The 57,671-nt window shown below is 67.8% G+C and carries 31 protein-coding genes and 2 pseudogenes; 16 read left to right on the top strand and 17 right to left on the bottom strand.

The features are described 5' to 3' along the window. Positions 1 to 189 precede the first annotated feature (189 nt). Both ABZ789_RS20345 and ABZ789_RS20340 read left to right on the top strand, forming a co-directional pair. A complete protein-coding gene (locus ABZ789_RS20345) occupies positions 190 to 1,059 on the top strand; it encodes an LLM class F420-dependent oxidoreductase (RefSeq protein WP_358427711.1) in 870 nt (289 codons plus the stop codon). A 104-nt stretch (positions 1,060 to 1,163) separates the two neighbouring features. Next, on the top strand, positions 1,164 to 1,925 hold the full coding sequence (locus ABZ789_RS20340; RefSeq protein ID WP_358427656.1) for an IclR family transcriptional regulator: 762 nt from the start codon (positions 1,164 to 1,166) through the stop codon (positions 1,923 to 1,925). Between the two features lie 25 nt (positions 1,926 to 1,950). On the opposite strand, the gene ABZ789_RS20335 is transcribed toward ABZ789_RS20340, so the two are convergent. Further along, the gene (locus tag ABZ789_RS20335) at positions 1,951 to 2,574 is read right to left on the bottom strand and encodes a PadR family transcriptional regulator (RefSeq protein ID WP_358427709.1); all 624 of its coding nucleotides are present in this window, start codon (positions 2,572 to 2,574) and stop codon (positions 1,951 to 1,953) included. Positions 2,575 to 2,771: 197 nt separating this feature from the next. Here ABZ789_RS20335 and ABZ789_RS20330 point away from each other — a divergent pair, with 197 nt between their 5' ends. The 4 genes from ABZ789_RS20330 (at position 2,772) to ABZ789_RS20315 (ending at position 5,354) form a co-directional block, all read left to right on the top strand. Continuing rightward, the gene (locus ABZ789_RS20330) at positions 2,772 to 3,161 is read left to right on the top strand and encodes a nuclear transport factor 2 family protein (RefSeq protein WP_358427653.1); all 390 of its coding nucleotides are present in this window, start codon (positions 2,772 to 2,774) and stop codon (positions 3,159 to 3,161) included. 78 nt (positions 3,162 to 3,239) lie between these two features. Then, positions 3,240 to 3,734, top strand: a complete 495-nt coding sequence (locus ABZ789_RS20325) for a flavin reductase family protein (RefSeq protein WP_358427650.1) — start codon at positions 3,240 to 3,242, stop codon at positions 3,732 to 3,734. Positions 3,735 to 3,816: 82 nt separating this feature from the next. Further along, positions 3,817 to 4,806 (top strand): LLM class flavin-dependent oxidoreductase, encoded by a 990-nt coding sequence (locus ABZ789_RS20320; protein WP_358427647.1) that lies wholly within the window; start codon positions 3,817 to 3,819, stop codon positions 4,804 to 4,806. Between the two features lie 95 nt (positions 4,807 to 4,901). Beyond that, entirely contained in the window at positions 4,902 to 5,354 is a 453-nt protein-coding gene (locus tag ABZ789_RS20315) for a hypothetical protein (protein ID WP_358427644.1), read from the top strand. A gap of 54 nt (positions 5,355 to 5,408) precedes the next feature. Here the strand turns inward: ABZ789_RS20315 and ABZ789_RS20310 are convergent, their stop codons facing one another. From ABZ789_RS20310 to dnaK, 5 genes are all read right to left on the bottom strand, one after another. Further along, on the bottom strand, positions 5,409 to 6,944 hold the full coding sequence (locus tag ABZ789_RS20310) for an FAD-binding protein (RefSeq protein WP_358427641.1): 1,536 nt from the start codon (positions 6,942 to 6,944) through the stop codon (positions 5,409 to 5,411). A gap of 104 nt (positions 6,945 to 7,048) precedes the next feature. After that, complete coding sequence (locus ABZ789_RS20305; protein ID WP_358427638.1) at positions 7,049 to 7,456, bottom strand: helix-turn-helix transcriptional regulator; 408 nt, start codon at positions 7,454 to 7,456, stop codon at positions 7,049 to 7,051. After that, positions 7,456 to 8,625: a molecular chaperone DnaJ gene (gene dnaJ / locus ABZ789_RS20300; protein WP_358427635.1), complete on the bottom strand. Its 1,170-nt coding sequence runs from the start codon at positions 8,623 to 8,625 to the stop codon at positions 7,456 to 7,458. Before dnaJ ends, ABZ789_RS20305 begins: the two co-directional genes overlap by 1 nt. Before the next feature lie 32 nt (positions 8,626 to 8,657). Then, the gene (gene grpE, locus ABZ789_RS20295) at positions 8,658 to 9,302 is read right to left on the bottom strand and encodes a nucleotide exchange factor GrpE (RefSeq protein WP_358427632.1); all 645 of its coding nucleotides are present in this window, start codon (positions 9,300 to 9,302) and stop codon (positions 8,658 to 8,660) included. Then, positions 9,299 to 11,140 (bottom strand): molecular chaperone DnaK, encoded by a 1,842-nt coding sequence (gene dnaK / locus ABZ789_RS20290; protein ID WP_358427629.1) that lies wholly within the window; start codon positions 11,138 to 11,140, stop codon positions 9,299 to 9,301. Before dnaK ends, grpE begins: the two co-directional genes overlap by 4 nt. 431 nt (positions 11,141 to 11,571) lie before the next feature. On the opposite strand from dnaK, the gene ABZ789_RS20285 reads away from it, so the two are divergent. After that, a complete protein-coding gene (locus ABZ789_RS20285; protein ID WP_358427626.1) occupies positions 11,572 to 13,053 on the top strand; it encodes an FAD-dependent oxidoreductase in 1,482 nt (493 codons plus the stop codon). 196 nt (positions 13,054 to 13,249) lie between these two features. Here the strand turns inward: ABZ789_RS20285 and ABZ789_RS20280 are convergent, their stop codons facing one another. Both ABZ789_RS20280 and ABZ789_RS20275 read right to left on the bottom strand, forming a co-directional pair. Then, on the bottom strand, positions 13,250 to 14,083 hold the full coding sequence (locus tag ABZ789_RS20280; RefSeq protein ID WP_358427623.1) for a mycofactocin-coupled SDR family oxidoreductase: 834 nt from the start codon (positions 14,081 to 14,083) through the stop codon (positions 13,250 to 13,252). After that, complete coding sequence (locus ABZ789_RS20275; RefSeq protein ID WP_358427620.1) at positions 14,083 to 14,892, bottom strand: mycofactocin-coupled SDR family oxidoreductase; 810 nt, start codon at positions 14,890 to 14,892, stop codon at positions 14,083 to 14,085. The genes ABZ789_RS20280 and ABZ789_RS20275 overlap by 1 nt, the downstream gene beginning before the upstream one ends. A gap of 124 nt (positions 14,893 to 15,016) precedes the next feature. Here ABZ789_RS20275 and ABZ789_RS20270 point away from each other — a divergent pair. From ABZ789_RS20270 to ABZ789_RS20255, 4 genes and pseudogenes are all read left to right on the top strand, one after another. Further along, positions 15,017 to 15,202 (top strand): annotated as a pseudogene (locus ABZ789_RS20270) (hypothetical protein); the annotation flags it as partial. Beyond that, positions 15,193 to 16,770, top strand: a complete 1,578-nt coding sequence (locus ABZ789_RS20265) for a hypothetical protein (protein WP_358427617.1) — start codon at positions 15,193 to 15,195, stop codon at positions 16,768 to 16,770. The pseudogene ABZ789_RS20270 and the gene ABZ789_RS20265, both read left to right, overlap by 10 nt. Before the next feature lie 136 nt (positions 16,771 to 16,906). Further along, complete coding sequence (locus ABZ789_RS20260) at positions 16,907 to 18,238, top strand: S1 family peptidase (protein ID WP_358427614.1); 1,332 nt, start codon at positions 16,907 to 16,909, stop codon at positions 18,236 to 18,238. A gap of 170 nt (positions 18,239 to 18,408) precedes the next feature. After that, on the top strand, positions 18,409 to 19,716 hold the full coding sequence (locus tag ABZ789_RS20255; protein WP_358427611.1) for a S1 family peptidase: 1,308 nt from the start codon (positions 18,409 to 18,411) through the stop codon (positions 19,714 to 19,716). A 336-nt stretch (positions 19,717 to 20,052) separates the two neighbouring features. Here ABZ789_RS20255 and ABZ789_RS20250 read toward each other — a convergent pair whose 3' ends face one another. Next, on the bottom strand, positions 20,053 to 20,751 hold the full coding sequence (locus tag ABZ789_RS20250) for an ammonium transporter (RefSeq protein ID WP_358427609.1): 699 nt from the start codon (positions 20,749 to 20,751) through the stop codon (positions 20,053 to 20,055). A gap of 432 nt (positions 20,752 to 21,183) precedes the next feature. Here ABZ789_RS20250 and ABZ789_RS20245 point away from each other — a divergent pair, with 432 nt between their 5' ends. Next, positions 21,184 to 24,375 (top strand): (Fe-S)-binding protein, encoded by a 3,192-nt coding sequence (locus ABZ789_RS20245; protein WP_358427606.1) that lies wholly within the window; start codon positions 21,184 to 21,186, stop codon positions 24,373 to 24,375. A gap of 61 nt (positions 24,376 to 24,436) precedes the next feature. Here the strand turns inward: ABZ789_RS20245 and ABZ789_RS20240 are convergent, their stop codons facing one another. The 3 genes from ABZ789_RS20240 to ABZ789_RS20230 all read right to left on the bottom strand — a co-directional run bounded on the left by ABZ789_RS20240 (position 24,437) and on the right by ABZ789_RS20230 (position 27,087). Further along, positions 24,437 to 25,396 (bottom strand): type IV toxin-antitoxin system AbiEi family antitoxin domain-containing protein, encoded by a 960-nt coding sequence (locus ABZ789_RS20240; RefSeq protein ID WP_358427603.1) that lies wholly within the window; start codon positions 25,394 to 25,396, stop codon positions 24,437 to 24,439. 97 nt (positions 25,397 to 25,493) lie between these two features. Next, positions 25,494 to 26,666, bottom strand: coding sequence for an alkane 1-monooxygenase (locus ABZ789_RS20235; protein ID WP_358427600.1), 1,173 nt, complete (start codon positions 26,664 to 26,666; stop codon positions 25,494 to 25,496). 217 nt (positions 26,667 to 26,883) lie between these two features. Beyond that, positions 26,884 to 27,087: a cold-shock protein gene (locus tag ABZ789_RS20230; protein ID WP_016695928.1), complete on the bottom strand. Its 204-nt coding sequence runs from the start codon at positions 27,085 to 27,087 to the stop codon at positions 26,884 to 26,886. A gap of 166 nt (positions 27,088 to 27,253) precedes the next feature. Between ABZ789_RS20230 and ABZ789_RS20225 the strand changes: the two genes are divergently transcribed. Both ABZ789_RS20225 and ABZ789_RS20220 read left to right on the top strand, forming a co-directional pair. Continuing rightward, positions 27,254 to 28,510: a pyridoxal phosphate-dependent aminotransferase gene (locus tag ABZ789_RS20225; RefSeq protein ID WP_358427597.1), complete on the top strand. Its 1,257-nt coding sequence runs from the start codon at positions 27,254 to 27,256 to the stop codon at positions 28,508 to 28,510. A gap of 313 nt (positions 28,511 to 28,823) precedes the next feature. Beyond that, positions 28,824 to 30,104, top strand: a complete 1,281-nt coding sequence (locus tag ABZ789_RS20220; RefSeq protein ID WP_358427594.1) for a YibE/F family protein — start codon at positions 28,824 to 28,826, stop codon at positions 30,102 to 30,104. Between the two features lies 1 nt (position 30,105). Here ABZ789_RS20220 and ABZ789_RS20215 read toward each other — a convergent pair whose 3' ends face one another. Continuing rightward, positions 30,106 to 31,512, bottom strand: a complete 1,407-nt coding sequence (locus tag ABZ789_RS20215) for an Hsp70 family protein (RefSeq protein WP_358427591.1) — start codon at positions 31,510 to 31,512, stop codon at positions 30,106 to 30,108. A gap of 173 nt (positions 31,513 to 31,685) precedes the next feature. Between ABZ789_RS20215 and ABZ789_RS20210 the strand changes: the two genes are divergently transcribed. Further along, the gene (locus tag ABZ789_RS20210; RefSeq protein ID WP_358427588.1) at positions 31,686 to 32,201 is read left to right on the top strand and encodes a protein tyrosine phosphatase; all 516 of its coding nucleotides are present in this window, start codon (positions 31,686 to 31,688) and stop codon (positions 32,199 to 32,201) included. On the opposite strand, the gene ABZ789_RS20205 is transcribed toward ABZ789_RS20210, so the two are convergent. Together ABZ789_RS20205 and ABZ789_RS20200 are read right to left on the bottom strand one after the other, a co-directional pair. Then, the gene (locus tag ABZ789_RS20205; RefSeq protein ID WP_358427585.1) at positions 32,172 to 33,827 is read right to left on the bottom strand and encodes a polysaccharide biosynthesis tyrosine autokinase; all 1,656 of its coding nucleotides are present in this window, start codon (positions 33,825 to 33,827) and stop codon (positions 32,172 to 32,174) included. The genes ABZ789_RS20210 and ABZ789_RS20205 overlap by 30 nt on opposite strands. Then, complete coding sequence (locus ABZ789_RS20200) at positions 33,827 to 52,648, bottom strand: amino acid adenylation domain-containing protein (protein ID WP_358427582.1); 18,822 nt, start codon at positions 52,646 to 52,648, stop codon at positions 33,827 to 33,829. Before ABZ789_RS20200 ends, ABZ789_RS20205 begins: the two co-directional genes overlap by 1 nt. Before the next feature lie 208 nt (positions 52,649 to 52,856). Here ABZ789_RS20200 and ABZ789_RS20195 point away from each other — a divergent pair, with 208 nt between their 5' ends. Next, on the top strand, positions 52,857 to 54,686 hold the full coding sequence (locus ABZ789_RS20195) for a DUF4012 domain-containing protein (protein WP_358427579.1): 1,830 nt from the start codon (positions 52,857 to 52,859) through the stop codon (positions 54,684 to 54,686). A gap of 129 nt (positions 54,687 to 54,815) precedes the next feature. On the opposite strand, the pseudogene ABZ789_RS20190 reads toward ABZ789_RS20195, so the two are convergent. Both ABZ789_RS20190 and ABZ789_RS20185 read right to left on the bottom strand, forming a co-directional pair. Beyond that, positions 54,816 to 55,822 (bottom strand): annotated as a pseudogene (locus tag ABZ789_RS20190) (IS481 family transposase). 461 nt (positions 55,823 to 56,283) lie between these two features. Continuing rightward, the coding region (locus ABZ789_RS20185; RefSeq protein ID WP_358427576.1) for an IS1634 family transposase at positions 56,284 to 57,671 on the bottom strand (1,388 nt) is incomplete at its 5' end.

Below are 57,671 nucleotides of genomic sequence, written 5' to 3'. Positions count from 1 at the left end.
ATGAAGTTCGAGCGGGAACGTGCCCCACCCGCTCGAATGGTGTGAGGTTAACGGCGGCCAGGGAGTGCACCCCAGGTGCCTCCCGTAGATCGGGACACTTCGTGCTTCGCGTGCCCGCCGCGCGCAGACTTCCAGGAGTCGACGTTGCAAAGGAGTGTCATGGCGCCTGTGCCGAACCAAGATCCGAGGGTGCGAATCGGAATCACCAGCCCGATCGTCACGCGATTTCCGGGTGCGAGCAACGAGTGGGAAGCAGCCGCCGGCATCGACGAGCTGACACGGATCGCGGTGACCGCGGATCGCCTCGGTTTTCATCACCTCACCTGCAGCGAGCACGTTGCCGTGCCGGTGCCCGTGGCCGAAATCCGCGGCGGGACGTACTGGGATCCGTTGGCAACACTCGGCTTCCTGGCAGGACGGACCGAACGGATCCGGCTTGCGACGCAGGTACTCGTGCTCGGTTATCACCATCCGCTGGAGATCGCAAAGCGCTACGGCACTCTCGATACCGTCAGCGCAGGCCGGCTGATATTGGGCCTCGGTGTCGGTACGCTACGAGAAGAGTTCGACCTTCTCGACGCCCCGTTCGCCGACCGTGGTGCACGTGCGGACGATTCTCTGGCCGCGCTTCGTGCCGCCCTCTCGAAACGCGTTCCTTCCTATCACGGAACGTATTTCGAGTTCTCCGACATGGTCGTGGAGCCCCACGCGGTACAACCCCATATGCCGCTGTGGATCGGCGGCCGCACACCACGCTCCCTGCGACGTGCGTGCGAGCTGGCAGACGGGTGGGTTCCTTTCGGCCTGTCGTTCGACGACGTGCAGTCGATGTTGAGCAAGAGACAGTTGCAGCCCGGATTCGAAGTCGTGTTGTCGGCCGCCGGACTCGATCCGCTCGGTGACCCGGACGGAGCGAGGAGGAAGCTCGATCACGCCGTATCGGCGGGAGCAACGATCATCGGCGTCGGCGTGGATGCCCGCTCGGCCGACCATTACTGCGAGCAGCTCGCGGCTCTCACGCATCTGTACGAGGAGGCCTTCCGGAGCACCGAGGCCTGAGAGTCTGCCGTGACCCACTTCACAAGCCGATGCGGATGTGGCACTATTCCTAATCGAAATACCCACGTCCTCGCGCTCAGGGCGCCGCGGCTGTAGGAGAAGTGATGACGATTCAGATGGAAGCCGACCACACAGCACCCAGTGCGGTCCTCGAGCGTGTCGGCCTCGTCCTCGACGCATTCGATGGCGCGGGCCGGCTCACCCTCGCCCAGATCGTCCGCCGGACCGGCCTCCCCCGTTCGTCCGCCCACCGAATGCTCGAGCGACTGGTGTCGATGCGGTGGTTGCACCGAGAAGGTCGCGACTACACCCTCGGGCTTCGCCTGATGGAACTCGGTTCGCTCGCCGTCCACCAGGACAGATTGCACGCGACCGCCCTCCCGCATCTGCAGGAGCTCCATCGAGTCACCGGATTCGTCGTACACCTGGCCGTCCTCGACGGTGACGACCTCGTCTATCTCGAAAAGATCGGCGGGCGTCTCGCCACGGCGGTGCCCACCCGCATCGGAGGACGCCGACCGGCTCGCAGCACTGCCCTGGGCAAAGCGCTTCTGGCATACGAGGGTGCGGCAGGCGCCACCTACGACCGGATTCGTGAACACGGGATCGCCTTCGAGAAGGAGGAATCGCTGGCGGGCTTCGGGTGTATCGCAGTCCCGGTCGGTCCCGTTGGTTCCGCCGTCGCGGCGGTATCGCTGTGTGGACCTCTCCCTCATCTGCGCTTCGACCACCAGCTGACCGCACCTGTCCGTATGACGGCCACCGCGATCTGGCGCAAGCTCGACCGCAATCATGTCGTCCCGACCCTGCAGAATCGCCGGTCGCTGCGCACGGCCCCCACTGTGCGAGAGCATCAATACGCCTGACGGTGACCGCAGTGGGGCCCTGCGGTCACCGCGCCGAGGGCTCTCCTTCGCCGGACGGATCCCCGTCGGAGATCCCTCTCCAGCTGCCGGGGTTCCGGGGGCGTGGCATGCCCAACTCGTCGATCTCGCTTCGCGCGAATTGTTCTGCGGCCAGGTCGATGTCCTCGATCAGTCGATTCGACAACTCGATCTCGGCTCTGAAGTACCGCTCGGCCCACCTCAGGCTCATCTGGGAGAATCCCCAGCCGGGCTCCCGGTCGGAGTGCTCTGCGTGCTCACCTGCTCGACGCAACTTGTCCTCGAGGTTGACGATGTGGTCGCGAACGATCGCCTTCAATTGCTCCGGCTCGTTGAGATGCCCCATGTACATCCGAAGCATGACACCGTGTTTGAGCACCGGAATTTCTACCGGCGCCTCACGCGACCACGCCCGCACCGCCTCGATTCCGGAGTCGGTGATGGCGTAGACCCGTCGGCCCCTCGCCCCCGGCTCGCTCACGGCGCGGGACCGCACGAAGCCGAGCTTCTCGAGTTTCTTCAGCTCGGCATAGACCTGACTGACGGACGGACTCCAGTAGAAGAAGCCGATACTCCAGTCGGCCCACTTCTTCAGGTCGTTTCCGGTGAGTTCCTCGCCGAACGACAACATGCCGAGGACGGCCCAGCTCGTCGCGGGAAGAGCGGGGTACGAATCGGCACCGTGTTCTGACACTGCGAAAGCGTAACAACGCAGGCGAATGGGGTACGGCTCGATTCTCCCGCTACGCGGGAGCCCTGCCCCACATTCGGTACGACACGAATAGCGTCGGGGCGACCGTCCCTGCCGATGTCATCACAGGAGTAGAAATGACCGTTTCCGACACCGATGCCCGTTCGCAGCGCATCCGGGCCACCGTGCACGCCTACCTCGACGCCGTGGCCGCCGGCGTGGCCGCCGACATCGCCGCGCTGTACGCCGACGACGCCACACTGGAGGACCCCGCGGGCAGCGAGCCTCGCGTCGGCCGGGACGCGATCGCCGAGTTCTACAAGGGTGTCGAGGCCACCGAGAACAGCACCGAACTGCTCACGCTGAGGATCAGCGGTACGACCGCCGCCTTCCACTTCCGGGTGGTCACGAAGGCGGGCGATCAGACCTACGAAATCGAGCCGATCGATATCATGACGTTCGACGAAGACGGACGTATCACCAGCATGCGTGCCGTCTGGGCTCCCGAAGACATGCGACAGAGCTGACCGGCCGGCGGGGCACGGTCGCGCTTTGTGCCATAGCTGACGGACACTGGGAGAACGCCGACCGATAGGAGCTTCTCCATGACAGCAGAGCACGCGGTCCTCAATCCCCGCCGGATCCGCGAGGTGATGAGCAATTTCTGCACCGGCGTCACGGTGATCACTGCGCTCGACGAGGGGAAGCCGATCGGCTTCTCCTGCCAGTCGTTCGCATCCGTGTCCCTCGACCCACCGCTCGTCTCGTTCTCGCCCTCGCGCACATCGACGACCTGGCCGAAGATCCGTGAGATCGGCACCCTCGCCATCAATGTGCTGGCCGAGAGTCAACGCACCCTGTGCGCGGCATTCGCGGCGAGCGGCGGGTACAAGTTCCGAGGTGTGCGCTGGGAGCAGGGCGAGAACGGCGCGCCGGCCATCCTGGGAGCCCTCGCGCGGGTGGAGGCGACCGTGGAGACCGAATACGACGCCGGCGACCACACGATCGTCCTCGCCCGCGTCACCGGTTTGACGACGATGAAGGCCAACGGGCCGCTCCTGTTCTTCCAGGGAACCTACGGCAGTTTCGAACGGATGTGACGGGAATAGCCGGCCGTCGCCGGGGGTTGTTCCTCGGGTGTGCCCGGCGGCCGATACCGGGCCCCGACGCGAAGGACCCCCGGTGACCGTTCCCCTCTCCATCCTCGACCTCGCACACATCGGCAAGGGCGAGACCGCCCGTGAAAGCTTCGAGGCCAGTGTGAAGATGGCCCAGCTCGCCGAGCAGTGGGGCTACCGGCGCATCTGGTACGCCGAGCACCACAACATGCCGACGATCGCGTCGTCGGCGACGAGTGTGCTCATCGCGCACGTGGCGGCACACACCTCTTCGATCCGCCTCGGTGCGGGCGGCATCATGCTGCCCAACCACTCGCCGCTGACGATCGCCGAACAGTTCGGCACCCTCGCGACCTTGCACCCCGGTCGTATCGATCTCGGTCTCGGACGCGCGCCGGGCAGTGACCAGAAGACGATGCGTGCGCTGCGGCGCGATCCGTCCTCGGCCGACAGCTTCCCGCAAGACGTCCTCGAACTGCAGGCCTATCTGAAGGGGGAGTCGCGGATACCCGGGGTCGACGCGATTCCCGGCAAGGGCACCGACGTTCCCCTGTACATCCTCGGGTCGTCCCTGTTCGGAGCGAAACTCGCTGCGCTGCTCGGACTTCCGTATGCATTCGCATCGCATTTCGCACCGCAGGCACTCGAGGACGCGGTGAAACTGTACCGGCGCGAGTACCAGCCCTCCCCCGACCATCCGGAACCGCACGTCATCGCGGGCGTGGGTGTGATCGCTGCCGACACCACCGAGGAGGCCCACGCACTGTTCGAGGCGACCAAGCGGGCACGCGTCGTGCAGATGGTCGGACGCGGACGCACGTTCACCGAGGAGGAGATCGACATGCTGCTCGACTCCCCCGCCGGCATGCAGGTGCTCGAGATGCTGCGCTACACCGCCGTGGGCACCGCGCAGGAGGTACGCGAGTACCTCGACCGGTTCACCGAACACGCCGGTGCGGACGAACTCATCGTCGTCTCGTCTGCGCCGGGACGTGACGCGTGGCTGCATTCGCTCGAACTGCTGGCCCAGGTCAGCGATCTGGTCCCGGCCTGATCCCCGAAACCCGACGCGGTGGATTACCGGCGGGTACAATTCGGCGGCCGGCCAGGTAAGGCTGTGAACCACGAGTCGTCAACCGCAGGAGCAAGATGAAGTACCGCACCCGCGCTGTCGCCGCCGCGGCTCTCTCTGTCGCGGCAACCCTTACCGCACCGGCCGCCGCCACGGCCGATCCCGTGCCTCCCGACGGGCCCACCATCACGGTCACCATCAACAACGAGACCGACGCGCCCATGGTGCTCACGTCGGCCGACAACCCGTACGGGTCGTGGGTGGACGAGCCTGCGACCGTGGTGCCGGCCGGTTCGACCGAGACCGTGTCGGCCGGCAGCACCGACCGTCGCGGGTTCGGGATCCAGATCGACTACACGATGCCCGGCGACGCGACCGTGGCGCTCTTCGCCAACAACTACGGCACGGGCGTCGCGAACGGCGACGGCACCCACATCGAAGGCGTCAACCGCCACGAGTTCGCGGTCGCGACGACAGTGGAAGACGGATATCCGTTCATGACAGCGGATTTCACCGTCACACGCCCCTGATACGACACCGGGCCCGGAGGCAGTTCGCCTCCGGGCCCGGTCGCATCAGGTGTCTCAGCGCGACGCCACGTCCATCACGGACAGATGCGCGAACAGCGCGCTCGCACCGATGGGATTGCCGCCGCCCGGGTAGACGGTGCCGCTGGGTGCGGCCATGGTGTTGCCCGCCGCGTACAGTCCGGCGATCGGGGCACCTTCACTGTCGAGCACGCGGCCGACGGTGTCGGTACGCAGACCACCCTTGGTGCCGAGATCGGAGATGCCGAACTGCGCCGCGTGGAACGGCCCCTGCTCGATCGGGACCAGGGCGGAGCCGCCGCCGGTGAATGCCAGATCGTAGGGTTCGTCGCCGCGGCCGTGATCCTCGTCGACGCCCTTCGCAGCCAATTCGTTCCACCGCGCCACGGTCGCTTCGAGAGCGTCGGCGGGAACGCCGATCTGCTCTGCGAGACCGGCCAGGGTGTCGGCGGTCTTCCACAGTCCCGCATCGACGTACTTCTCGGTTTCCACAAAGGGCACGTTCGTCGCACCGACCGGCGGAACTTCGCCGTTCCGATCGTCGTAGATCATCCAGAACGGCAGCGTCATCTCGCCACGCTCCATGCGGGCGATGACGTCGCGGCCCAGGCGGTCGTAGGGTGCGTACTCGTTGGTGAAACGCTTGCCGTCCTGATCGACGAAGATGCCACCGGTGAAGCACAGCGCGAACGCCGAGCGTCCGTCCGGATGGGTCAGACCCGGCGACCACCAGGCCTCCCCCATGAGGTCCACATCGGCGCCGACCGCAATGCCCGCCTCGTGGGCCTTACCGAGATTCGACCACGGGCCCATGGAGTCGCGAGCAGCACCCGGCACCCCGTACTTGCTGCGCATCTCGTCGTTCTGGTCGAAGCCACCTGCAGCGAGGACGACGCCCTTGCGTGCGCGAATCGCCCGGCGCTCGCCGTCGTTCTCGACGATCGCGCCCACCACTGCACCATCCTCGACGATGAGTTCCTCGAGCGGAGTGTTCCGGTACAGCTGCACGTTCGGGTACTTGCGCATGGCGATGAGGAAGCGGCCGATGAGGGCACGGCCGCCGATCAGCATGTCGGGAAGGGGATCCCCGTTGCGTTCACGGCCCAGCGGCCCGCGGATCGACTCGTTGAGTTCGGGATCGTCGGCGATGGGCAGCGGCGAGGGGACGATGTGACGACCTTCGGCCCGGGCCTTGGGCGCCTTGCCGAAGTAGTCGGGCCACGGATAGACCATGAATTCGAGGTCGTCGTCGGACTCGAGATAGTCGATCAGCGGGGCGCCGCCGCGGACGTAGGCTTCCTGCAGTTCGCGCGGGGTCCGATCGCCGACGACTGCGTGGAAGTAGGTCAGGGCGTCTTCCATGGTGTCGTCGTCGCCGGCACGCTGCAGGACCGCGTTGGTGGGGTACCAGACACCGCCACCACCGGAATAGGCCGTGGTGCCACCGAAGTATTCGGACGCCTCGACGAGGATCACCGACAATCCTTCACGCGCGGCGGTATACGCACCGCAGGCGCCTCCGGCTCCCGACCCGACCACGAGGACGTCGCATTCTTCCGCCCACTCCACCATGTCTGCTTACCTTCCGTCGACCGTTCGTGTGGAACACGCCACACTAGGCAGACGGCAGCGGGTGCAGACACAGGTGTCTCGCTGTTCGGGAGAAATTCGTCCGATCAGTCGCGGCGGCGGTCGCGCGGCTTCCAGACCACCAGGGCATTGCTGCGCGGAACAGGCACCAGATCGCCACGGGTCGAGCGCAACTGAGAGACCTCCGCGTTGAGTTCGGCGACGCGATGCTGCAGCGCCTCGACCTGGTTGGTCAGCTCGATGATCCGTTTGATCCCGGCGAGGTTGACACCTTCGTCCTGGGAGAGTCGCTGTACTTCACGCAGCAGTTCCACATCACGCGGTGAGTACCGCCGGCCACCACCGCTCGTGCGGTGGGGTGTCACGAGTCCGAGCCGGTCGTAGTTACGCAGCGTCTGCGCGTGCATCCCGGCAAGTTCTGCTGCCACCGAGATGACGTAGACGCGCGCATCGGGGTCCGGTGAGAGATCCCGTGGCATTCTCGTCTCGCCCATTACGCACCTGCCCATCCCTCTCGAGGATCGAAGCCACCCGCCTCTTCTGCACGAAGATAGTTGTGAAGTGCTTCCGTCGCCTTCTCGTCGAGATTCTGCGGAATCGCGACCTTGACGGTCACGAGCAGATCTCCTGCGCCGCCATCACGTTTCGGAACACCGCGACCGCGCACACGCAGCACCCTGCCGTCGGCCGTTCCGGCCGGAATCTTCAGCCCGACCCGACCGTCGAGTGTGGGCACCGAAACGGTCGCGCCCAGTACGAGTTCGCCGTAGCTCACGGGCAACACGAGCGTCAGGTCGTCGCCCTCGCGTCCGAAGACGCGGTCGGGGCGCACGTGGACCGTGACGAACAGATCGCCCGAGGGTGCACCGCGCAAACCGGCCTCGCCCTGTCCGGCGAGACGGATACGGGAACCGTCCTTGATGCCGGCGGGAACGCGCACCGTGATGGTGCGGGTGCGGTTCTGGATGCCGGTGCCGCGGCAGTCGGTGCAGGGGCTGTCGATGATCGATCCACTGCCCCGGCAGTCGTCACAGGGCTCGGAGAAACCGAACGCACCCTGGTTTCTCGAGACCACGCCGCTTCCGTTGCAGTTCGGGCACACTCGCGGGCTGGTTCCGGGTTGCGCACCGCTGCCGTGGCAGGTCGTGCACGGGGCCGGGCTCGTCAGCCGCAGGGGAACCGTGACGCCTTGGACGGCGTCGCGGAAGTCGAGCGTCGTCTCGGTCTCCACGTCGGCTCCGCGTCGCGGACGCGAGCGACCCGCGGTCGGGGCACCACCGCGGTTGAACAGTCCGCCGAACAGGTCGCCGAGACCACCACCGTCGCCGCCACCGCCGAACAGGTCGCCGATGTCGAAGGTCGCTCCGCTACCACCGGAGAATCCGCCGGGACCGGAGCCGAAGCCACCGCCGGGGAAGCCGCCGGACGCGAACAGTCGACGGGTTTCGTCGTATTCCTTGCGCTTGGCAGGATCCGACAGGACGGCATTGGCCTCGCTGATGGCCTTGAAGCGCTCCTCGGCCTTCGCGTCACCGGGGTTCGCGTCGGGGTGCAGATCCCGCGCCAGTTTCCGGTACGCCTTCTTGATGTCGTCCTGCGTCGCGTCGGGGGAGACGCCCAGGTCCTTGTAGAAGTCCTTCTCGATCCACTCCCGCTGGCTCACCGGGCGCCTCCTCCTCTCACGCTTTCTTGTTCTTACTCTGTTCCAGGCTCTGCCGACGACGCACCACCCGGCGTGTCCGCCGGATCGCCGTCGGTCACCGTCACCATCGCGTGCCGCAGAATGCGGTCGCCGAATCGGTAGCCCTTGCGGAGCACCGCTCCCAGCACCGGGTGGTGACCGTCGCCTTCCATCTGGACGGCCTCGTGCAGCTCGGGATCGAAGGCGTCGCCTTCCTCACCGAATCCGACCAGACCGAGGCTGTCGAACACGCCGGTCAGCTTGTCGGACAGCGCCTTCAACGGACCGGACTCGAGGTCGCCGTGCGCCCGCGCGCGGTCGAGGTCGTCGAGGACGTCGAGGAACTTCGCCGCGACGGAGGCCTTCGCCTCTTCTGCGGACGCCGTGCGCTGCACCTCGGCGCGGCGGCGGTAGTTCGCGAACTCCGCGGTCACGCGCTGAAGGTCGGCGGTGCGCTCGGCGAGTTCCTTCGCTTCCTGCCCCTGCCCGTCGGTTTGCTTCGCCGTCGTCTGCTCGCCCTCGGCGGGAGCCGGCTCGATGACCTCGCCCTCCTCGGGGCGCGACTCCTCGGCGGGGTCGCGCACCTCGAAGGTGTCCGGGTCGATCCGTCGCTTGTCGGTGACGGTCACCGGCTCCTGCTCGGGCTTTTCGGCACTCACTTCTTCTCCGAATCGTTCGGCTCGTCGACGACCTCGGCGTCGACGACATCGTCGGCACCTGCGGCGGCGCCGTCACCGGCAGCAGCACCGTCGGCACCCTGCGACTCGTAGATCGCCTGGCCGAGAGCCTGCGACTCCGTCGCGAGCTTCTCGACGGCAGCCTTCACCGCGTTGATGTCCGAGCCGGAGAGGGCGTCGTTGGCTTCCTTGATGGCAGCCTCGACCTTCTCCTTGACGTCGGCCGGCACCTTGTCCTCGTTGTCCTTGATGAACTTCTCGGTCTGGTGCACCAGCGACTCGGCCTGGTTACGCACCTCGGCCTCCTCGCGACGCTTGCGGTCCTCCTCGGCGTGCGCCTCGGCGTCCTTGATCATCCGGTCGATCTCCTCCTGGGACAGGCCGGAGCCTTCCTGGATCTTGATCGTGTTCTCCTTGCCGGTGCCCTTGTCGCGGGCGGTGACGTGGACGATGCCGTTGGCGTCGATGTCGAAGGTCACCTCGATCTGCGGGACACCGCGCGGAGCCGGGGCGATGCCGCCGAGCTCGAAGGAGCCGAGCAGCTTGTTGTGGGCCGCGATCTCACGCTCACCCTGGAAGACCTGAATCTGCACCGACGGCTGGTTGTCGTCGGCCGTGGTGAAGGTCTCCGAGCGCTTGGTCGGAATCGTGGTGTTGCGCTCGATGAGCTTGGTCATCACGCCGCCCTTGGTCTCGATACCCAGCGACAGCGGGGTGACGTCGAGCAGCAGCACGTCCTTGACCTCGCCCTTGAGGACGCCGGCCTGCAGGGCAGCGCCCACAGCGACGACCTCGTCGGGGTTGACGCCCTTGTTCGGCTCGCGACCGCCGGTGAGTTCGCGTACCAGGTCGGTGACGGCGGGCATACGGGTCGAGCCGCCGACCAGCACGACGTGGTCGATGTCGCCGACGGAGATGCCGGCGTCCTTGACGACCTGCTGGAACGGAGCGCGGGTGCGCTCGAGGAGGTCGCCGGTGATCTTCTGGAACTCGGAGCGGCTGAGCTGCTCGTCGAGGAACAGCGGGTTCTTGTCCGCGTCCACGGTGATGTACGGCAGGTTGATCGAGGTCGACTGCGAGGACGACAGCTCGATCTTCGCCTTCTCGGCAGCCTCACGCAGACGCTGCAGGGCCATCTTGTCCTTGGTCAGGTCGACGCCGTGCTGTGCCTTGAACTTGTCGACGAGCCAGTTCACGATGCGCTCGTCCCAGTCGTCGCCACCGAGGTGGTTGTCGCCGGAGGTCGCACGGACCTCGACGACGCCGTCGCCGATCTCGAGGAGGGACACGTCGAAGGTGCCGCCACCGAGGTCGAAGACGAGGATGGTCTGTTCCTTCTCACCCTTGTCGAGGCCGTAGGCGAGCGCGGCCGCGGTGGGCTCGTTGACGATGCGCAGGACGTTGAGACCGGCGATGGTGCCGGCTTCCTTCGTCGCCTGACGCTGTGCGTCGTTGAAGTACGCCGGGACCGTGATGACCGCGTCGGTGATGTCCTCACCGAGGTACGCCTCGGCGTCGCGCTTGAGCTTCATCAGCGTGCGGGCGCTGATCTCCTGCGGCGTGTACTTCTTGTCGTCGATGGAGACGGTCCAGTCCGAACCGATGTGCCGCTTGACCGAACGGATGGTGCGGTCGACGTTGGTGACCGCCTGGTTCTTGGCGGGCTGACCCACCAGAACCTCACCGTTCTTCGCGAATGCGACGACGGACGGGGTGGTGCGGGACCCCTCGGCGTTGGCGACCACAACGGGCTCGCCGCCCTCCAGAACGGAAACGACCGAGTTGGTGGTTCCGAGGTCGATGCCGACCGCACGAGCCATAATTTTCCTCCAATGTTCCTGCCGCGGTGCGTGCGCACCGCGAAAACGTTCCATGCCCGACTCGAGCCTGTGCGACTCGGGTGAGCGCGGTCGGCTCAAGCCTGCACCCGATCAACTCTTGTCGTCAAGCAGGTTGAGTCTGACACGCTCAACTTGTCTGACCCATCCAACGGCAGGTCAAGGCTTTTTGTTCCTGCTGTGATGCACATAACTTTCGACCCCCGAATGTGATCCGTTCAGCGGGAAGGTCCGTGCTCTACCGATTCCCCGCCCCTAGCGTGAGGCCACTTCATGACCGCCTGGTCCGTTCCAGGACGGGACGGAGGGCAAGGGATTCGCGTTCCTCGAGCGTCGGCAGTCACTCGACGAGACGATCCCGCACACCACGCATGTGGCCTGACCGGCCGCAGAAGAACCTGAGGAGAACGACGATGAGTGTCCGCGTGCCCGTCACACCGATCGATGTCTCGGAAATATCCGGCTACGATCACGAAACCGACGTTCTGATAATCGGTTACGGCTGCGCGGGCGCGGCGGCCGCACTCGAGGCCTGCGCGGCGGGCGCCGATGTCGTTCTGCTCGAACGGCAGAGCGGCGGCGGCGGGTCATCGGCCTTGTCGGGCGGTGAGATCTATCTCGGTGGCGGTACCCCGATCCAAGAGGCGTGCGGGTTCACGGACACCGCCGAGGATATGGAGAAGTTTCTTCTCGCCGCTCTCGGCCCGGACGCCGACCAGGAGAAGGTCGGCCTCTACAGCCGCGAGAGTGTCGCGCACTTTCAGTGGCTCGTGGATCACGGAGTGCCCTTCAAGCCGTCGCTGTGGGACTCGCCCACATGGGTGCCGCCCACCGACGACGGCCTGATGTGGATGGGCGAGAACGCCTATCCGTTCTCCGAGATCGCCACGCCCGCACCGCGCGGGCACCGGGTCACGTCCGACGGATTCGGCGGCAAGGTACTGATGGCGGCGTTGAGCGAGGCTGTCGCCGAGAGTTCCGTCGCCGTGCACGCCGATACGTCGGCTCTGCGATTGATCCTCGACGAGGACCGGGTCGTCGGCGTGGTGGCGCGGCACTTCGGGGAAACGGTCACCTATCACGCGCGGCGCGGGGTCGTCATCACTACCGGCGGGTTTGCCGACAACAAGGAGATGCTCGCCCAGCACGCGCCGCAACTCGTGGGCCTCGGCGTCAACAGCGACGGCGGTGACGACGGTCGCGGGATCGTGATGGCGCAGGCGGTCGGAGCCTCGGTCAAGCACATGTCCGCCGGTCAGGTCGGCATCTCGCTGGTTCCGGGGATGATGGTGCGCGGGATGATCGTCGACCGCGTGGGCCGGCGGTTCATCAACGAGGACGTCTATCCCGGCCTCGTCGGTCAGGCCGCCCTGTTCGGGCACCGGCTCGAGGTGTGGGTGATCCTCGACGAACAGGCATACGAGGAGGTCCCCGTGGACGAACGCTGGGGTGTGCAACCGCATTTCGTCGCCGAGACGCTCGAGGAACTCGAACGTGAGATCGGGATGCCGGAGGGTGCGTTGCAGACAACGGTCGGAGAGTACAACCGGTTCGCCGAGCGAGGCGAGGATCCCTACTTCCACAAGTCCGAGCGCTGGCTCCGTCCATTGCAATCCCCGTTCGCCGCGATCGACGTGCGCCGCGGTATGGCTCCGCCGGAATACGGCGACGGCGGCACCGGGGCCGGAGGCGCCGAGGTGTTCACCATCGGCGGGCTCCGCACCACCGTGGACGGGGTCGTCCTCGACCTGGACGGTGAGCCGATCCCGGGCCTCTTCGCAGCCGGGCGCGCGACCTCGGGTCTGCACTCTTGGGGTTACATCAGTGGAACGTCGCTGGGCGACGGCACGTTCTTCGGCCGGCGGGCAGGTTCGGCGGCGGCCCTGAACGATTAGGTTCCCGGCACTGCCGAGGCCCTGCACCTCCCGAGTGTGGCCGGAGGCGCCGGGCCGACAAGCCGAAAGCCGAGCACGAGCGCTCGGCTTTCGGCACGTCTCCGGCTTTCGCGGATCGAACCCGGTTGCATCCTTCGCACACGCCGTTCGGGCACAACCCCGCGCTCGACAGAGCTTCCGATCGCACGACGCGCTGTTACTTGACGCAGTGGCCGGCGTCGACAGGCAGCGTGACCCCGGTGATGTAGCGGGACTCGTCGGAGGCGAGGAAGAGGCTCGCGTTCGCGATGTCCTCGGGTTCGATCAGTGCGACCGGCAGGAGATGCATCGATTGCAGCGCCGTCTCGAACTGCTCCCGGGTCGGGTTCTCGACTCCCGGGCAGAACGTCCTCATCGTCGCGGGGTTGTCGACCATCCGGGTGCGAGTGTTGGCAGGGTGAATCGTGTTGACCCGGATACTGTGCGGCGCAAGCTCGTTCGCGAGCGACTTCATGAGGCCCACCACGCCGTGCTTGGCGGCGGTGTAGTGACCGACACTCACAAGCCCCCGCAGGCCGGCGATCGAACTGATCAGCACGATCGAGCCACCGCGACCCCCGTCCAGAAGGTGTGGAATAGCCGCCTTGCACGTGCGCCACACCCCGGTGAGGTTGACGTCGAGCATGGTCTGCCAGCGGTCGGCGTCCATCTTCGCTGTCCAGCCCGACGAACTGATCCCCGCCGTCGCGCAGACGACGTCGAGACGGCCGAGCGACGCGACGCCCTGCGACACTGCGTCGTCCAGCGACGGTTGCTCGCGCACGTCCACTTCGAAGGCACAGATCTCCCGGCCGAGCGATCTCACCAGCCGCACGGTCTCGGCAAGATCCTCGGGCGAGGCTCCGGGAGTGGTCGCGTGCTCCACCGGCGAGCACACGTCGACGGCGATGATGTCCGCACCTTCCTCGGCGAACCGCACGGCCTGGGCCCGGCCCATCCCGCGCGCCGCACCGGTGACGAGCGCGACCTTGCCCTCGAGACGCCCGCTCATCACGCCACCTTCTGAGTCAGGCCGGCGTCGACGACCATCTGCAGGCCGGTGACATAGCGGGATTCGTCGGACGCCAGGAACAGCACCGCATTGCTCACGTCGATCGGCTCGACCCACGGCACGGGCAGGAGAGTCTTCGCCGCGAGAACCTGCGCGGCGTCGGCCGCGGTGGGGGCCTCGAGGTCCGGGCGTAGCCGGGCGAAGGTTACGGGATTGAGCGTCATGGGCGTCGCCGCCGCGCCCGGATGAATCGTGTTGACGCGGATCGACTGCGGCCCCAGTTCGTTCGCAAGTGTCTTCGCCAACCCGGTGACCGCGTGCTTCGCCGCCGAATAGTGCGACGCGCCCGGCACCGCCTTGATCGCTGCGGTGGAACTGACGATGATCACCGACCCACCTGCGGGATTCAGCTCGGCGACACCGGCCTTGACGGTGTGCCACGTACCGGTGAGATTCACGTCGATCGACCGGTTCCAGATCTCGTCGTCGATCTCCCACGACGATCCGGGATTGTCGCTGATTCCTGCGTTGGCGACCACGACGTCGAGCGGCCCGAGTTCGGCTACGCCCTCCCGCACCGCCGCGGCCACCCGGTCGAAGTCGCGCACGTCCGCTGTCCCGGTGACGATCCTGCGCCCGGTCTTCCGGACCAGCCGGGCGGTCTCGGCCAGTTCCGTCTCCGTGGATGCACCCGGCAGATCCAGAGCGAGGATGTCGGCGCCCTCCTCGGCCAGTCGCGTCGCGCACGAGCGCCCGAGTCCTCCCCCGGCACCCGTGATCAGCACGATCTTTCCCGCCATTCGTGTCATGGTCCGCTTCCTTTCGCCGTGACGTGCCGCGACGCTAGCGATCGGTGGGCCGACCTCGGGAGAACTCTCCCGTATGGCGGGAAACACGTCCGGTGGTCGACCTGCCCGTTTCCGTCCTCACCTACGCGAAGCCCGAAACCACCTGTACATTTCCGCGAAGACCGTGGAACATCATGTCGCCCGTATCGGCGCCGATGCAGGTGCCGATTCCCGCTCGAAGCGCCTGTCTTCGTCCGGGGGACGAAGGGTGCACGGCCCAGATGTACCCGTCACGCTCCGACCGGAATGGAGGAAGCCGGCATGTCCGTAGGCGTAGGCCTGAGGGTGGGGACCACCGTGTCGTCGGTTGCGGTCACCTCACCGACGCCCGGACGTCCGGACCCTGCGCCGATCGAACGATTCACCGCGGTCCACCTGCATTCCGACGGCACCGCGACGCTGGGCGACCACGACGTCATCGACGGGCACACCAGCTCCTTCACGGGTTTCGTCGACCGGCTCGGACACTCCGCTGGAGTCCGCGCCAACGACGGTTCGCTCTCTCGCGCCGAGGATCTGGTCGCGACAGCCATGGAGTGCCTCCTCGCCGATGCGGCCACCGTCATCGGCGACGCCCCGTACACAGCGGTCGCGACACACCCCACCGACTGGCCGAGCTCGACGGTCGCGGTGCTTCGCAACGCCCTCGACTACGTGGGATTGCGCCACGTCTCGCTCATCTCCGACGCCGAGGCCGCTGCCGCGTGGTTCGAATCGCAGGTCGCTCACCAGTCGGGACGGCTGCTCGCCGTCTACCACATAGACCCGCAGGGCTCGACGGTCACGCTCGTGCGGTCGGGGGTCGCGGCAGGTAAGGCGTTCCGCTTCTCCGAGGGTGATGCCCCGTCGGTCGCAGCCCAGCTCTCGACGGCCCTCGGTGCGTTCGGCTGGCTCGTGAGCAACCTCGACGCGATCGTCGTGACAACCGACGAAGCGGTCGATCCGAGCGCCGCGCAACTCGTCTCGCAGTCCGTGAAGAGCGGTCTCGGCATCCGGTGCGCTCTGGCACCTCAGCCGCATCAGACGATGGTGCGGGGCGCTGCTCTCGCCGCTGCGGCCGGCTCGGTGGAGCTCCTCGGTTCGACGCAGATCCTTCCGACCGCCAAGCTCGCCGAACCCCGACGCAGCGAAATCGACCCCGAGATCACCGCTGTGATCGCGAAGATCACGACGACGCCCCCACCGGGAGGCACGCCCACTCGCGGGGGCGACACCTCCTCCCCCGCCGCGCCGAAGGCGACTGTCGCAGCCGTGGCGGCCGCCGCAGATCCTTCCGTCGAGGAGACCCCGGCGCGCCGTTCGCCCAAGATCACCGCCATCGCGGCGGCCGCGGCCGTCGCGCTGCTCGTCGGAGTCGGTGTTCTGGTGTTCACCATGCGGGATTCCCCCACGGCCACCGCCGGTACACAGACGATCGAGCCTTCCACCGCACCCGCGACGACCTCAACGAAGTCGAGTCCTGCCTCGGCGCCGCGCAGCTCCACAGAGACGAGTACGACGTCGAGTGAGTCGTCGACGGTGGAGCAGGCGGTGCCGGTCGCACCTCCGTCCGTGCAACAGACCTGGGTGGATCCCACGACCGGTACGAGTCGGCAGTCCTCCTCGTCGTCCTCTCCCGGCTCGAGCACCTCCGACACCTCGAGTTCGTCCTCGACCCCGTCGAGCACGAGCTGGTCGCGGCGAAACCAGCCCGACGAGTCCTCCGGTGGACGCGACAGGGGAGGAAGCAGCAGCACGACCACGACTGCGCCGCCGTCGACCGTCGAACCCACGGCGGAGCCTCCCGAGAGTCCGGATCCGACCTCCTCGGAGCCCCCGGAAACTGAGACCCCGAACTAGACAGAGTGGGTATCCAACTGGTGACCTACGGCACTATCGGAGACCGGCCGGTCGTCCCGTAGGCTGTCTCGCGGTTCGGCTTTTTGATCTTCGACGAACCTGTTCAGAGCACATCGAGCACACATGAAAGGCCTCCATGCGTCTCTCTTCGGCGTCGCGCGCCGCCGTCCGGTCCACTACCCGCCGCGTCGCCGTCGCAGCGGCTTCTGCGGTTCTGCTGGCGGTGCCTCTGAGTTCGACCGCGAGCGCCGCGCCCGCCGAACAGTTGCCTGCTCCTGAACTCCCCGCCGAACTCGTCGAGGCGATCCAGCGCGATCTGGGTCTGACCCCGGAGGAATACCTCGACCGCGCTGCCCGCGCGCAGGAACTCGGCGACTACGCTCGCGACTTCCGCTCCGAGCGCCCCTCCGATTTCGCGGGTGCCTGGCTGGGTAAGGACGGCAAGCCCGTCATCGCCGTGACGAACCGCGAAGCCGCGGAGGCCGCAGCCCAGGACGGCTACCACGCGACGGTGGCACCGGTGTCGGCCGACGGACTCGAGCAGGCACTCGCCGAACTGAACCGCTGGGTGGCGGGACTTCCGCGTGAGGTGTCGTCACAGATCAACTCCACGTCGATCGACGTGCTCAACAACCAGATCGTTCTCGACATCGTGAATTCGCCGGTCGGTCGAGCACTGAACCTCCCCTCGCTCGTCGCGAACGTGCAGGTGCAACTGTCGCCGGGCATGCCGCCGAACGATCCGGCACCGATGGGTGGCGACACCTACATCACGGCCGACGGCGACGTACGCACCACGCGCATCGAGCGCATCGGCATCTGCTCGTTCGGCTTCAACGGGGTCGACGCGGACGGTAACGCCGTCAACCTCACCGCCGGTCACTGCGACGCGGTGTCTCGCGACGACGGTGGTTCGACGGTCTACCTGCCCAACCAGGCGAACATCGACGACAGCGTCCGGATCGGCAAGTTCACCGACTCCACCGTAGGCACCGACAGCACTCTCGACTACGGGATCGTCATGTTCGACAAGGCCGGCGTCGAGGCCGGCCTCGACCGCCCTGTGGTCCGCGGTGGTAACGGCTCGACCCTCACCGTCACGGGCACGGCTGTTCCGGTCGTCGGAGCGCCCGTCTGCAAGTCGGGACAGTCGTCGTCGTTCACGTGCGGCCTCGTCGTCGCCGACCGCATCGAAACCCAGCTCACCTACGAATCGGGGTTCTCGAGCACGATCCGCGGCTTCGCGACGTCGGCGTGCACCCTTGCGGGTGACAGCGGTGGCGCGATCGTCACCGGCACGCTCGCACTCGGCGTGATCAGCGGTTCAAACAGTGCGGGCGCCCCGAACTGTGTCGAGGCCAACCTGGTGCTCGCGCCCAACGGTGGCACCTCCAGCCTGGGCATCCCCGTCCAGGAGATCGAGAGTGCGACCGGCACGCGCGTGCGCACCTCGGCGAACCCGGCATAACGCCGGGATCGCCCGCGACGCTCGTCGTCACAGAAGTAACACGAGTCCCACACGTAACCGGGAAGTGCCTATGTACTTCCCGCCTTACCCCTTAGGATCGGACGGACGCCGATCCGCGGGGGACGGCGCCTTCGCGTGCGCAAGCCCGTGAAGGAACAAGAAAGGTATCCATGCGACGCACCTTCGCACGTCGGACGGCCGTCATCGGTTCGGCCGCTCTGCTGCTCCTCGGGCCTGCCGCCGCAGTCGCACAGGCCGAACCCGAGACCGCACCCACGCAGGCCACTGCGCTGCCGGCGGAACTCGTCGAGGCGTTGCAACGCGACCTCCAGATCGACGCCGAGCGCTTCCTCACCGACGCACAGCGCAGCCAGGAACTCGCCGCCTTCGCCGAGAAGGCACGCGAGCAGTTCGCGGCCGTCTTCTCCGGTGTGTGGCTGGACGACAAGGGAACCCCCACCGTCGGTCTCACCGATGGTGACGACTTCGACGAAGCCCGCGCAGCCGCCGAGGATGCCGGATTCACCGTCGCCGAGACCCAGCGCAGCGAGGACGCTCTCGAAGAGCAACTCGGCGCACTGGGCGACTGGCTCGAGACGCAACCGCCCGCCGTCGCCGATGTCATCCGTGGCATCGCGATCGACGTGGTCAACAACGACGTCGTCGTGCGTGCCGACAACGTCGCAGGCATCGAGCTTCCCGAGTTCCTCGACGGTGTGCGGGTGCTGTTCGCTCCCAGCGAGCTGACCCCGGAAGGCGCGACCGACCTGCAGCCCATCGCCGGCGGTATCGCAGCCCCCGACGCACTGTTCGGTGGAGACGCCTACGCCTCTCTCGGCGCCGGCACGGGACTGCGCTGCTCGCTCGGATTCAACGCCGAGGACGGCAGCGGACGTCCCGTGAACATCACCGCAGGGCACTGCGACCCCAACCGTGCGCAGGCCGGCACCCGGTGGGCCGCGGAGGTCCACCAGCTCATCGGCGACGCGCTCGGCCAGCACCTCGGTTCGTTCGAGAAGACGGTGCTCGACGGTAGCGACTACGCGCTGATCCGTCCGACCCCCGAAGCCGCAGGCCGTTTCCAGAACAACGGCGTGCGCGTCCCGCTGGCCGCCCCGCTTCCCATCACGGGCGTTGCGGATCCCGTCGTCGGAACCCCTGTGTGCAAGTCGGGTCTGCGCACCGGCTACAGCTGTGGTGTCGTGACGGCCGCCGACCAGAACGTCGAGATCGGGCACCGGGTGCTCGAGAACGGCTTCTCCACCAACCTGTGCGCCCTGCAGGGCGACAGCGGCGGCACTCTCGTCACCGGCACCCTGGCCCTCGGCATCTCCAGCGCCTCCAACGTCGGCCAGTACGGCATGTGCGAGATCGCCGGCTTCGTCAGCGGCCTGCTCGGTGAGACCCCCGAACTGTTCGCCACGCCGATCAAGTCCATCCTGGCGGAGAACCCGGGCCTGAAGGTCCGCACCTGGTAGGACACACTCCACGAACGACGAGGCCCGGCCTTCCGCATTCGGAAGCCGGGCCTCGTCGTATCTCCGTCGTTGCGCTCCCTTCCGGGGTGCCCAGCGGGATCAAGATCGATTCGAGCTAGGCTCACCCGGCCGGTCGACCTCGAGGGGCCGACCGCAGGACACACGAAAGACAGAGGAGAACGAAGTGCTCGGATTGTCACTGGCGGGGAGCGCCGTGGTGCTGCTGACCGATCAGCAGGTGATGTGGAACCTCATCAGGCTCTTCCTCGCGCCCTGAGCCGCACACGAAACAGCCCCGCCACCCTTTCGGACGGCGGGGCTGTCGTGGTTCTACTGCTACTTGCCCTGTGCCCACTGCGTGGTTCCCGGAGGAGCCAGCAGGTCCTGGACCACTGCGATACCCGCGATCACGGCCGTCGGGCCGCCGGCGACGAACGCACCGATGGTTCCACCACCGCCTGCTCCGACCACACATCCGCCGATCGCACCGGGGATAGTGCCGACCAGACCGACCGTCGCTCCGACGATGCAGCCGATGATCGCACCTGCGACGGTGCCGATAGCGGTGGCCATCCCCAGCTGCGACACGAAGTTCTGCTGCGCCTTCATGTTCTCTTCGGGAGACGCCACGTCGGACAGCTTCAGTGCCACCGGAGTGATCGACGGGCCGACCTTGTCCTCCGGAGCCACCGGAACGGCCTTGTTCAGATCCGTCGGCGGGGTGAGGGTGAGGGTCTTGCCGTCTTCGCTGATCTCGCGCTCGAAGGGGAGCTGCAGATCTCCGAGCTGGATCGCGAGAGGCAGGCTGAGAACGGTGTTGCCGTTGTCGTCCTGCAGTTCGACGCTTTCGCCGTCACCCGAGATCCGGAACTGACCCGCATCGATGACGGTCTCGATGGACTCACCTTCGGGACGGACCTCGTAGTTGATGATGTCTTCATCAGATGCAGCCGGAGCGGCGTACGAAGCGCCGGCCGTGATGCCCATGGCGGCGATCGTCATCGTCGCCACAGCGGTAAGCTTCTTGAGCTTCATCCTTTTCCGTTCTGTGACATGGCGCACGCCCGTCAGGACGCCCCCCATTTTGCTGAATCGGCTGGAGTTCTACGTCCCCCGACGCAAACAGCCCACATGCGAACCCCATGTACCGGGCGAATCATAACCGAAATCACATCCGGAGCGTTATACCCTTTTGCCCGAATCGCCACGTCGCCGTGCCCCGTGAACGAGGACCGTTATATTTCCGTGATATAAGCCCCGGCCGCAGGTTAGGACATCCTGAATGCCGGGACCGTCGCGTTTGACCGATAGCGTGTCCGGGCACACCGTCTCCGATCCGAGCCGGATCTCACTACCCGCCGGTAACCCCAGTTCAGACCAAGTTACTGACGGGTAACTTATCGTGCGTTACGATGCGGAGACTTATACCAGGCGGCACGAAGCCGCCCCCGACACGAAAGGCCACGTATGAATGCCCTGACGATTACGTTGGGCACGATCGGCGTGCTGCTGAGCCTCGTGTGTTGGTTCGCGTTCATCAGCGGCGCGCTGAAGATGGTCAATACGATCCGGGTCGGCCAGCCGGCCCCGGATCGTTGGCGGCCGTTCTTCCCGCGCTTCAAGCAGATGGTCGTCGAATTCCTCGCGCACACGAAGATGGTCAAGTTCCGAACCGTCGGCTGGGCGCACTGGCTGGTGATGGTCGGCTTCATGCTCGGCGCGATCGTCTGGTTCGAAGCCTACGGCCAGACCTTCGACCCGAAGTTCCACTGGCCCATCATCGGCAACACTGCCGTCTACCACTTCATCGACGAGATTCTCGGCATCGGCACGGTGGTCGGCATCCTGGTGCTGATCGTCATCCGCCAGCGCAACCATCCGCGTCAGCCCGGCCGGATGTCGCGCTTCAGCGGCTCGAACTTCAAGGCCGCCTACTTCGTCGAGACGGTCGTGCTGCTCGAGGGCCTGGGCATGATCCTGGTGAAGGCCGGCAAGATCGCCACCTACGGCGGCGGCCACCTTTCAACCGACTTCTTCACCATGCAGGTCGCCAAGCTCCTGCCCGCGAGCCCCGAACTGGTGTCGGTCTTCGCGTTCGTCAAGCTCATGTCGGGCATGGTGTGGCTCTACATCGTGGGGCGCAACATCACCTGGGGTGTCGCATGGCACCGCTTCTCGGCGTTCTTCAACATCTACTTCAAGCGTGAGGACGACGGCGGTCCCGCCCTCGGCGCCGCACGCCCGATGATGTCCGGCGGCAAGCCCGTCGACATGGAAGACGCCGACCCCGACAAGGACACCTTCGGTGCCGGTCGCATCGAGGACTTCACCTGGAAGGGCTGGCTCGACTTCACGACCTGCACCGAGTGCGGTCGCTGCCAGTCGCAGTGCCCCGCCTGGAACACCGGCAAGCCGCTGTCGCCGAAGCTGCTCATCACGTCGCTGCGTGACCACGGCTATGCGAAGGCCCCATATCTGCTCGCCGGTGGTCGCACCGACATCGGTGGCGACGAGGTCGGACTGGTCGACGCCGAAGGCAACCCGGACGAGTCCAAGCTCGCGAAGATCCCGGCCTCGGCGCGTGAGGAAGCCGGCCGCAAGCTCGTCGGCGAGACCGAGGCGCTGGTCGACGGCGGCGAGCTCGCTCCCGTCATCGACACCGAGACCCTGTGGTCGTGCACCAACTGTGGTGCGTGCGTCGAGCAGTGCCCGGTGGACATCGAGCACGTCGACCACATCATCGACATGCGCCGCTACCAGGTGCTCATCGAGTCGGACTTCCCGTCCGAGCTCGCGGGTCTGTTCAAGAACCTCGAGAACAAGGGCAACCCCTGGGGCCAGAACGCCAAGGACCGTCTCAACTGGATCAACGAGATGGAGTTCGACATCCCGGTCTTCGGCCAGGATGCCGACAGCTTCGACGGCTACGAGTACCTCTTCTGGGTCGGCTGTGCCGGTGCCTACGAGGACCGCGCGAAGAAGACCACCAAGGCCGTCGCCGAACTCCTCGCGACCGCCGGCGTGAAGTTCATGGTCCTCGGTGCCGAGGAGACCTGCACCGGCGACTCGGCTCGCCGCGCGGGCAACGAGTTCCTGTTCCAGCAGCTGGCGCAGCAGAACATCGAGGTCCTCAACGGCGTGTTCGAGGGTGTCGAGCCGAGCAAGCGCAAGATCGTCGTCACGTGTGCGCACTGCTTCAACGCCCTGAACAACGAGTACCCGCAGGTCGGGGGCAGCTACGAGGTCGTCCACCACACGCAGCTGCTCAACCGTCTGGTGCGCGCGAAGAAGCTGGTCCAGGTCAAGGCCGTCGGCCAGGACGTGACCTACCACGACCCCTGCTTCCTCGGACGGCACAACAAGGTCTACAACGCTCCGCGTGAGCTGATGGCGGCGTCGGGCGCGAAGCTCGTCGAGATGCCGCGTCACGGCGAGCGGTCCATGTGCTGTGGTGCCGGTGGCGCCCGCATGTGGATGGAGGAGAAGATCGGTAAGCGCATCAACATCGACCGCGTCGACGAAGCGCTCACCACCAACCCCGCCAAGATCGCGACGGGCTGCCCGTTCTGCCGCGTCATGCTCACCGACGGTGTCACCGCGCGTCAGGAAGAGGGCAAGGGCGAGGGCGTCGAGGTCATCGACGTCGCGCAGCTCATGCTCGAGTCCATCTCGCGCGTCGAGGCCGCGAAGCTCAGCGACAACCTCAAGGTCGTTCAGCAGCCGAAGACTCCGGTCGAGGTCGAAGAGACCGCCGAAGAGGTCGAGAAGGAGCGTGTCGAGGAGGTCGAGGTCGCGGCGGCAACGCCTGCGGCTCCCAAGACCACGGGCGCGCCGAAGGCCGGCGGTCTGCAGATGAAGGGCGGCCTCAAGGCTCCGGGCGCGAAGGCTCCCGGTGGCGCGAAGGCTCCGGCAGCCGAGACGGCTGAGGCCCCCGCGGCTCCCGCTGCTCCGAAGGCGAAGCCGGGCGGGTTGCAGATGAAGGGCGGCCTGAAGGGGCCGGGCGCGAAGAAGGCGGCGGCTCCGGCCGCACCTGCGGCGTCGTCCGAGGCTCCCGCAGCCGAGGCACCGGCAGCACCGAAGGCCAAGCCGGGCGGACTGCAGATGAAGGGCGGCCTCAAGGCTCCGGGCGCGAAGGCTCCGGGCGCCGCGAAGCCGGCCGCACCTGCTGCCTCCGAAGCCCCGGCAGCGCCCGCAGCGGAACCGGCCGAGGCACCGGCAGTGCCCAAGGCCAAGCCGGGCGGACTGCAGCTCAAGAGCGGCCTGAAGGGCCCCGGCGCCAAGAAGGCAGCTCCAGCGGCACCTGCTGCTCCCGCTGCCGAAGCACCCGCCGAGGCTCCTGCTGCCGAAGCACCTGCGGCCGAGGCTCCTGCGGAGCAGCCGAAGGAGGCCGCGATCCCGAAGGCCAAGCCGGGCGGATTGCAGCTCAAGAGCGGCCTGAAGGGTCCCGGCGCGAAGAAGGCTGCGCCGGCCGCTCCCGCGAAGCCGGCAGCCGAGCCCGAGCCGGTTGCCGAGGCTCCGGCGGAGCCCGAGGCGGTCGCGGAGGCTCCTGCTGAGCCCGAGGCCCCCAAGGCCGCGGCGAAGCCGGAACCGGAGGCACCGAAGGCGAAGCCGGGCGCGCTCGGCTTCAAGCCCGGCGCCAAGGCACCTGGCCGCAAGTAAGCAGGGCTGAAACAAAGCTCGCAGCCCCAGTGACCAGTCACTGGGGCTGCGAGCTTTTCTGCTACCTTGCGAGCTTCCGCACTACCCACTCTCCTGTCGGCTCAGCCGACCGTGCCGCCAGGTCGATCGCCTCGCGGATCCGACCCGCGACCTCCCCAGGCGTCTGCAGATCTGCCCACGTCCATCGAACGACGACCCAGCCGGCACGACGAAGCGCGTCCTCGCGCAACTTCTCCCGGAACACCACGTCTTCGGCGTCCGTCGACGCGAGCCCGTCGCGGCGGTATTTGACCCGCCCGTCGAACTCCCCGATGACGCCGTGTTCGGGCAGGAGGAAGTCCACTCGCGCGAGCCACTTGCCGGTTGCGTCGAACACGTCGACCTGCGTTCGGGGTATCGGCAACTGTTCGCGCACCATCAGCACGCGGCTGCGCGACTCGCCGACACTGTCGCTGCGATCGTTCATGAAGCAGACCGCGCGGGTCGCGCGGGCACGTCCCGGATGGCGCCCCATCCGTTCGAGGGCAACACACAACTCCTCGGCGGTCACCAGACCGTTGCGTAGCGCGTGGTCGCCGACGACCACAGCGTGCTCGAACGGCACGGTGGCGGCCAGATCGACGACCGTCCGCGCGACATTCAGTACCCGTACACCACCGATTTCGACGACCTCGTCCTCACCGAATCGCGAGGAGTGCAGCACGCGTGCGGTGCTCGTCGTCGCCCCGCCGGTCCGGTTGCGTGTCAGATGCACGGCATCGAGCGGCAACTGCCATGTCTCGAGGCCGTGCAGGACCGCTGCCGAGACGTGGCTGAGCGCGCTTTCCTTCACAGCATTCGCCGACGCGGCACGCGCCCGGTAGGCATGCCGGGTTCGGTCGTCCGACCTCTCGTAGGAGGCGGCGGGCACGTAGATCCCCGGTGACAGGCGCGTCCATGTACCGATGCGCACGAAGCGTCGAATCTCGGAGGGCGTCACGCCCCGTCGGATCGCCTCGCTGCGGCGAATGATCTCCCCCATGCCGCACAGCGTCGCCCACTCGAGCGGCGCAATCGGGCCCGCGTGGCCCGCTGCCGCCGATCTGGGGATGAGCGGGCGGCCTGTGGACTACTGCGATCTACGCTGCGCGCGCATAACGCGCGAGCACGGACTTGCGTTTGGACGGGTGTACGTTGATCCGCGAGAAATCGTGGCCGTAGTGCTCGAGAAGCCTGGGGTCCATGATGCGCCGCCACAACGGCGGAAACAGAGCCAGGATGATCAGCACCGCGTATCCGGCAGGCAGCTGCGGCGCCTGCGGCATCGAGCGCAGCGTCTGATAGCGCCGCAGCGGATTGGCGTGATGGTCGCTGTGCCGCTGCAGGTTGTAGAGGAAGAGGTTGGAGCACACGTGGTTGCTGTTCCAGCTGTGCTCGGGCCGGACGCGTTCGTAGCTGCCGTCCTCACGCTTGTCGCGCAGCAGCCCGTAGTGCTCGAGATAGTTGGCGCCTTCGAGGAACATGATCGCCATCGCCGCCTGCACGACCAGCCACGGTGCGATGGACCAGCCGAACGCTGCGATGAGAGCGGCGTAGAGCGCGACGCTCAGCGCCCATGCGTTCAGGATGTCGTTGTGCCGCAGGTTCCAGAACGACTTGCCGCGACGGTCCAGCCGGCCCTTCTCGTACCGGATCGCCGACCTGAGGCTGCCGAACACCGAGCGGGGCAGGAACCACCAGTAGCTCTCGCCCATCCGGGCGGTGGCGGGATCTTCGGGCGTCGCGACGCGCGCGTGATGACCGCGGTTGTGTTCGACGTAGAAGTGGCCGTAGAAGGATTGAGCCAGCGCGATTTTCGCAAGCCGTCGCTCGATGGTCGTGCGCTTGTGCCCGAGTTCGTGCGCCGCATTGATGCCGACTCCGCCGACGATGCCGAGCGTAGCGGCCATCGCGAACCGCTCGGCGCCACCCATGGGTTGCGAGACCCACATCCAGCAACCGAACACCAGGCCCGCATATTGCAGCGGTAGATACAGGTAGGTGCAGTAGCGGTAGTACCGGTCGTCCTCGAGGGACTTCATGACGACCTCGGGTGGGTTGCTCGTGTCGAGGCGCGCGAGAGCATCGACGAGCGGACAGACGACCGCGATCACCAGCGCACCGGTGGCCCAGAAGACGCCGAGGCGGAAGAACTCGACGAGCAGGTAGGCGATGAAGGGGCTCAGAGGGATGACGAGCCCGTACAACCACAGATGCCGCTTGGGGTCGGTCCATCCACCGTACGTCCGGTCGCGGAGAGTCACCGAATCCACTACGCCATTTCCCCCAGCCAAGCAAAACGGGCCGGCACTTGTCTCGCACCGGAAAACAACTGTCACCCCCGACCGGCTACACCTTACAAGGCGGCCCGTACCAGCGGGTAACCCAATCTGCGTGGTGGACGACACAACGCCCACGTATCGGTATACGACGGCGGCGTCGCACCGAAGTGCGACGCCGCCGTACGCGGAACTCTCGAAAGGGTGCGACCTAGATGGTGCGCACGCCCTGAGCCTGCGGGCCCTTCTGGCCCTGGCCGATCTCGAATTCGACTCGTGCTCCCTCATCGAGGGTCTTGAAGCCCGACCCCTGGATTTCGGAGTAGTGAACGAAAACGTCTGCTCCCCCACCATCCTGCTCGATGAAACCGAAGCCCTTTTCCGCGTTGAACCACTTGACAGTGCCCTGCGCCATACCACTTGCTCCTTGCATTCCCCCACGTCACCCCGACGTGCGGCCTAGATGGACCTCGATCATCGCACTGATCCGGACATTCGTCGCGTCTTGTTTCCCGACTCGTTACCACCCCCGACAAAATGCGGATGAAATCGTGTTGCACCACGGTGGCACCATGTAAGCCGTGACTACCGAGGAGCAAGGCCACCTTCACCACCCGATCAGCCGTCGGCTCGAGCAGTCGTCGAAGCTCCAGAACGTGCTCTACGAGATCCGCGGGCCGGTGCACGCCCACGCTGCGCGACTCGAGGCCGAGGGGCATCGCATCCTCAAGCTCAACATCGGCAACCCTGCGCCCTTCGGGTTCGAGGCGCCCGACACGATCGTGCAGGACATGATCGCGTCGCTGCCGCACGCGCAGGGCTACTCGGAGTCCAAGGGCATCGCCTCCGCGCGACGCGCGATCGTCACACGCTACGAACTCGTGCCGAACTTCCCCAAGTTCGACATCAACGACGTCTACCTGGGCAACGGCGTCTCCGAGCTCATCACCATGACCATGCAGGCGCTGCTCGACGACGGCGACGAGGTGCTCATCCCGGCACCCGACTATCCGTTGTGGACGGCGATGACCTCGCTCGCGGGTGGCACACCGGTGCACTATCTGTGCGACGAGTCCAACGACTGGAATCCGGATATCGAGGATATCGAGTCCAAGATCACCGAACGCACCAAGGCGATCGTCGTGATCAACCCGAACAACCCCACGGGTGCCGTCTATTCGCATGAGGTGCTCGAGGAGGTCGTCCGGCTGGCCCGTAAGCACCAGCTGCTGCTGCTGGCCGACGAGATCTACGACAAGATCCTGTACGACGACGCCAAGCACATCTCCCTCGCCTCTCTCGCTCCCGACCTGCTCTGCCTGACCTACAACGGTCTGTCGAAGGCCTACCGGGTCGCCGGCTACCGGTCGGGGTGGATGGTCATCACCGGCCCGAAGGAGCACGCGGCGGGCTTCCTGGAGGGCATCGACCTGCTGGCCTCCACACGGTTGTGCCCCAACGTGCCGGCTCAGCACGCGATCCAGGTAGCGCTCGGGGGGTACCAGAGCATCGACGACCTGGTTCTGCCCGGCGGACGATTGCTCGAGCAGCGTGACGTGGCGTGGGAGCGACTCAACGCCATTCCGGGCGTGAGCTGCGTCAAGCCACGCGGTGCGCTCTACGCCTTCCCGCGCCTGGATCCGGAGGTCTACGACATCCGCAACGACGAGAAGCTCGTGCAAGATCTGCTGCTGCAGGAGCGCATCCTCGTCACCCAGGGCACAGGCTTCAATTGGCCGAACCACGACCATCTGCGGATCGTCACGTTGCCGTGGGCACGCGATCTGGCGGTGGCGATCGAGCGGATCGGAAACTTCCTGTCGTCCTACAAACAGTAGAAAAAGGGCGTTCCGGCGCGGGAAAGAAATTGTTGCCGAAAAGTGATCTTGGTTTCTTTAGGACTAAAGTCCCTGTTAACAGGCCCAAGAGACCTTCCCGAGCGGTCGATTTGTCACATTGGTGACCATCGCCACACAACCGCATCTCCCCAAGTCGGGGCCGGAGCAAGTAATTTGTCTTATGGCACTGTTAGTGCCGGGCTCCCTGACCGTTCGCCATCCCCCCTGTGCGAGGTCAGGTGACGGTGGCGGGGACACCCCCCCTGCTCCCCGCCACCACCAGCCCAACTCTTCGCCCGTTTCTGGCTAGCCTGTGCGAGTGAACTACGGACATGGGCACGGTCACGGACACGGACATTCCGAAGGTCCTGTCCCTTTGGGGCCGATCGCCGCGAAGATCGTCGTCGGTCTGCTGACCGCAATCGGCATCGCGGTACTGATCGGCACCGCCCTACTGTGGCCGAGTAGCCGCGCCGTGGACATTCCCGCGCCTTTCCAGACCACCGGTGGCGGCGCGGTCGTCACCGAGGCCGGAACGGTCGTGGAGCAGGGACCGGGGCCGTGCGGGAGCACCTCCTTCGGCCGGGTATTCACCGGCGAACCGTCACCTCCCGCGACCGGGGCCTTCGAATGTGAGCGAAGCATCGTCGCCATCGAGTCCGGCCCCGACGAAGGCGCCCGAACGCTCCTCGAGGTGATTCCGGGGCCGGGCCAGCCCGAGCTGAAGGCCGGGGACGAGATCCGGATCGTCCGTCAGACCGATCCGGCGGGCGTCACCCAGTATTCCTTCTACGACTACGCCCGCGGCTTCCCGCTGGCGCTCGTGGTCGCGGCGTTCGCGATCGTCGTGGTCGCGATCGCCCGGTGGCGCGGTCTGCGGGCCCTGATCGGCCTCGGTATCGCGTTCGGCATTCTTGTGGTGTTCATGCTCCCCGCGTTGCTGGACGGCCGGCCCGCAGTGCCGGTCGCGCTGGTAGGCGGTTCTCTGATCCTCTACGCCGTGCTGTATCTGGCGCACGGTGTGAATCTGCGAACGAGTTCGGCACTGCTGGGCACTCTTGCGTCGATGGCCCTCGCAGCGCTGCTGTCGTACGCGACGATCCGGATGACGCACCTGACCGGGCTGTCGGAGGAACAGAACACCAACGTGCAGTTGTACATCGGGCACGTGTCGATCTCGGGACTGCTGCTGGCCGGTTTCATCATCGGTTCGCTCGGTGTGCTCAACGACGTCACCATCACGCAGGCGTCGTCGGCGTTCGAACTCGCCGCGCTGGACCCGGACTCGTCGCGGCGGAACATCTTCTCCGCGGCGATGCGGGTGGGACGCGACCACATCGCCAGCACCGTCTACACCCTCGTCCTGGCGTACGCGGGTGGCGCGTTGCCGCTGCTGCTGCTGTTCTCCGTGGCAGGGCGCTCGATCACCGATGTGATCACCAGTGACGCAGTGGCCATCGAGCTGGTCCGCGCGTGCGTCGGCGGCATCGCGCTGACGCTGTCGGTGCCGCTCACCACCGCGATCGCCGCGGTCCTGGCGCGAGCCGACGTACCGCCGCAGCAACCGCAGGGCCGGCACGCCCGCCGGGCGTAGCTCAGGGCAGACGGATCGGCGGCAGCTGCGGCAGTTCGATGGTCGGCAGCGGCGGCAGGGTCGGCACCGGCACCCCGAGACCCGGAATGGTCGGCGGCGGGGGCGGCGACGGCTCGGGTGCCGGCGGAACCGGGCGCGGCGAATAGGTCGTCGGCTCGGGTTCCGGGGTCTCGGTGGTCGTGGTGACCTGGGTGGGCGCCACGGCGGGAGCGGGACTCGGGCGCGGTGCACTGCTCGTCGACGGTACGTACGACTGGGTGGGGCTCGTTCCGTCGGCGGATGCACCGGTGAGCCCGGTGCTCAGCGCCACCCCGATCACCGCGACCACCGCGAGAGCCGTGCCCGCGAGACCGGCACCGGAGATCTGCTTGCCGCTGACGGTCGGGCCACGGCTCGCCAACGACGACCACCACGGCTTCTGACCGTCGCCGGAGTCCGTACCGGCGGTTGCACCCGGCGAGCGAGTGGCGGTGACGACCGGAATCTGCTCGGTGTCGGCGGTGGTCGACGAGGGCCGACCCGGCACGATGCGGGTGAGCGTACTCACCGGCTGCGAGCTCGGGGGTTTCGCAGCGAGTATCGCTCCGCCCTTGGCGAGCACGAGTTCGGGTTCGTGTGGGACCACCAGGGGCAGCCCGAGCCACGAGCGCAGCACCTCCTGCACCAGCGGGATGTGCGCGCCGCCGCCGAGCAGCACCACCGCTTCGGGGTTGCGACCGGCACGGGAGATCACCTGGTGCACGAATTGGGCCGACGACTCGACGCACTGCGAGATGAGCGGATCGAAGGTCTCGCGCGACATCAGCACCAGCCCGGCGGCGCCGGGCACCGCCACGGTGTGGCTCTCGGACAGCTTCTCCTTGGCCTCGCGGCACTGCGCCGACAGCTCGTCGTCGGTGGCAGGGTCGTCGGGGCGCCACACTCCGTTGGAGTCGAGCTGGTGGTCGCGGATGACGTTGTCGAACACCCGGCCGCCGATGCTGTCGGTGCGTTCGGCGAGCACTTCACGGGTGACGAGGTCGACGACGGTGACGGTGAGCCCGGCGTCGCCGAGGTCGTAGAAGACTGCGGTGTTGCTGCCGAGTTCTCCGGTGGCCTGCAGGTAGGTCACCGCGGCTTCGGGTTCGGACACGAGCACGTACCGGTCGATGCCTTCGGCCGCCATCGCGGCACGCAGGCGATCGGCCTGGGACTGGTCGCGATAGACCAGGCCGACACGCTCGATGGGATCACCTGCGACACCGGTCTGGAAGAGCACTCCGAGGGTACCGGCCGCCAGTCGCGCGGGTTCGTCCTTGCCCGTCTCGACCACCTGGAACTGGAAGCCTGCGGACGGGCTCGTGCGGTCCACCGGCCGTACCACCCGAACGGCGCTCTCCCCCACGGTCACACCGAGAATCGAACTCATCAGCCGCCTTCGACGTTGGTTGCGCCAGCCGCGTCAGCTTCCCCCGGCGCCCGGAATCCTCGACGATCGTACAGAACCCTTCCGACAGACCGGGAGGGCGTTCGATTCGTCCGGGAGTGCGTGATCGGTGAGCGCGCCGAGCACCCCGGGAGCGTCTCCCATAGGATCACGCAATGCGGATTCTCTACGTGTGCACCGGAAACATCTGCCGATCACCGACCGCAGAAAGGCTGACCTCCGCGTATGCCGAAGAGGCCGGCCGCGACGATCTCTTCGCGCACAGCGCCGGCACCCGGGCGATGGTCGGTTACGGCATGGAACCAACGGCCGCACTCGTCCTGCAGCAACTCGGAGGCGACCCGGACGGATTCGCCGCGCGCCGGATCACCCCGCAGCTCGCGGAGGACTCCGACCTCGTCATCACCATGAGCGAGCGGCAGCGGGCCAAGGTCATGCAGCTCGCCCCGCGCCGGATGCGCGTGACGTTCACGCTGCGCGAGGCCGCCCGGGTGCAGGACATCAGTGGGGCTCGGAGCGTCGCAGAATTGGCGACGGCCCGGGCACAGCTATCTGCGCCCGGGCCGGAGGACATCGTCGACCCGATCGGCCGCGACGAGGAGACATTCGTCGCAGTCGGATCCGAGATCGCCGACCTGCTGCTACCTCTCCTCGCCCGTCTGCGGGAGTGAATCGCTCACCGAGCGCCGCGGCGTGTGCACCACGGAGTACGCCTGCGGCGCTTGGTAGGCGTCCGCGCGACCGTAGGAGACCGGTTGCGGCGCCGAATGGGCCGGCTTTTCCTCGCGCCGGTGACCGTTCTGCGGCCGTGCCGGTCCCTCGACGGGTGCCGGGGACGCATGGTGAGCAGGCACAGGCTGGGCCGGCCGGTCGACGCGCTGCGTCGCGGGCGTGGTGATCTGCGGCGCGGCGGGCGACGCGGCGGGAGTACCGCCGTCCTTGTCGGAGCTGTAGTAGTACCGGTACTCGTAGGCGGTGCCACGACCCTTGGTGGGGGTCATCGCGAGGATCGTGCCCAGCACAGGCGCATTGACCGCACGCAGGTTGCCGACGGCCCGCGCGAACTGCTCGCGGGTGGTCTTGCCGTAGCGCGCGATGAGCAGCGCGCCGTCGGCGATGTTCGTCAGGATCGCCGCGTCGGTGACGGGCAGCAGCGGCGGCGCGTCGATGATGACGTAGTCGAAGCGCGACCTCAGGTCGTCGAGGACCTCCCGCGCGTGCGTGGAGCCGAGCAGCTCGGACGGGTTGGGCGGCAGCCCGCCTGCAGCCAGCACCCACATGCCGTCGAATCGGGTCGGCTGGAGCACGTCCTCGAGCGTGGCCTGGTTCGCGAGCACCGTCGAGAGACCGGCCTCGCCGATCGAGCCGAGATACTTCGACACGCGCGGGCGGCGCAGGTCGGCTTCGACGAGTACCACCGAGTGTCCGGCCTCGGCGAGCACGAGTGCGGTGTTGACGGCCGTGGTGGTCTTGCCCTCGCTGGGCAGCGAGCTGGTGATGACGATCGCTCGTGGCGGGTTGTCCACCTCGAGGAACTGCAGATTGGTCCGCAGCTCGCGGTAGGCCTCGGCGTCGCCACTGTTGGCTTCTGCGAACACGATCGCCGGATCCTCCTGCCGCGCCTTCTCGAGCGGGATCACACCCACCACGCCGGTGCCCGCGATCTCCTCGATCGCGGCACGGTCCTTGACGGTGTTGTCGAGGCGGTCGCGCAGGACGGCGAGAGCGATGCCGAGCAGCACACCGACCGCCAACCCCAGCGCGACGTTCCGTGTGGTCTTCGGCGTCACCGGCGCCGACGGCGTGGCCGCGTACTGCTCGACCACCACGCGCGCGGTGGGCGGACCGCCGTCCTCGGGGGTCTCCAGTTCACGCGCCATGACGACGAATTCGTCCGACAGGGCGTTCGCGAGGTCGCGGGCGCGTTCGGGGGATTCGTCGGTGACGGCGGTGTCGATGAGCACCGTGTCGGGGGTGGACGAGGCGGTCACCTTGGCGGCCAGCTCGACCGCCGACGTGTCGTCCATTCCGAGCTTGTCGAGGGTGCGCTGCGCGAGGGTGGTGCCTTCGAGCAGTTCGGTGTAGGAGGTGACACGCTGCTGCGAGAACAGGTTGCCCTGGTAGACCTCCTGCACCGACGCGCCCGAGGAAGTGGACACGAACAGCCGCGTCTTGGCCTCGTATTGGGGGGTGGTCAACAGGGAGGCGCCTAGTGCGGCAAGCACCGCCACCACAGTCGTGACGGCGACGATCTTCCACCTCGCCTGCAGAATCCGCAGGTAATCATGTACTTCCATCAGGGCGTCTCCCTCGTTGCGGTAACACTGCGTGCGCACCCGGCGGGCGCGGTGTGGGGGTCGTGTCGGGTCAGCAGGCGGTCGAGTACGGGGCCGATCGCACGTATCGCGTCCGGATCGGCCAGTTCCGAGTGCGTGAACGGCACCGGATGTTCGACGACGCGACCTCGCACGTACCGCTGCCAGGTGGCGGCGAGATCGGGATGCCGGTCGAGATCGGGGGCCGCGACCACCAGATCGATATCGCCGTCGTATTCACGGAGAGTGTGCGTGCGCACCGCGGCTTCGACGGCTTCGGCGGCGGCGTCGCTGCGGCGCCGGATGTCGGCGACGAGTTCTTCGGGCAGCCCGGCGATGTCGGGTTCGTGCTCCGCGGCGGAATGCGGGCCGGTGGGCAAGGTCTCGGGGGTGAGCGTGTCGAGCAGCACTACCGCACCGACCTGCTCGCCGAGTTCGCGCAGCTGCGCGGCCATTTCGTGTGCGATCGTGCCGCCCACCGACCAGCCCAGCAGGTGGTAGGGACCATCGGGCTTCACCTTACGGATCTCGTCGACATACCGCGCGGCGAAATCGCCGATGCTTTCGGGAAGGTCGTCGAAGCCCGTCGCCTGCAGGCCGTAGAGGGTGCGGCCCTCGAGATGCGCGGCCAGCCCGGAGTACATCCAGGCGAGTCCGCTGAGGGGATGCACGCAGAACAGCGGGGGCCGCTCGTCGCCGCGACCACCGATTTCGACGATGCTGCCGAGCGGGTCGCGCTCGTCGTCGCGGCGGCCGTGTGCGATGCGGTCGGCGAGTGCGGACAGGTCGGGGCTGGTGAACAACCATTCGACGGGGACGTCGGTGCCGAGGGCCTCGCGCAGGTCGCTCGCCACGGTGACCGCGCCGATGGAACTGCCACCGAGGTCGAAGAAGCTACGGTCGGCGGAGATTTCGTCGACAGGCAGGCCGAGGTGGCGGGCGAACACCGCGGCGACGGTCTGCGCGATGTGTCCTTCCGGTGCCGCGTACGGTTCGTCGGCCGTCTCGTCGGGGGCAGGCAGCGACAGGCGGTCGATCTTGCCGGAGGGCAGGAGCGGCAGTGCGTCGACGACCGTGATGCTCGCCGGTCGCAGGTGCCGCGGCAGGTCGGCGGCGAGTGCGCGGCGCAGGGCCGCGACGTCGGGTGCGGTGCCGGTCTCGGCCCGGATGTAGGAGACGAGCACGGTGTTCCCGGCGCGTCCGGTATGCGGCACGGTGACGGAGGCGGCGACGCCCGGTCGGGCCAGGAGGGCGGCGTCGACCTCGGCGGGTTCGATGCGGATGCCGTGGATCTTCACCTGATCGTCGACGCGGGCCACGTGATCCAGTTCCCCGTTGGGCAGGATCCGAACCATGTCTCCCGTGCGGTACAGGCGCGACCCACCGTCACCGAACGGGTTCGCCACGAAACTCGTTGCTGTGAGACCGGATTCGTATCGGTAACCCCGCGCAGCGCTGTCGCCCGTCACGTAGAGTTCGCCGACGGTGCCGCGCGGAACGGGATGCAGGCGTGAGTCCAGCACGTACGCGGTGGCCCCTGCGACCGGGACGCCGATGCCCGGCTTCCCGTCGCCGTTCAGCGGGCCCGCGCACGAAAGGGCGACGGTGAACTCGGTCGGGCCGTAGCCGTTGAAGATCCGGTGCCGCGACCAGCGGCGCACCAGCGCGGCCGGCAGGCTCTCCCCCGCCGCGACGATCGTCGTCGGTGCGAGCGCGTCGGGGTCGAGCGTCCCGAGCACGGTGGGCGTGATGTTCAGGTGCGTGACGCCCTCGCCGACGATCAGTTCGCGCAGCGGTTCTCCGGCGAAGGTGTGGTCGGGCGCGATCACGAGGGCACCGCCGTGCGCGTGCGCGCAGAGCAGTTCGAACACCGCGGCGTCGAAGGTGTGCGAGGCCACCTGCAGTACCCGCGACTGCGGCCCGAGACCGAGCCGTTCGCTCTGCAGGTCGAGCAGTGTGGCCAGCCCGCGATGGGTGACCTCGACGCCCTTCGGGGTGCCCGTGGTTCCGGACGTGTAGATCGTGTAGGCGAGATCGTCGGATGTCACTGCGGGTCGCGGTGGTTCGACGGCGTCGAAGTCGACAGTGCGGTCGGCGGTGAGGTCGATCCACGTCAGGTGTCCGAGCGCGCGCGAACCGACGGTCAGCCCGATCCGGGCGCCGGAGCCGGTGAGGATTGCTGCACTGCGCGCGTCGGGCTGGGTGAGGTCGACCGACACCCACGCCGCACCGAGTTTCGTGATCGCCCAGACGGCCAGTGGCCAGTATTCGCTGCGGGGCACCGCGACGGCGACGAGGTCTCCGCGCCGGACCCCGTGAGCGGCGAGCACGGTGGCGACCTCGTCGGCGCGCGCGTCGAGTCCGCCGTAGGTCCAGGCGACGCCTTCGGAGCGCACCGCGATGCGACCGCGATGCCGCTCGACGGTATCGGCGAGGATCTCCGGCAGGGTGCGCGGCTCGACGGCCGGAGCCGACAGCGGCGCGGCGACCGGCACGGCGAGATCGCCGACGGCGCACTCGGGTTCGGTGATGGCGGCGGCGAGCATCGCGACGAGGTCGGTGAGCATCGCGTCGCCGGTGGTGTGATCGAACAGGTCCGTCGCATAGACCAGACGCAGATCCAGTCCGGGCTGCCGTTCGACGACTTCGAGGACGAGATCGAACTGCGCGGCCGGTTCACCGGCGTCGGTCTCGGCGACCTGCACGTCCGGCAGTTGCGGCAGCGACTCGCCGGCCTCGACGCGGTGCGTGATCAGCACCTGGAACAGCGGGCTGTACGACGGGTCGCGACGCGGCGCGACGCGGGCGACGACCTCGTCGAACGGCACATCGGCGTGGGCGAGGGCCTCGAGATCGGCGGTGCGCACGTCGCGCAGCAGATCGGCGAACGGGCGGTGGGGGTCGACGGGAGTGCGCAGCACGACGGTGCCGACGAACATGCCGACGAGCCGATCGAGGCGCGCGTCGGTGCGACCCGCGATCGCGGTGCCGACGGTGATGTCGGTGCGTCCGCTGCGACGCGCGAGCAGGGCGGCGAGCACGGCGTGGACCAGCATGAACACCGTGACGTCGTGGTGGCGTGCGACGTCGCGCAGGCGACGGTAGGTGCCGGCGTCGAGACGCGAGACGGTCTGCGCGCCCCGGTGAGTCGGTTGCGCGGGGCGCGGCCGGTCGGTGGGCAGCGGCAGCGGACCGTCCGGCAGCGACTCGAGTGTGGTTGCCCAGTAGTCGAGTTGGCGGGCGGCGAGCGAGCCGGGGTCGGCGGCGTCGCCGAGCATCTCGTGCTGCCAGCGCGCGTAGTCGCCGTAGGTGACGGGCAGGGGTTCGAAGACGGGAGCCTCGTTGCTGCGACGTGCACTGTAGGCGGTGGCGAGATCGGCCAGCAGCGGGCCGACGGATGCTCCGTCGAACGCGATGTGGTGGACGGCGGCGGCGAGCACCCAGCGGCCGGGTTCGACGTCGAACAGCCTGATCCGTAGCGGCGCCTGCGTGGTGATGTCGAAGGGCGCCGTGAGGGTCGCGGTCACGGCCGCGGCGATGTCGGCGGGGGCGGAGTGCTCGAGCATCGGCGGGTCGACGGGCACCTGCAGGTCGCCGGTGAAGGCGGTGCGCAGCACACGGTGCCTGTCCACGACGTCGCCCACGGCGGCGGCGAGTGCGTCGACGTCGAGGTCGCCGGTCAGTGACAGCACGACCGGCACGAGATAACCGGCGGTGGCCGCCTCGGCGCGCGCGACGATCCCGAGGCGGCGCTGGGCGGGTGCGATCGGCGCCGGTGCGTCGTCGTCGTAGTGCCGCAGCGCGACGCGTTGCTCGTCGCCGGTTTCGATGCGGGCGGCGAGTGTGGCGAGGGTGGGGGCGGCCAGCACCTCGCGCACCGGCACGTCGGTGCCGAACGCGTCGCTCAGGCGTGCGGCGAAGACGACCGCGGACAGCGAGTCGCCGCCGGCGGAGAAGAAGCCCCGGTGCGCGGCGGGGCGGGTGCCGAGCACGTCCTCGGCGACGGTGACGACGAGATCCTCGGTGTCGGTCAGCGGCCGGTCGAGTGCGGTGTCGTCGTCGAGCGCGACCGCGTCGTGCAGTTCGAGGGCTGCGACATCGAGTTTGCCGTTGGGTGTGAGGGGCAGCCGGTCGAGCACGTGCATGCGGGTGGGCATCCGGTGCGGGGGCACGACGAGTGCCAGTCGGGCGGTGAGCTCATGGGCCGACAGGTCCGTGCCTGCGGCGAACGCGACGAGTGTGCCGGCGACCGCGACCACCACGGCCTGCCGGACTCCGGGCTGGGCGAGCAGTGCGGCTTCGAGTTCGCCGGGTTCGATGCGCACGCCGCGCACCTTGAGCTGGCGGTCGGTGCGGCCGAGATAGCCGAGGCTGTCGTCCACGCGGCGGTGGACGCGGTCGCCCGTGCGGTACATGCGTGCCCCGCCCGGGGCGGCGACGAACCGCTCTGCGGTGCGAACGGGGTCGTCGAGATAACCGGCGGCGAGTCCGTCACCCGCGAGGTACAATTCGCCCACCGCACCGGCCGGCAAGGGGCGCAGGAGCGCGTCGAGTACGTGGGCGGTGGTGCCGGGCACGGGCCGCCCGATACCGGGCTGCGTACCGGGCTCGATGTCGGCGAGGGTTGCGACGATCGTGGCCTCGGTCGGGCCGTAGGCGTCGAGCATCACGCGACCGGCCGCCCAGCGCGCCGCGAGCGCCGGTGGCAGTGTTTCGCCGCCGGATGCGACGATCTTCAGGTCGGGCAGGCCCTCGGGGTCGAGGGTGCCGAGCACGGTCGGCGTCGAGAGGTAGTGGGTGATGCGCTGTTCGGCGAGGTAGCGGTGCAGATCCTGCCCCGCGTACACCTCCGGGGGTGCGACGACGAGGGTGGCCCCGGTGGTGTGAGCGAGCAGCAGTTCGAGCAGAGCCGCGTCGAACTCGGGCGAATAACCGTGCAGCACACGATCTCCGGGGCCGACCTGGTAGCGCTTCGCCACTTCGTCGGCGAGCGGGGCGAGCCCGCGGTGCGTCACCGCGACCCGCTTCGGCGCGCCGGTGGACCCGGAGGTGGACACGACATATGCGGTGCCCGGCAGGCAGGTCTCCCCCGCGTTCCGCGAATGCGTGAACGCCGCACCGGTTTTGGTGATGGCCCACAGGGTGCAGATGTAGTCGACGCTGCGCGGCGCATCGATGTGCACGATTCTGCCGTCGCGCGCGCCGTCGGCTCGCAACCGGTCGGCGAGTTCGTCGGACTGCTCGTCGAGTTCGCGGTAGGTGAGCGATTCGCCGTCACCGCACAGGGCTTCGCGGTCGGGGTGGACAGCAGCGGTGGCGCGCAGCATCTCTGGGAGGGTGCGTGCCGGGGCCGGGCTCGCACCCTCGAGCGCGGGAGCCGGGGTGTCGAGGGCGACCTCACCGACGACACTCTCCGGTGCGCTCGAAAGGGCGCCGAGCAGTTCGGTGAAGCGGGTCGCGAGTAGTTCAGCGCTGCGACCGGAGAATCGGGCGGCGTCGAAGACGAGCGTTCCGAGGTAGCCCTCGGGGCGCGGCGAGAGGGTGAACTGCAGGCCGAACTTCGGTGTGTCGTCGAGAACTTCGCGTGCCTCGACGGTGAGTTCTCCGAGGGTGATCGGCTCGATGCCGAAGTCCTGCAGCGCCAGCGCGACCTGCGGTGCAGCGCTGTGTTGCTCCGACAGCAACTGTTCGTACGGGACGGCCACGTGATCGAAGGCGGCGACGTCGAAGTCGCGGACCTGGCCGAGCAGGCCGGTGAACGTCATGTCGGGGGTGACGCGGGCCCGCAGCACGAGGGTGTCGAGGAACGGGCCGACGAGGTTTTCGAGTTGTGCCCATCGGCGTCCGCCGACCACGGCTGCGACGGCGATGTCGTCGCTGCCACCGAGCCGCGCGAGCAGCACCGACAGCGCGGCGTGCAGCACCATGAACTCGGTGGCTCCGTGCGCGCGGGCGAGTTCGCCGAGGGCACTGCGTACTTCGGATCCGATCGTGAAGTCCACGCTGCGCGCGCCGGTTTCGGTGCCGGGTGCGTCGGCGGGCAGTTCGGTGACGGTCATGCCGTCGAGGGCACGTCGCCAATGCTCGATGTCGCCCTCGGCGATGCCGCGTTCGGCCTCCCACAGCGCGTAGTCGGCGTACTGCAGCGGCAGCGGCTCCCACTGCGGGGCTGTGTCTTCGGTGCGGGCGAGATAGGCGAGGGTGAGGTCGCGCAGCAGCGGCCGCAGCGACGTGCCGTCGGCGATCGAATGGTCGACGTCGAGGTGCAGCACGTGCTGGTCGGGGCCGGTGCGTTCGAGTCGCACGTGCCACCGGTCGCTGCGCGGTGTCTCGTGGACCTGCTGGTACACCCCATCGCCGGCGACGACGTAGTCGGTGCGCAGGATCTCGTGCCGCAGCGCGACGTCGCCGAGTGCGGCCTGCAGTGCGCCGAGATCGAGTGGTCCACGCAGGCTCACCTCGCTGCGCAACCGGTATGCCTCGGGAGCAATCGAACTCAGTCCCCACAGCCTGCGCTGCGCGCGGCTGAGCGGGATCCGCTCGGGTCGCGGCGACACCGCGACGGGTCCGGCGTCGGTGTCGAAATCACCCGCGTCCAGGGCGGCGGCGAGGGCGTCGACCGTGGGGTTCGCGAAGACCGTACGCAGCGGCACAGCGGTACCGGTCTCGTCGCGCAGCCGGCCGACGAGAACGGTGGCAAGTAGCGAGTTGCCGCCGATGGCGAAGAAGTCGTCGGTGCGTCCCACTGCGGTGCCGTCGCCGAGGACGTCGCCGACGATGCGCGCGACGAGTGCTTCGGTCTCCGTGCGCGGTGCGCTGCCTTCGCCCGTGTCGGGGTAGGGCAGCGCGGCGACGTCGACCTTGCCGTGGGCGGTGAGCGGAATCGTATCGACCGGCACGACCGAGGCGGGCACGAGATAGGCGGGCAGCGTGGTGCGCAGCTGCGCGCGCAGATCCCATCCGTAGATGTTCTCGCCCGTGACGTAGGAGACGAGCCGGCCGCCGCGCAGGAGGGTCACCGCTCGGTCGACGCCGTCGAGCGCGGTGAGCGCGGTGTCGATCTCGCCGGGTTCGATGCGCACGCCGCGCAGCTTGATCTGATTGTCGCTGCGCCCCGCGAATTCGAGAGCCACTCCGCCACCCGGGCCGGTTGCCGGTAGCTCGGGCTGTCCGGCACGCGCGCGGATCCATCGGGCCAGATCACCGGTGCGGTAGCGGCGCACGCCGTCGGGCCCGGCAACGAACCGGGCCGCCGTCCGGCCTGCCGCCCCGCGGTAACCGGATGCCAGCCGCGGTCCCGAGACATACAGTTCGCCGACCACACCGGCGGGCACGGGCCGCAACCGTTCGTCGAGGATCTCCACGGTCACACCGCGACCTGGGGTGCCGATGACGACGTCGTCACCGGGGCGCAGCGCCCACGACACCGTGGCGAAGGTCGTCGCCTCGGCCGGGCCGTATCCGTTGACGAGGCTGCGGCCTGCACCCCAGCGCTCCACGATTTCCGGGGTGAGCCGGTCGCCGCCGAGCATGAGCACACGCAGGTCGGGCAGTTCGCGCACCGGAACGGTCGCGAGGCGCGAGGGGGTCATCACCGCATGGGTGATGGCGGCACCGGCGAGCAGGTCGCCGAGCGCGTCGCCGCCGTAGCTCTCCGAGTCGGCCACCACGAGCGTTGCACCGGCGATACCGGCGGTGAGTATCTCGAGGATCGCGGCGTCGAACGACGGTGCTGCGACGTGCAGTACGCGGTCGCCGGGGAAGGCCGTGAGGTAGTCCTCGATGTCGTCGGCGAAGGCACTCGCGGCGCGCTGGGTGACGGTGACGGCCTTGGGGTTTCCGGTGGTGCCGGAGGTGAAGACGAAATAGGCGGGCGCGTCGAGTGCCGGATCGTCGGCGTCGGCGAGCGTTTCCTCGACGTCGGAGGTCACCTCGAGCCAGCGCACGCTCTGCGGAAGCGTGTGCGCTTCCCCGACGCCCACACGCACGTCGGCGAGGATGTCGGCCAGTCGCGTCGTGGGTGCGGTGGGGTCGACGAGCATCGGTGCGGCCCCGGCGCGGATGATGCCCCACACGGCGAGCACCGATTCGAGCGAGCGCGGGTAGGCGCACGCCACGGCGTCGCCCGGACGCACCCCGGCGTGCTGGAGTCGCGCGGCGAGCGCGTCGGCGTGGTGCAGGAGTTCGGGATACGACAGTTCGCGGTCGGCGTCGACGATCGCGAGTCCGTCGCCTCCTGCGAGAGCCCCCTGCGCCAGCCATCGGCGCAGCGACCGCGGCGAACCGGGCGTGGCACCGACCGCGGGAACGGCGGTGTCGTCGAGGAACGCGATCTCGCTCACCCGCACTTCCGAATCGGCGACGGCCGCGCTCAGGATGGTGCGCAACCGCTCGGCGTAGGTGGCCACGGTCTCGGCCTCGTACAGATCGGTGCTGTAGAAGAATTCGAGGTCGATCCCGTCCTGCTTCTCGGTGACGGTGACCTGCACGTCGACGTTGACGTGTTCGGTGTCGACGGGCTGGGCGGTCACACAGAGACCGGGCAGCGCGAACGTCGACGAGACCGGCCGTGCCTGCGAGAGCGCGACTTGGAACAGCGGGTGCCGCGCTTCGCTGCGTGCGGGCTGCAACTTCTCGACGAGCGTCTCGAACGGCGCGTCGGGGTTGGTGTAGGCCGCGAGGTCGCGTCGGTGCACCTGCGCGAGCAGTTCGGCGAAGGTGGCGTCGGGGTCGACATCGGTGCGCAGCACGAGGGTGCCGGCGAACATGCCGACGACGTCGTCGAGTTGCGGGTCGCCGCGACCGGATACAGCGGTGCCGATGGCGATGTCGCGGCCGGCACCGTGCCGCGCGAGCAGCGCGGCGAGCGCGGCGTGCAGCACCATGAACACCGTGGCGCGGCCGTCACGGGCCAGCGTGTGCAGACCCCGGACGAGATCGGCGTCCAGTGTGAGCGTGTGGGCGGCGGCGTGTCCGGTGGGCTGTGCGGGTCGCGGCCGGTCGCCGGGCAGGGTCACCTCGTCGGGCAGGCCGGCGAGTTCGCCCAGCCAGTACGGGATCTGGTCGTCCGCGACGCTGCGCTGCCATCGCGCAAAGTCGCTGTACTGCACGGGAAGCAGCGGCAGGTCGGGTTCCGTTCCGGTGAGCCGCGCTTCGTAAGCGTCGGCGATGTCGCGCAGCAGCGGCGTGAGCGACCAGCCGTCGGCAGCGATGTGGTGCAGTACGACGAGCAGCACGTGCCGGTCGGGTGCCGTCCGGTACAGCCGCATGCGGACGGGTGGTTCGACTGTGAGATCGAAGCCGGTGGTCGCGTAGTCGCGGACGAAGCCGTCGAGGGCATCTGCGGGCACGGCGACGGGGTCGAGATCGGGACGCACCGCGGGCAGCACGGTCTGCTCGTCGGCGCCGGGGTAGACGGTGCGCAGCGTGCGGTGGCGTTCGAGTACGTCGCCGACGGCGGTGGCGAGCGCATCGACGTCCAGGGTCCCGTCGAGGTGCACCTCGAACGGCAGGTTGTAGCTCGGGGAATCCGGATCGAAGCGGTTGACGAACCACAGGCGCTGCTGCGCCGCCGACAGCGGTGCGGGTGCGTCGGGGTCGGCGACGAGAGGCACACGGCGACGAGGCGCTCGGCCGTTCTCGCCGATGAAGTCGGAAAGTGCTGCGATGGTGCGGTTCTCGAAGATGTCACGGACGGTGACGTCGGTGTCGAGCACGTCCGACAGCCGCCCGGCGAGACGCGTGGCGAGCAGCGAGTTGCCGCCGAGGTGGAAGAAGTCGTCGTCGGCGCCGAGGGTGCCGGGAGCGATGCCGAGCAGTTCGGCGCACACGTCCGCGACGAGTTCTTCCACGGGTCCGTGTGGTGCGGCGCCCCCACCGGCGGTGATGTCGGGGACGGGCAGTGCGGCACGGTCGAGCTTGCCGTTGGGCGTGATCGGCAGCGCGTCGAGCACCACTGCTGCGGACGGCACGAGATAGTCGGGCAGGCTGCGCCGCAGGTCGCGGAGCGCAGCGGTGGCGTCGCCGCCGACGAGATAGGCCACGAGCCGGTCGTCGCGCAGCAGCACGGCGGCCTGGCGCACGCCCTCGCTGCGCAGCAGGGCCGCTTCGATCTCGCCGGGTTCGATGCGGTAGCCGCGCAGTTCGATCTGCTGGTCGGCGCGGCCGAGATAGTGCAGCGCCCCACCGGTGTCACGCCGGCCGAGATCGCCGGTGCGGTAGCGGCGACCGCCACCGGGTGCGGCGACGAACTGCGTCGCGGTCTGGCCGGGGCGTCCGCGATAGCCGCGCGCGAGTTGGTCTCCGCGCACGTACAGTTCGCCGGTCGCGCCGGGCAGTGCGGGTCGCAGCGACGAGTCGAGTACGTCCACGGCGAGACCGGGCAGCGACGCACCGATGCCGGGGGCGGTGGCGTCGCCGAGAGTGACGTGCACGGTGGTCTCGGTGATGCCGTACATGTTCACCGTCCGCACGTGCGGATGGTTCTGCACCCACGGACGCACGCGCTCGTGGTCGAGGGCTTCGCCGCCGAAGATCAGCAGCCGCAGATCGTCGAGCGGCGCATGGCCGGTGGTGGCGAGTTGGTAGAAGGCCGTGGGCGTCTGGTTGAGCACCGTGACCCGGTGGCTGCGGAGTACGTCGACGAAGACGGCCGGGTCACGCACGGTGAGGTGGTCGACCACGACGAGACGGGCACCGGTGCTCAGCGGCGCCCACATCTCCCACACGGAGAAGTCGAAGGCCGGCGAGTGGAACAGTGTCCACACGTCGTCGGCACACAAGCCGAACTCGTCGACGGTCGCGGCGAGCAGCGACAGCACGTTGCGGTGCGACACCAGCACACCCTTGGGGGTGCCGGTGGAACCGGAGGTGTAGACGAGATAGGCGCCGAGGTCCGGGACGAGCGACAGGTCGAAGAGCGCACCGTCGTCGAGGCGGTCGGCGACATCCGGATCGTCGAGGCGCACCGTGGGCACCTGCACATCGGCGAGATCGGTTCCGGCGGTGACGACGAGCGTGGGCTGCGCGTCGTCGAACAGGGCTTGCAGGCGCGCGGCGGGGTGCGTGACGTCGACGGGCAGGTAGATGCCGCCGGCGCGGGAGACGGCGAGGATCGCGACGACGAGTTCGGGTGTGCGCGGTAGCGCGACCGCCACGACTTCGTCGGCTGTGAGGCCGCGTTCGCGAAGGATCTTGGCGAGTGCGCCCGAGCGCGACCACAGCGCTCCGTAGCTGAGGGAGTACCCGTCCCCCACCACGGCGACTGCTGCGGGATCGTCGGCCACGCGCTGCGCGACCAGCTCGGGCAGCGACTCGGCCGGAAGGCGTTGTGCGGCGCCGGCGGGGGTGGAGCCGGCGCCGCACAACTCGATACCGCCGATCGGGAGACCCGGGTCGACGGTAACGGCATCGAGAATACGCTCGAACCACGAGTGCCACTGCGCAATCGTGTGCGATTCCAAAATTTCGTCTGCATACCTAATGACCGTCTCCAAACCGGCGGGTGTACCGGTCTCGGAACGGCGTTCGCGAACGGTGACCTCGAGGTCCACGCGTGCGGTGTCCACGGGGATCTCACGGATCGTCGTGGAACTGCCGGGAAGCGTGAACTCGTCGAGGGAGAACGACTCGTACGCCAGGATCACCTGAAACAGCGGGTGGTGTGCACCGGCTCCGGCCCCCACCGCATCGACGATGCGATCGAACGGCACGTCGGCGTGGGCGAAGGCATCGAGATCGGAGCGTCGCGTTTCGGTGAGCAGGTCGGCGAAGGTGCGGCGCGGATGCACCCGCAATCGCAGCGGCACGGTTCCGACGAACATGCCCACCAGATCATCGACAGCGGCATCGCTGCGCCCGGAGACCGGCGTGCCGATGGTGACGTCCTCGGTGGCGGCGAGCGCCGACAGCAAGGTCGCGAGCGCAGCGTGCATCACCATGAACGGCGTGACGTCGTGGGCGCGGGCGAGTTTATCGATGGCGGCGTGCATTTCGGCGGGGATCGCAAACTCCGCACGACCCGCACTGCCCACCCTCACCCCGGTCCGGGGACGGTCGGTCGGCAGCGCGAGCAGCGGCGGCGCGTCGGCGAGCGTCCGCTTCCAGTAGGCGAGCTGGCGAGCCGCCAGGCTCTCGGGGTCGTTCTCGTCGCCGAGCACGGCACGATGCCAGCGCGCGTAATCGCGGTAGGTGACCGCCGGTGCCGGCAGTTCGAGGGGCTGCCCGTCGCGGTGGGCACGGTAGGCGGCGACGGCATCGCGTCCGAGCGGCAGCAGCGACAGGCCGTCGGCTGCGATGTGATTGATCACCACTACGAGCAGATAACCCGATTCCGCCCGGAACAGGCGGGTGCGTATCGGCGGGTCGACCGTGAGATCGAAACGAGCACGCGCCAATTCGGCCAGTTGCGCATCGCGATCGGCGACGGCTTCCACCGGCTCGAGATCGAGTGTCACGGTCGGCAGTACCTGCTGGCGCGGGCCGGACGGGCTGTCGGGGAACACCGTGCGCAGCGACTCGTGGCGCGCGAGCACGGTCGCTGCGGCCGCGCGAACAGCGTCGAGGTCGGTGTCGGCGTCGAGGTCGACGGTGAAGGCGATGTGGTCGCCACCGTCGACACGATCGGCCACGTCGAACCGGTTGAGCAACCACATGCGCTGTTGCGCGGGCGCGAGCGGCGCATCGGCATGATCGTCGTCGACGTGGACGAGGGGCAGGTGCTCGCCGGTGGACTCCGCGGTGAGCAGGCGTGCGAGTTCGGTGACGGTGGGATGCTCGAAGATGTCGCGCACGCCCACCGGGCGACCGGCGAGACTGCGCAGGCGCGCCGCGAGCTGGGTCGCGAGCAACGAGTTGCCGCCGACGGCGAAGAAGTCGTCGGAGCCGGACGCTCCCGGAAGGCCCAGCAGGTCGGCGACGATACCGGCGACGAGTTCTTCGGTGGTGCTGCGATATCCGTCGGTGCCGGTCGCGGCGACCTCCGGTTCGGGCAGCGCGGCGCGGTCGATCTTGCCGGTGCTGGTGAGCGGCAGCGCGTCGAGCACGGTGACGGTGGCGGGCACCATGTGCCGCGGCAGGCGCTGCGCGGCCCACTCGCGGATCTCGCGCGGGTCGATACGGCTGTCGCGGCTGTGCACGTAGGTGGCGAGCGTGTCGCCGTGCACCACGGTCACCGCGGTCCCGATCTCCGGGTGGGCCTGCAGGGTCGCGTCGATCTCGCCGAGTTCGATGCGGAAACCGCGGATCTTGACCTGGTGGTCGCTGCGGCCGACGAACTCGAGGGTCTGCCCGTCGCCGCGTCCTGTCCACCGGACGAGATCACCGGTGCGATACAACCGCCCGTGCCCGAACGGGTTCGCGACGAACCGGTCTGCGGTGAGGGCGGGAGCGTCGAGATAGCCGCGGGCCACGCCCTGCCCACCGAGATACAACTCGCCCGTCACACCCTCGGGCACAGGCCGCAGCCGCTCGCTGAGCACCACCGCGGTGACGCCCACGAGACCCGTTCCGATGGTGAGGCGGTCGCCCGGTGCGAAGGGCCGGCTCGACGTGGCGAGCACCGTCGTCTCGGTGGGTCCGTAAACATTGAGCAGGGTGCGGCCGGGTGCCCAGCGTTCGGCGGTGTCGACGGGCCACGCCTCGCCGCCGATCGCGACCGTGCGCAGGTCCTCGAGCCCGGCCGGATCGAGCTGGGTGGGCACCGATGGGGTCGAGAACCAGTGGGTGATGCCCTCGGCGCGAAGCAGTTCCACCAGGTCGGCGCCACCGAACAGGTCGGCGGGCGCAACCACCAGAGTGCCCCCGGAAGTCAGCGCGAGCACGTATTCGAGCACCGCGCCGTCGAAGGCGGGAGCCGCGAAGTGCAGCACCCGCGCGTCGGTGACGGTGCCGGACGAGCCTGGCAGGTCGAAGCGTTCGGCGAACGACTGTGCGAGCGGGCCGAGTCCGCGGTGCGAGACCACGACCCCCTTGGGTGCTCCGGTGGAGCCGGAGGTGTAGACGACATAGGCGGTGTTGTCGAGGTGCAGCGGCCGCACGCGATCGGTATCGGCGATCGGCCGCATCTCGCCCTCGGCGGTGAACGCGATCGGCTCGACCCCGTCGGGCAGCGGCACCTCGGAGTCGACGATCGCGTACCGCGCACCGGACGCGACGAGCAACCGGGCGATACGCGCGGGGGGCTGATTGGGGTCGACGGGCACGAATGCCGCACCACTCAGGGCGACGGCAGCGGCGGCGAGCACCGAACGCGCCGACCGCGACAGCACCACGGCCACACGATCTTCCGTCCCGATGCCGAGCTCGATGAGAGTCCACGCGAGCGGTCGTGCTGCCGTGCGGATCTCGACAGGCTCCCCACCGGATTCAGTTACGCACGCCGGCGACCGTTCGATGATCTCGGCGAAGGTCGCTTCGGGTCCGGCTTCGGCGGCTTCGACGGGCGGGGTGCCGAGGTCGAGATCGCCGACGGGCAACGACGGATGCTGCGCGACCTGCTCGAGCACGCCGCTCAGGCGCGTCACCCAGCGGGCGACGGTCTCGCCGTCGAACAGTTTCGTGTCGTAGACGAGACGGCCGGTGAGCGATCCGTCGCGCAGTTCGCGTAGCGAGATCTCGAGGTCGAATCGCGCCTGTGCCGAGGCGATCTCTCGAGGCCGCACGGTGAGTCCGGGCAGTTCGAGATCGGGCACGTCCACGTTGTCGTAGGCGAGCATCACCTGGAAGGGCGTGAATCCGAGGGCGTCGACGACGTAGTCGAACGGCACGGCGGCATGCGCGAAAGCGTCGAGGTCGGTCTCGCGGGCCTGCGTGAGCAGCGAGGTGAACGGCCGGGCCGGGTCCACGTCCACGCGCAGGGTGACGGTGCCGACGAACATGCCCACGAGCGCGTCGAGGTCGGGGTGGTCGCGACCTGCCGTTCCGGTGCCGATGGCGATGTCGTGCCCGGACGTCCATCCGGCCAGCCACACCGCGACGGCGGCGTGCACTGCCATGAAGGTGGTGGCGTCGTGTGCTGCGGCGACGGTACGCAGCGCCTCGACCTGCTCGGCCGGCACCGTGAAGTCCACGGCTGCGGCGGGGCCGAAACCTCCGTTGCGGGGACGATCGGTGGGCAGCGGGGCTGCGTCGGCGAGCCCGTCGAGAGTGCGTGTCCAGTACTCGATCTCGCGGCCGGCGCGCGAGCCGGCCGCAGCGGGGTCGCCGAGCCGGTCGAGGTGCCAGCGCGCGTAATGCCGGTAGTTCAGCGGCAGCGGCGCCCACGCGGGGGCCTCCCCCGCGGTGCGGGCGAGATAGGCGGTGGCGACGTCGGCGGTGAGCGGCACGAACGACGCGCCGTCGAGCGCGATGTGGTGGGCGACGACGGCGAGCACATGCTTGTCGTCCGCCAGTCGCAGTAGCCGGATCCGGAATGGGATCTGCACGGTGAGATCGAACGGCTCGGCAGCCCACTCGGCTATGAGCGATTCGATGTCGCCGTCGGCGGTTTCGGGTTCGAGTGCCAGATCGGCGGCGGCACGGTCGAGCGGCAGCACATCCTGCACGGGGCCGTCGTCGGTGAGACGGAACAGCGTGCGCAGCGTGTCGTGCCGGTCGAGGACGTCCACCATCGCAGCCTGCAGCGCCGGCAGGTCGAGGATGCCGTCGAGGTGCAGCGCGAACGGCAGGTGGTAGGCGGCCGGGTCGCCGTGAGCGCGTGCGAGCAGGAACAGTCGCCGCTGGGCGGGGGCGAGCGGCGACGGTCCAGTGCCGGGGGTGGCGACGGGCCGCGATTCCGATTCCGGTCGTGTCGCCGCAGCGGCCGCGAGCCCCGCCACGGTGGGGTGAGCGAAGACGTCTCGTAGCTGCACGTCGCGGCCGAGTGCCGCACCGAGGCGCGCCGCGAGTTGGGCGGCGCCGAGCGAGTGACCTCCGAGTGCGAAGAAGTCGTCGTCGGCGCCGATGTCGTCGATGCCGGTGAGCTCGGCGAACAGCTCCGCGACGGTCTTCTCGGTGGGTCCGCTCGGTGGCCGCGATCCGGCGGCCACCGCACGTTCGGGTGCGGGCAGCGCACGCCGGTCGACCTTGCCGCCCGGAGTCAGCGGAAGCTCGTCGATGACCGTGATCGACGACGGGCGCAGGTAGGTGGGCAGTTCGTCCGCGAGCCGGATCGTGAGGTCGGCCGGGTCGACGTCACCCACCACGTAGGCGGCGAGGTGCTCACCGTGCACGGTGACGGCCGCGGCCTTCACATGCTCGAAAGCGACAAGCGCAGATTCGATCTCGCCGAGTTCGATGCGGTAACCGCGGATCTTCACCTGCTGGTCGGCACGGCCGAGGAATTCGAGTTGCCCGTCGGTGGTCCAACGCGCGCGATCGCCCGTGCGGTACATGCGCCCACCGAAGGGTGAGGCGACGAATCGTTCGGCGGTGAGTGCCGGTGCGCCGAGGTAGCCGCGCGCCACACCCGGACCCCCGATATACAGCTCGCCCACCACGCCGCTGGGCACAGGATGCAGGCGGGCGTCGAGAACGACGGCGCTCGTGCCGTCGATCGGCCGCCCGATGGGCACGCCCGAGCCGGGCCGCAGCGGGTCGCTGAGCGTTGCGAGGATCGTCGTCTCGGTGGGCCCGTAGGCGTTGAGCATGGTGCGGCCGGTGGACCAGCGATCGGCCACGGCCTGCGGCAGCGCTTCGCCGCCGGCGTCGAGTACCTGCAGGTCGGGCAGACCGTCGTCGGGGGTGACCGCAAGGATCGCCGGTGCCGTGATCGCGTGGGTGACGGCCTCGCTGCGCAGCAGGTTCGCTAGCGCCGGTCCGCCGACGGCGTCGGGCGGGCAGATCACCAGGGTGGCGCCAGAGTCGAAGGCGAGGAGCAGTTCCTGCAGCGACGCGTCGAAGGACGGTGCGGCGAGGTGCAGTACGCGCGACCGTTCGTCGGCGCGGTAGCGATCACGCAGCGTCGACACGAGTGCCGACACACCGCGGTGACCCACGGCGACTGCCTTCGGGGTCCCTGTGGAGCCGGAGGTGTGGATCACCCAAGCCGTGTTGTCGACGTGCAGCGGACGCAAGCGGTGCTGGGCCTTGAACGTTTCGCCGGCGGTCTCGGCAGTGGTCGGCGCGATGCGGGTGACGTGCTGAGGCAACGTCGGATGGTCGTGGGCGACGGCGATACTCACGTCGCGGAGCACGTGGCCGAGGCGGCGGGCCGGAATTTCGGGGTCGAGCGGGGTGTAGGCGGCGCCTGTCTTGGCGACTGCCCACAGTGCGATCACCGAGTCGATCGAGCGCGGCAGCAGCACCGCGACACGCTCTTCCGGCCGGGCACCGGCTGCAACCAACTCATGAGCGAGCGCGTCGGAGCGCGCATCGAGCTCGCGATAGGTGAGGCCGGCCGCACCGTCGACGACCGCGACCGAATCGCTCGCGCCGTGGCGGGTGAGGAGGTCGGGCAGCAACTCCGGTTCGGGTGCGGTGCGTCCACGAGCGGGAGCCAGTCCGTCGAGTTCTGCCGCTTCGCTGAGCGGGAGATCTCCCACCGCTACATCGGCGTTCTGTACGAACCGCTTCAAGAATTCGAGGAAGCGGCGGTGCAGCGACGAAAGGTACTCGTCACTGTAGAGATTGGGGTTGGCCTCGAAATCGACGCGCATCGTGCGGCCGGCCACGCTGGGATAGACGTTGACGGCGAGATCGTCGATGGGGCCACTCGACTGGTGGTGGTACTCCCCCGTCACCTCACCGAACGAAATCTCGGGGTGGAACATCATCAGGTTGACGGTGGGGCCGAACGGGCTCGCCGCCTCGTCGCGGGAGCGGCCGAGGCTACGGAGATCGGCGAGCATGTCTTCGTAGCGATACCGCTGGTGACGCAGGGTGCTACTCAGTTCCACCTGCACATCGCGGATGAGGCCGGCCGGTGTTGCCGCCGGATCCACACACAGGCGCAAGGGCACGACATTGGCGAGCACACCCGCCGACCGGCGCAGCGCCGCGGTGGTGCGGGCCGAGACCGGCACGCTGAGGACCACATCGACCACACCGGTGGTCCTCGCGAGGAACGCACCGAAGGCCGCGAGCACGATCGGCACGTCGGTGGAGTTCGCATCGTGTGCGAGCGCCGAGACCGCTGCAGCCGTTTCAAGGTCGAGTTCGGAGTTCGCTCGCCGCGCCGGCACCCCGAGGGGCGCTTCGTGGTCGACGAACGACACGGGTTCGGGCAGGTCGGCCAGCCGTTCGAGCCAGTGCTGACGGTCTGTGTCCTGGCGCTTCGAGCCGACATACGCCGCCTCCACGTCGAGGATGCCGGCGACGGGCAGCGCTTTCAGCGGCGGCGCATCCGTTCCGGACACACACGCCGAATACAGCTCGGCAGCGCGATTGAGCATGTTGACCGCGCCCTGGCCGTCGAGTGCGATGTGGTGGACGTAGCTCGACAGGAAGTAACGGTCGTCGGCGACGCGCAGCACGGTGGTGGCGATGAGCCGATCCCGGAGCAAATCAAGCGGACTCGTATATCGCTCGGTCATCCATTCCGACGCCGCTCGCTCCGGGTCTGCTTCGGACCGGAAATCGATGTAGGGCACCTCGTCGTCGAATTCGACGTCCACGTACTGGTGGGGCAGGCCGTCGATGTCGGTGAAGAACAAGAAACCTGATTCGACCTCGCGCGCAGCCCGTACACACGCAGCACGTAGAAGCTCTACATCGAGCTCTCCGATGAGCTCTACGTACTGCGCGGTGGTGAAAGGCACGTCCGGATGCAGCAACTGCGCATACCAGAGCCCCCGCTGACTAGGGGACAGCGGAAAAAGATGCACCACGCTCCCCTCGCCTCACCCGACACAAATAAGACGCGGAAGTGCTTGATTCCTCCCCGTCATGAGATCGTGGGCAGAGCCTCCCAACTCCGCGGTCACGATCACCGTGCAGAAGCTTACTTATAGTCACCGTTACCCACCACTCGAACGGTCGGGACGATCGAATCGGGTTATCGTCTCGAACGGAAACCACGAAGGGGGCACAGGCCGCGTGAACGATGTTACCGGTGAGTCAAATTCGCCCGAACGGCGTCGACGCAAGGTACGCAGACGATTGTCCGACGAGGAGATCGCAGCTCAGCGCGCGAAGCGCCGTCGTGTCCAGATCGGATGCGGCGTAGGCGCACTCGTCGTCGTCGGATTCGTCGGCTGGCTGGGATACGAAGGCTTGCAGGCCAAGTCGAACCTCGAAAAGGCCCAGGATTTCGCGATGCAGGCGAAAGATGCACTGCTGTCGGGCGATACGGAGCAGGCCCGGACTTCGGCGGGCGATGCCGACCGCTACGCCCAGGATGCCCAGAGTTCGGTCGACTCGGTGCCGTGGCGTGTGGCCGGCGCCGTCCCACTCTTGGGAAGCCCATTCGATTCCACCCGCCAAATGACCACGATTGTGAGCGGTCTCACACAGCAAGTTCTGCTGCCTGCGGTAGACGCGGGTAGCGCCGTATCTCCCGATCAATTGATTCTGGACGGCGCACGCATCAACCTTGCCGCCCTTCGGGAGGCCGCACCCGTACTAGAGACCACGTCGGCGGCGATCACCGAGCTCGACGAGCAGGCGCAGAACGTCGACGGTACGTGGCTCGGGTTGATCGACGACGCGAGAACCGACCTGCAGAGCCAAGTGTCCGAATTGTCTGGCCTGCTGAATAATACGTCGCTCGCGGCGCAGATCGCGCCGGCGATGCTGGGGGCCGACGGGCCGCGTAGTTACTTCGTCGGTTTCCAGACGAACGCCGAGGCCCGAGGCACGGGTGGGCTACTCGGTGGGTTCACCGTCATCCGGGCAAACAACGGCGCCATCTCCGTCGACGACGTGACGAGTAATCGGGAATTCCGGTTCGACTACGACCCGATCGACCTCGGGCCCGATTTCCAGCGGGCCTACGGGCACAGCCGGCCCACGCAGGACTTCCGTAACAGCAACGTCAGTCCGCACTTTCCCTACGCCGGCCAGATCTGGCAGTCGATGTGGCAGCAGGAAACCGGTGAGCGGGTGGACGGCGCAATCGCAACCGACCCCGTCGCGCTCAGCTACGTCCTCGATGTCGTTGGAGACGTCACCCTCGCGGGCGGTGAGAAGATCACGGCGGAGAATGTCGTGGAATTGACCCAATCCACTGCTTACGCTCGGTTCGGCGACGACCAAGCTGCGCGTAAGCGGTACCTCGAAACAATCGCACGAACCGTTGTGCAGAAGTTGACGGGGAGCATTTCCCGGCCGCAAGCCCTTCTCGAAGCGATGGGTCGCGCAGCAGGTGAAGGCCGCCTTGCGGTGTGGAGTTCGGTCCCGCAGGAGCAAGACGTCCTCGCAACTACGCCTCTCGGTCACGTCGTGCCCGACGACCCCGCCCCCTATGCCCACGTGGTGATCAACAACCTAGGGGGGAACAAGCTGGATTACTACTTGGAGCGCGAGATCGAGTACACCGCAGGATCGTGTGACGGAGACACCCGCGACGCGAAGGTGACCGTGAGGCTGACCAACGGCCTTCCACCCGGAAATTACACGGACTACGTCGCGGGAATGTTCGACAATCCTGTCGGCGCTCCCGTAGGAACGAACCTCACTGACGTGGGACTGCTTGCGACGCAAGGCGCCAAGTTGAGGAAGGTGACCGTTAACGGCACCACCGCCTTTGGCTACACCGGAATCGAGCGCAGTCACCCTATGTTCAACGTGCAGGCTCCGATACCTCGGGGCGAAACGGTCGAGGTTGTCTACGAGCTCGAAGAGCCTGCCGCCGCCGGCACCGCACGCGTACCGGTTCAGCCGCTCATGGACCGGCCGACGGTGACGGCGGACGTACCGATCTGCTGACGAGACGGCATACCCTCCAAGCCTTGAGGTTGCGTGCGTGAGCAAATGTGCGCGAAATCTTCGCCGGACTAAACCAATACAGTCCGCGTCAAGCTAAGGAGATGGTCTTACAACGATAGAGTGCGCAGACTAGCTGTATGAGGACATGACGTTGGTGACTCCGGCCCGGAGTTTGCTCGCGGGCGGCTGGTGTCCGACGGCAGTATGCGGACGATGGTAGTTGTAGTGCACATTCCACACCTGTAGGGCCGGGCCTCGGCGCGTTGGCGCTCGCTGGTCCAGACGCGGGCGTAGAGGAACTCCTCGGCAAGGATCCGGTTGTAGCGCTCCACCTTGCCGTTGTGCCTGGGCGTGTACGGGGTGATCCGCTGATGCCGGCCACCGTGCAGCACCTTCGCGAAGTCCTTCGCCCGGTAACACGAGCCGTTGTCGGTGACGACGCGATGGATGTGCGTGATTCCGTGTGCAGCGAAGAACACTCTCGCCCGGTGCATGAACCCGATTGCCGTGGCGGCTTTCTCGTCCGCCAGTGCCTCGGTATAGGCCAGACGGGAGAACCCGTCGACCGCTGAGTGCAGATAGACGTAGCCCGCCCGGGCACCGACTGTTTTGACGCGCTCGACCTGCTTGGCCTGGTCGCTACCCCGACCGTGGACCCGCCAGCCACCACCGTCGGGTATGCGCCCGACTTTCTTGATGTCGACGTGCACCATGTGCCCGGGCCAGCGGGCGATGATCCGACGCGGCTGACGGTTGGTTTCACCGCTGGGGTCGAGGAACTTCCGCCGATTCAGGCCGAGGTGAGCGAGGTGCCGACTGACGGTGCGCGCCGAGATGGTGATGCCGTCGGCGGCTAGCTCGTGCGCGATCCGGGCAGCGGACCACATGTGGGTCCGGCGCAGCGTCTCGATCCGCGCCACGGTCTCGACCGGAGTGGCGGTGGGCTGGTGGTGCGGCACGCTGGGACGATCGAGCAGGCCGAGCTCGCCGTGTTCGCGGTAACGGGCCATCCACTTGCTCGCGCAGGCGCGGGAGATCCCCATCTCGGCAGCGACGTGGGAGAGCGGACGGGTCTGACAGCGCTGCACGAGACGGCGGCGACCTTCGACGGACAGCGGGGCGTTACGGTGGACCACGGACGGGTTCTTTCGGTTGTGGCGGATGAGTTGGTGGTACTTCCCATCCTGCCGCCGGAAGACCCGTCCGCCTTCTTCAACCCCTCGTTCCGGTGCCTACAACCTCATGACCCGCAACAACTAGCGGGCGACGGTCATAGTCCACCGTCGGCGGGCATCGACGCGGGAACGCGTTCAGCGCCCGAAGCCATGTGTGATCCTGCCGAGCAGACGGCATCTACACGACCCCCGCCGGTTTCGCAGCGCTACTCGACCGTCGTAGGACGAATCAGCAACGCCGAGGTGAGGATCCTTGCCAGACGCACGTGGACCTCAAGGTCACCTAGGACTCGTCCACGCTCATTCACGAGCGAGATGGACCGTCCAGTTGGTGGTACTTGCATCCTGAATATCTACACCCAGTAGCCAAATATCAGATCGCACCTCATAATCGGGGTAACTTCCACCCGAGTTGCACCAGATTAGTGTGCCAACCCGGACCGGGGATTCGCGATGCCGAGGGAGTTGAGGATGTGCACGGCGTCGTCGGTGAGCGGATCGAAGGCGGTGTGCTCGTGGCCGGCGATGGTGATGGTGACTTCCTGCAGGGGACGCAGGGTCCGCACGATCTTCCGGATCGACATCCCGGTCGCGTCCTGCAGGTAGCGTGAGATCGCCAAGGCGGCGAACACGATGGTCAGGTGTGCCTCGATCGCATCGCGGGTGTGGCTGAAGATCGGCCGGGCCCGCAGGTCGGTCTTCGACATCCGAAACGACTGCTCGACATGCCACAGATCGTGATACTTCGCCATCACCTCCTGTGGATTCATCAGCGAGACAGGCAGGTTCGTCACGTAGCCTTTCAGCCCGATCAGGGAACGCGCCCGGGCCAGAGCATCGGTGTCGAGGGACTTGCCCTTCGTGGTGCTCGTGACGAATCGCGGTGCTCTAGCAGCACGGGTGCCGTCGACGACCTCCCGGGCCCGGGCTTCCTGCGCGTTCAGCGTCTGGTTGTCGCGGACGGCACGCTTGGTCGAGTACGCCCAGATCGCCCGCCACGCCGTCGTGTCGGTCGGCTCCCACACCGGCTCGCTGCGACGGGTGAGGTCGTTGACCACGGTTTTGGCGTGCCGTGGGGTGACGGTGTCGATGATCTGCCCGTCGGTGAATACGTCGCCGTTCCAGTGGAAATGACTGGCCAGATCCGCCGGCGCCTTCGTCACCCGCGATCCGACGATGAACTTCAGTCCGGCGGCGTCGAGATCCTTCAGGTTCGTCGCCGACAACATGCCGGCGTCGGCGGCGATGACCATCTCCACCCCGTCGATATTGTGGCGGTCCTGGAACTGGCGCACGATGGGCACGATGGTGCGGGTCTCGGCGTGGTTCCCTTCGAAACATCCGATCTCCAACGGGAATCCGGTGCGGTCGACGAGCAGACCGACGACGATCTGCGGGTCCACCCGCCGCTCCTTGGAGTAGCCGACCTTACGGAGCTCGTCTTCCTTCTCCGCTTCGAAATACAAGGTCGTGACGTCGTACAACAGCAGGTTCAGATCCCCCGCGGTGGCGGCATACTCGAAACACCGCTGGGCGATGTCGTCGCGGTAGCCGTGGGCGGTGCATCGCTGCAGGGCCCGCACGAAGGTGTTGCGGTGGGCTGGGGCGATCCCGATCTCCCGCAGCACTCTGCCCGCATCCGCAACCGACGTCGGCTCGACGAGCCGGGCTGCCACGAGCTGGAAGAACGCCTCGTTGTCGACGACATCGAAGCCGAGACGTCGCCACGCAGCAGCAATGCCCTCGATCAACCACCGAGACCGTTTCCCGGTGATCGTCGGTGCAGAGCTGGTGGTGCCGAGGTCGAGGT

The organism is Rhodococcus sp. NPDC047139 (assembly GCF_040643435.1).
GTDB lineage: Bacteria > Actinomycetota > Actinomycetes > Mycobacteriales > Mycobacteriaceae > Rhodococcus.
This window is presented reverse-complemented; position numbering and strand designations above follow the sequence as displayed.

What these genes read in the sequence shown, in the direction of transcription:
- ABZ789_RS20340 (WP_358427656.1), top strand. Translation starts at nt 1,164, where the DNA reads ATGACGATTCAGATGGAAGCCGACCACACAGCACCCAGTGCGGTCCTC.
- ABZ789_RS20335 (WP_358427709.1), bottom strand. Translation starts at nt 2,574, where the DNA reads ATGTTGTCGTTCGGCGAGGAACTCACCGGAAACGACCTGAAGAAGTGG.
- ABZ789_RS20330 (WP_358427653.1), top strand. Translation starts at nt 2,772, where the DNA reads ATGACCGTTTCCGACACCGATGCCCGTTCGCAGCGCATCCGGGCCACC.
- ABZ789_RS20325 (WP_358427650.1), top strand. Translation starts at nt 3,240, where the DNA reads ATGACAGCAGAGCACGCGGTCCTCAATCCCCGCCGGATCCGCGAGGTG.
- ABZ789_RS20315 (WP_358427644.1), top strand. Translation starts at nt 4,902, where the DNA reads ATGAAGTACCGCACCCGCGCTGTCGCCGCCGCGGCTCTCTCTGTCGCG.
- ABZ789_RS20310 (WP_358427641.1), bottom strand. Translation starts at nt 6,944, where the DNA reads ATGGTGGAGTGGGCGGAAGAATGCGACGTCCTCGTGGTCGGGTCGGGA.
- ABZ789_RS20305 (WP_358427638.1), bottom strand. Translation starts at nt 7,456, where the DNA reads ATGGGCGAGACGAGAATGCCACGGGATCTCTCACCGGACCCCGATGCG.
- dnaK (WP_358427629.1), bottom strand. Translation starts at nt 11,140, where the DNA reads ATGGCTCGTGCGGTCGGCATCGACCTCGGAACCACCAACTCGGTCGTT.
- ABZ789_RS20285 (WP_358427626.1), top strand. Translation starts at nt 11,572, where the DNA reads ATGAGTGTCCGCGTGCCCGTCACACCGATCGATGTCTCGGAAATATCC.
- ABZ789_RS20280 (WP_358427623.1), bottom strand. Translation starts at nt 14,083, where the DNA reads ATGAGCGGGCGTCTCGAGGGCAAGGTCGCGCTCGTCACCGGTGCGGCG.
- ABZ789_RS20275 (WP_358427620.1), bottom strand. Translation starts at nt 14,892, where the DNA reads ATGACACGAATGGCGGGAAAGATCGTGCTGATCACGGGTGCCGGGGGA.
- ABZ789_RS20265 (WP_358427617.1), top strand. Translation starts at nt 15,193, where the DNA reads ATGTCCGTAGGCGTAGGCCTGAGGGTGGGGACCACCGTGTCGTCGGTT.
- ABZ789_RS20260 (WP_358427614.1), top strand. Translation starts at nt 16,907, where the DNA reads ATGCGTCTCTCTTCGGCGTCGCGCGCCGCCGTCCGGTCCACTACCCGC.
- ABZ789_RS20255 (WP_358427611.1), top strand. Translation starts at nt 18,409, where the DNA reads ATGCGACGCACCTTCGCACGTCGGACGGCCGTCATCGGTTCGGCCGCT.
- ABZ789_RS20250 (WP_358427609.1), bottom strand. Translation starts at nt 20,751, where the DNA reads ATGAAGCTCAAGAAGCTTACCGCTGTGGCGACGATGACGATCGCCGCC.
- ABZ789_RS20245 (WP_358427606.1), top strand. Translation starts at nt 21,184, where the DNA reads ATGAATGCCCTGACGATTACGTTGGGCACGATCGGCGTGCTGCTGAGC.
- ABZ789_RS20240 (WP_358427603.1), bottom strand. Translation starts at nt 25,396, where the DNA reads ATGGGGGAGATCATTCGCCGCAGCGAGGCGATCCGACGGGGCGTGACG.
- ABZ789_RS20230 (WP_016695928.1), bottom strand. Translation starts at nt 27,087, where the DNA reads ATGGCGCAGGGCACTGTCAAGTGGTTCAACGCGGAAAAGGGCTTCGGT.
- ABZ789_RS20215 (WP_358427591.1), bottom strand. Translation starts at nt 31,512, where the DNA reads ATGAGTTCGATTCTCGGTGTGACCGTGGGGGAGAGCGCCGTTCGGGTG.
- ABZ789_RS20210 (WP_358427588.1), top strand. Translation starts at nt 31,686, where the DNA reads ATGCGGATTCTCTACGTGTGCACCGGAAACATCTGCCGATCACCGACC.
- ABZ789_RS20205 (WP_358427585.1), bottom strand. Translation starts at nt 33,827, where the DNA reads ATGGAAGTACATGATTACCTGCGGATTCTGCAGGCGAGGTGGAAGATC.